The organism is Actinomadura rupiterrae (genome assembly GCF_024172125.1).
Classification (GTDB): Bacteria; Actinomycetota; Actinomycetes; order Streptosporangiales; family Streptosporangiaceae; genus Spirillospora; species Spirillospora rupiterrae.
Genome location: NZ_JAMZEA010000016.1, coordinates 114,398 through 172,068, shown reverse-complemented (window position 1 = coordinate 172,068; position 57,671 = coordinate 114,398). Strand labels below are relative to the sequence as shown.

General features: G+C 66.9%; 54 protein-coding genes (2 of these 54 running past the window's edge). 15 read left to right on the top strand and 39 right to left on the bottom strand.

Going from position 1 to position 57,671, the window contains the following annotated elements; translation table 11 throughout:
- From FHU30_RS41255 to FHU30_RS47485, 3 genes are all read right to left on the bottom strand, one after another.
- Positions 1–347, bottom strand: the start of a protein-coding gene (locus tag FHU30_RS41255) for a hypothetical protein (RefSeq protein ID WP_253883167.1). Its footprint begins 355 nt before the window's first position; the window shows 347 of its 702 coding nt (coding positions 1–347); its start codon is at positions 345–347; its stop codon lies beyond the left edge, outside the window.
- 437 nt (positions 348–784) lie between these two features.
- Entirely contained in the window at positions 785–2,083 is a 1,299-nt protein-coding gene (locus FHU30_RS41250) for a DUF2399 domain-containing protein (RefSeq protein ID WP_253883166.1), read from the bottom strand.
- Complete coding sequence (locus FHU30_RS47485; RefSeq protein WP_253883165.1) at positions 2,073–5,591, bottom strand: SbcC/MukB-like Walker B domain-containing protein; 3,519 nt, start codon at positions 5,589–5,591, stop codon at positions 2,073–2,075. Before FHU30_RS47485 ends, FHU30_RS41250 begins: the two co-directional genes overlap by 11 nt.
- A gap of 175 nt (positions 5,592–5,766) precedes the next feature.
- Here FHU30_RS47485 and FHU30_RS41240 point away from each other — a divergent pair, with 175 nt between their 5' ends.
- On the top strand, positions 5,767–5,925 hold the full coding sequence (locus FHU30_RS41240) for a hypothetical protein (protein WP_253883164.1): 159 nt from the start codon (positions 5,767–5,769) through the stop codon (positions 5,923–5,925).
- A 332-nt stretch (positions 5,926–6,257) separates the two neighbouring features.
- Here FHU30_RS41240 and FHU30_RS41235 read toward each other — a convergent pair whose 3' ends face one another.
- On the bottom strand, positions 6,258–7,469 hold the full coding sequence (locus FHU30_RS41235) for a TIGR02678 family protein (protein WP_253883163.1): 1,212 nt from the start codon (positions 7,467–7,469) through the stop codon (positions 6,258–6,260).
- A gap of 62 nt (positions 7,470–7,531) precedes the next feature.
- A complete protein-coding gene (locus tag FHU30_RS41230) occupies positions 7,532–9,133 on the bottom strand; it encodes a DUF2397 family protein (protein ID WP_253883162.1) in 1,602 nt (533 codons plus the stop codon).
- 129 nt (positions 9,134–9,262) lie between these two features.
- On the opposite strand from FHU30_RS41230, the gene FHU30_RS41225 reads away from it, so the two are divergent.
- A complete protein-coding gene (locus FHU30_RS41225; protein WP_253883161.1) occupies positions 9,263–10,810 on the top strand; it encodes a hypothetical protein in 1,548 nt (515 codons plus the stop codon).
- Here FHU30_RS41225 and FHU30_RS41220 read toward each other — a convergent pair.
- Both FHU30_RS41220 and FHU30_RS41215 read right to left on the bottom strand, forming a co-directional pair.
- Positions 10,743–11,465 carry a hypothetical protein gene (locus FHU30_RS41220; RefSeq protein ID WP_253883160.1) on the bottom strand — a complete coding sequence of 241 codons (723 nt, stop codon included), beginning with the start codon at positions 11,463–11,465 and terminating at the stop codon, positions 10,743–10,745. The genes FHU30_RS41225 and FHU30_RS41220 overlap by 68 nt on opposite strands.
- A gap of 175 nt (positions 11,466–11,640) precedes the next feature.
- On the bottom strand, positions 11,641–14,967 hold the full coding sequence (locus FHU30_RS41215; RefSeq protein ID WP_253883159.1) for a type ISP restriction/modification enzyme: 3,327 nt from the start codon (positions 14,965–14,967) through the stop codon (positions 11,641–11,643).
- Positions 14,968–15,167: 200 nt separating this feature from the next.
- Between FHU30_RS41215 and FHU30_RS41210 the strand changes: the two genes are divergently transcribed.
- On the top strand, positions 15,168–16,583 hold the full coding sequence (locus tag FHU30_RS41210; RefSeq protein ID WP_253883158.1) for a hypothetical protein: 1,416 nt from the start codon (positions 15,168–15,170) through the stop codon (positions 16,581–16,583).
- A gap of 351 nt (positions 16,584–16,934) precedes the next feature.
- Here FHU30_RS41210 and FHU30_RS41205 read toward each other — a convergent pair whose 3' ends face one another.
- Positions 16,935–18,272 carry a hypothetical protein gene (locus FHU30_RS41205; protein ID WP_253883157.1) on the bottom strand — a complete coding sequence of 446 codons (1,338 nt, stop codon included), beginning with the start codon at positions 18,270–18,272 and terminating at the stop codon, positions 16,935–16,937.
- A 1,091-nt stretch (positions 18,273–19,363) separates the two neighbouring features.
- Between FHU30_RS41205 and FHU30_RS41200 the strand changes: the two genes are divergently transcribed.
- The 4 genes from FHU30_RS41200 (at position 19,364) to FHU30_RS41185 (ending at position 23,567) form a co-directional block, all read left to right on the top strand.
- Entirely contained in the window at positions 19,364–19,882 is a 519-nt protein-coding gene (locus FHU30_RS41200) for a hypothetical protein (RefSeq protein WP_253883156.1), read from the top strand.
- Positions 19,883–20,090: 208 nt separating this feature from the next.
- The gene (locus FHU30_RS41195; protein ID WP_253883155.1) at positions 20,091–21,692 is read left to right on the top strand and encodes an Eco57I restriction-modification methylase domain-containing protein; all 1,602 of its coding nucleotides are present in this window, start codon (positions 20,091–20,093) and stop codon (positions 21,690–21,692) included.
- Between the two features lie 17 nt (positions 21,693–21,709).
- Entirely contained in the window at positions 21,710–22,681 is a 972-nt protein-coding gene (locus tag FHU30_RS41190) for a XamI family restriction endonuclease (protein WP_253883154.1), read from the top strand.
- Positions 22,650–23,567 carry a XamI family restriction endonuclease gene (locus tag FHU30_RS41185; protein ID WP_253883153.1) on the top strand — a complete coding sequence of 306 codons (918 nt, stop codon included), beginning with the start codon at positions 22,650–22,652 and terminating at the stop codon, positions 23,565–23,567. The genes FHU30_RS41190 and FHU30_RS41185 overlap by 32 nt, the downstream gene beginning before the upstream one ends.
- Before the next feature lie 438 nt (positions 23,568–24,005).
- Here the strand turns inward: FHU30_RS41185 and FHU30_RS41180 are convergent, their stop codons facing one another.
- The 8 genes from FHU30_RS41180 to FHU30_RS41145 form a co-directional block, all read right to left on the bottom strand.
- Positions 24,006–25,250: a hypothetical protein gene (locus FHU30_RS41180; protein WP_253883152.1), complete on the bottom strand. Its 1,245-nt coding sequence runs from the start codon at positions 25,248–25,250 to the stop codon at positions 24,006–24,008.
- Positions 25,251–25,655: 405 nt separating this feature from the next.
- Entirely contained in the window at positions 25,656–25,853 is a 198-nt protein-coding gene (locus FHU30_RS41175; protein WP_253883151.1) for a hypothetical protein, read from the bottom strand.
- Positions 25,854–25,922: 69 nt separating this feature from the next.
- A complete protein-coding gene (locus tag FHU30_RS41170; protein ID WP_253883150.1) occupies positions 25,923–26,174 on the bottom strand; it encodes a hypothetical protein in 252 nt (83 codons plus the stop codon).
- Between the two features lie 65 nt (positions 26,175–26,239).
- Entirely contained in the window at positions 26,240–28,273 is a 2,034-nt protein-coding gene (locus FHU30_RS41165; RefSeq protein WP_253883149.1) for a tetratricopeptide repeat protein, read from the bottom strand.
- A 445-nt stretch (positions 28,274–28,718) separates the two neighbouring features.
- Positions 28,719–29,033 (bottom strand): hypothetical protein, encoded by a 315-nt coding sequence (locus FHU30_RS41160; RefSeq protein ID WP_253883148.1) that lies wholly within the window; start codon positions 29,031–29,033, stop codon positions 28,719–28,721.
- Positions 29,034–29,416: 383 nt separating this feature from the next.
- A complete protein-coding gene (locus FHU30_RS41155) occupies positions 29,417–29,824 on the bottom strand; it encodes a hypothetical protein (protein WP_253883147.1) in 408 nt (135 codons plus the stop codon).
- Positions 29,821–30,240, bottom strand: coding sequence for a hypothetical protein (locus FHU30_RS41150; protein WP_253883146.1), 420 nt, complete (start codon positions 30,238–30,240; stop codon positions 29,821–29,823). Before FHU30_RS41150 ends, FHU30_RS41155 begins: the two co-directional genes overlap by 4 nt.
- Positions 30,237–30,620 (bottom strand): hypothetical protein, encoded by a 384-nt coding sequence (locus tag FHU30_RS41145; RefSeq protein WP_253883145.1) that lies wholly within the window; start codon positions 30,618–30,620, stop codon positions 30,237–30,239. Before FHU30_RS41145 ends, FHU30_RS41150 begins: the two co-directional genes overlap by 4 nt.
- Before the next feature lie 257 nt (positions 30,621–30,877).
- Between FHU30_RS41145 and FHU30_RS41140 the strand changes: the two genes are divergently transcribed.
- Together FHU30_RS41140 and FHU30_RS41135 are read left to right on the top strand one after the other, a co-directional pair.
- Complete coding sequence (locus FHU30_RS41140; RefSeq protein ID WP_504928395.1) at positions 30,878–32,173, top strand: NsdA family TPR-like regulatory protein; 1,296 nt, start codon at positions 30,878–30,880, stop codon at positions 32,171–32,173.
- Between the two features lie 32 nt (positions 32,174–32,205).
- Entirely contained in the window at positions 32,206–32,769 is a 564-nt protein-coding gene (locus FHU30_RS41135) for a GNAT family N-acetyltransferase (RefSeq protein WP_253883143.1), read from the top strand.
- Positions 32,770–32,986: 217 nt separating this feature from the next.
- On the opposite strand, the gene FHU30_RS41130 is transcribed toward FHU30_RS41135, so the two are convergent.
- The 18 genes from FHU30_RS41130 to FHU30_RS41045 all read right to left on the bottom strand — a co-directional run bounded on the left by FHU30_RS41130 (position 32,987) and on the right by FHU30_RS41045 (position 43,519).
- Positions 32,987–33,487: a MazG-like family protein gene (locus FHU30_RS41130; protein ID WP_253883142.1), complete on the bottom strand. Its 501-nt coding sequence runs from the start codon at positions 33,485–33,487 to the stop codon at positions 32,987–32,989.
- 126 nt (positions 33,488–33,613) lie between these two features.
- Positions 33,614–34,276 (bottom strand): 3'-5' exonuclease, encoded by a 663-nt coding sequence (locus FHU30_RS41125; RefSeq protein WP_253883141.1) that lies wholly within the window; start codon positions 34,274–34,276, stop codon positions 33,614–33,616.
- A gap of 85 nt (positions 34,277–34,361) precedes the next feature.
- Complete coding sequence (locus tag FHU30_RS41120; protein ID WP_253883140.1) at positions 34,362–35,561, bottom strand: radical SAM family protein; 1,200 nt, start codon at positions 35,559–35,561, stop codon at positions 34,362–34,364.
- A 101-nt stretch (positions 35,562–35,662) separates the two neighbouring features.
- On the bottom strand, positions 35,663–36,196 hold the full coding sequence (locus tag FHU30_RS41115; protein WP_253883139.1) for a nucleoside-diphosphate kinase: 534 nt from the start codon (positions 36,194–36,196) through the stop codon (positions 35,663–35,665).
- Between the two features lie 20 nt (positions 36,197–36,216).
- The gene (locus tag FHU30_RS41110) at positions 36,217–37,344 is read right to left on the bottom strand and encodes a thymidylate synthase (protein ID WP_253883138.1); all 1,128 of its coding nucleotides are present in this window, start codon (positions 37,342–37,344) and stop codon (positions 36,217–36,219) included.
- Positions 37,341–37,694 (bottom strand): hypothetical protein, encoded by a 354-nt coding sequence (locus FHU30_RS41105; RefSeq protein WP_253883137.1) that lies wholly within the window; start codon positions 37,692–37,694, stop codon positions 37,341–37,343. Before FHU30_RS41105 ends, FHU30_RS41110 begins: the two co-directional genes overlap by 4 nt.
- 55 nt (positions 37,695–37,749) lie before the next feature.
- Complete coding sequence (locus tag FHU30_RS41100) at positions 37,750–37,932, bottom strand: hypothetical protein (protein ID WP_253883136.1); 183 nt, start codon at positions 37,930–37,932, stop codon at positions 37,750–37,752.
- A gap of 54 nt (positions 37,933–37,986) precedes the next feature.
- Entirely contained in the window at positions 37,987–38,583 is a 597-nt protein-coding gene (locus FHU30_RS41095; RefSeq protein ID WP_253883135.1) for a Scr1 family TA system antitoxin-like transcriptional regulator, read from the bottom strand.
- Positions 38,584–38,740: 157 nt separating this feature from the next.
- The gene (locus FHU30_RS41090; protein WP_253883134.1) at positions 38,741–39,343 is read right to left on the bottom strand and encodes a DUF5753 domain-containing protein; all 603 of its coding nucleotides are present in this window, start codon (positions 39,341–39,343) and stop codon (positions 38,741–38,743) included.
- Between the two features lie 9 nt (positions 39,344–39,352).
- Positions 39,353–39,586 (bottom strand): helix-turn-helix domain-containing protein, encoded by a 234-nt coding sequence (locus FHU30_RS41085; protein WP_253883133.1) that lies wholly within the window; start codon positions 39,584–39,586, stop codon positions 39,353–39,355.
- 6 nt (positions 39,587–39,592) lie between these two features.
- On the bottom strand, positions 39,593–40,093 hold the full coding sequence (locus tag FHU30_RS41080; RefSeq protein ID WP_253883132.1) for a DUF6879 family protein: 501 nt from the start codon (positions 40,091–40,093) through the stop codon (positions 39,593–39,595).
- Entirely contained in the window at positions 40,074–40,337 is a 264-nt protein-coding gene (locus tag FHU30_RS41075) for a hypothetical protein (RefSeq protein WP_253883131.1), read from the bottom strand. The genes FHU30_RS41080 and FHU30_RS41075 overlap by 20 nt, the downstream gene beginning before the upstream one ends.
- A gap of 72 nt (positions 40,338–40,409) precedes the next feature.
- A complete protein-coding gene (locus FHU30_RS41070) occupies positions 40,410–40,643 on the bottom strand; it encodes a hypothetical protein (RefSeq protein ID WP_253883130.1) in 234 nt (77 codons plus the stop codon).
- 74 nt (positions 40,644–40,717) lie between these two features.
- Positions 40,718–41,545, bottom strand: coding sequence for a class I SAM-dependent methyltransferase (locus FHU30_RS41065; protein ID WP_253883129.1), 828 nt, complete (start codon positions 41,543–41,545; stop codon positions 40,718–40,720).
- Positions 41,518–41,961 (bottom strand): phosphoribosyltransferase, encoded by a 444-nt coding sequence (locus FHU30_RS41060; protein ID WP_253883128.1) that lies wholly within the window; start codon positions 41,959–41,961, stop codon positions 41,518–41,520. The genes FHU30_RS41065 and FHU30_RS41060 overlap by 28 nt, the downstream gene beginning before the upstream one ends.
- Before the next feature lie 46 nt (positions 41,962–42,007).
- Positions 42,008–42,688 (bottom strand): 7-carboxy-7-deazaguanine synthase QueE, encoded by a 681-nt coding sequence (locus FHU30_RS41055; protein ID WP_253883127.1) that lies wholly within the window; start codon positions 42,686–42,688, stop codon positions 42,008–42,010.
- A 150-nt stretch (positions 42,689–42,838) separates the two neighbouring features.
- Complete coding sequence (locus FHU30_RS41050; protein ID WP_253883126.1) at positions 42,839–43,231, bottom strand: 6-pyruvoyl trahydropterin synthase family protein; 393 nt, start codon at positions 43,229–43,231, stop codon at positions 42,839–42,841.
- 48 nt (positions 43,232–43,279) lie between these two features.
- Positions 43,280–43,519, bottom strand: coding sequence for a hypothetical protein (locus tag FHU30_RS41045; RefSeq protein ID WP_253883125.1), 240 nt, complete (start codon positions 43,517–43,519; stop codon positions 43,280–43,282).
- Positions 43,520–43,789: 270 nt separating this feature from the next.
- On the opposite strand from FHU30_RS41045, the gene FHU30_RS41040 reads away from it, so the two are divergent.
- Positions 43,790–44,671 carry a helix-turn-helix domain-containing protein gene (locus FHU30_RS41040; RefSeq protein WP_253883124.1) on the top strand — a complete coding sequence of 294 codons (882 nt, stop codon included), beginning with the start codon at positions 43,790–43,792 and terminating at the stop codon, positions 44,669–44,671.
- 124 nt (positions 44,672–44,795) lie between these two features.
- Here FHU30_RS41040 and FHU30_RS41035 read toward each other — a convergent pair whose 3' ends face one another.
- A complete protein-coding gene (locus FHU30_RS41035) occupies positions 44,796–45,587 on the bottom strand; it encodes a DUF6879 family protein (RefSeq protein WP_253883123.1) in 792 nt (263 codons plus the stop codon).
- A gap of 138 nt (positions 45,588–45,725) precedes the next feature.
- Here FHU30_RS41035 and FHU30_RS41030 point away from each other — a divergent pair, with 138 nt between their 5' ends.
- From FHU30_RS41030 to FHU30_RS41010, 5 genes are all read left to right on the top strand, one after another.
- Positions 45,726–47,027, top strand: coding sequence for an NsdA family TPR-like regulatory protein (locus tag FHU30_RS41030; protein ID WP_253883122.1), 1,302 nt, complete (start codon positions 45,726–45,728; stop codon positions 47,025–47,027).
- A gap of 1,113 nt (positions 47,028–48,140) precedes the next feature.
- Positions 48,141–48,626 carry an ATP-binding protein gene (locus FHU30_RS41025; RefSeq protein WP_253883121.1) on the top strand — a complete coding sequence of 162 codons (486 nt, stop codon included), beginning with the start codon at positions 48,141–48,143 and terminating at the stop codon, positions 48,624–48,626.
- A gap of 527 nt (positions 48,627–49,153) precedes the next feature.
- A complete protein-coding gene (locus FHU30_RS41020; protein ID WP_253883120.1) occupies positions 49,154–51,241 on the top strand; it encodes an AfsR/SARP family transcriptional regulator in 2,088 nt (695 codons plus the stop codon).
- Between the two features lie 919 nt (positions 51,242–52,160).
- Positions 52,161–53,189, top strand: a complete 1,029-nt coding sequence (locus FHU30_RS41015) for a hypothetical protein (RefSeq protein ID WP_253883119.1) — start codon at positions 52,161–52,163, stop codon at positions 53,187–53,189.
- Between the two features lie 141 nt (positions 53,190–53,330).
- The gene (locus FHU30_RS41010; protein WP_253883118.1) at positions 53,331–53,939 is read left to right on the top strand and encodes a hypothetical protein; all 609 of its coding nucleotides are present in this window, start codon (positions 53,331–53,333) and stop codon (positions 53,937–53,939) included.
- Between the two features lie 576 nt (positions 53,940–54,515).
- On the opposite strand, the gene FHU30_RS41005 is transcribed toward FHU30_RS41010, so the two are convergent.
- The 4 genes from FHU30_RS41005 to FHU30_RS40990 all read right to left on the bottom strand — a co-directional run.
- Positions 54,516–54,932, bottom strand: a complete 417-nt coding sequence (locus FHU30_RS41005; protein ID WP_253883117.1) for a hypothetical protein — start codon at positions 54,930–54,932, stop codon at positions 54,516–54,518.
- A gap of 466 nt (positions 54,933–55,398) precedes the next feature.
- Positions 55,399–55,908, bottom strand: a complete 510-nt coding sequence (locus tag FHU30_RS41000) for a hypothetical protein (protein ID WP_253883116.1) — start codon at positions 55,906–55,908, stop codon at positions 55,399–55,401.
- 376 nt (positions 55,909–56,284) lie between these two features.
- Positions 56,285–57,319, bottom strand: a complete 1,035-nt coding sequence (locus tag FHU30_RS40995) for a C40 family peptidase (RefSeq protein WP_253883115.1) — start codon at positions 57,317–57,319, stop codon at positions 56,285–56,287.
- A protein-coding gene (locus FHU30_RS40990) for a replication-relaxation family protein (protein WP_253883114.1) crosses the window boundary here: on the bottom strand, positions 57,319–57,671 show its end. It continues 613 nt past the right edge of the window; only the last 353 of its 966 coding nucleotides appear in the window; its start codon lies off the right edge, out of view; its stop codon occupies positions 57,319–57,321. The genes FHU30_RS40995 and FHU30_RS40990 overlap by 1 nt, the downstream gene beginning before the upstream one ends.

The following is a 57,671-nucleotide window of genomic DNA, read 5'->3' as shown; positions in this document are numbered from 1 at the left end:
CGCAGGGTCACCGGCCATGGGCCGACAAAGGTTCCGTGCCGATCGACGAACGCCCCTTCGGACTCCAGCAGCTCCTGCTCGTCCAGCCCCAGCCAGGCGGCCGCCTTGCCCAGGTCGTCGATCCGCACCACTCCGGCGTCCACTTTGGTGTGCAGCATGCGGATCCGGCCCTTGGGCCTGATCACGAGGAACACCAGCTTGGCCGCCTCCCACTCGGGACCGCCGTGGACGTGCCTGGACTCCTCGATCGCCGCCGCCAGGGCCGCGTCGTCCCGGACGACCTTCCGGGCCTCGTCCCACGGTGCCGGCAGTTGCCCGGGCCCGGCCCACTCCGACCCATTCCACAACGCAAGCGCCGCCGACGTCCCAGGAACGGCCAAGCCGGCCGACCGGAGCCGGCAGCGCCGACTGTGACAGGGGTCACGTTCATCGCGGTCCAAGCCGTGCAGGGATCGCGGCATGCGCTTTCAAGGTGCGCCAGGTACCGGTCATACGGAGCCCGAAAACAAAAGTAGGACGGAGAAATCTCCGCCCTACTTCGTATCCCTTGTATGGGAGTTGGTGTCCGAGGCCGGAATCGGATCACTCACCCACGCGGGGTCGACCTATCCGGTGTATACGGGGTGGACGGTCGAACCGCCTAGCGATGCGCACCCGGCATATTCGATGTCTCGACGGCCGGTTATCGGGAGTACGGTTTGTGCTCGCACATGCTGCATGTGCCCGAAAATCCGGTTTTCGCGGGGTAAGTGCAACAGGGAAAGCTCGGCCGGGCAAGGACTGGTCACTTGGTGTCGGGCGTTCCTCTGAGAAGGTCGTGAAGCAGTTCGTCATGAAGTGTTTCCTCGTAGGCGGCCCGGCCGTGTGCCCGGATGGACGCGGTCAGTTCGGGACACCACGAACTGGTCGGAGCTGCCGTATCGGGGATTTCCGGAGCTTCGGCGGCGCGGTCGAGGCTCAGCAGGTAGTCGGCGACCCCCATTCGCCATGGGACAGCGCCGGGAACACTCGTCAGCAGCGTTTCGACGTGCGCCAGTCCGGCCATGTCGAAATCGGCCCGGACGGCGACTCGCCAGCCCGCTCGTGCCAGCCGGGCGATGGCGTGAACCTCGAGCTCGGAGGGTGTTCCCACGGTGCACAGCATTTTGCCCACCTGTTGATTGACGGCCGCGTCGGCGGCCATCGCGAGAACGGACGGGTTCTCGGTCACGAAGACCCACGGCGCGGGATCAGGGGCGGAAGGCCAAATGCACCGGGCCAGTTCGCGGGGAGGCAGGGTCAGGACCGAGCCGATCGGGACGGACCATCCGACGGGATGGACGCCCAACGAGACCAGCCCACCTGTGAGGTCGTCATAGTCGACGCCCACCAGGTTCCAGGCGCGGCGGTGGCGTTCCCCGGTCGGCACGTCTCCCAGCGCGCTCAGCAGGCCGAGCACCAGTCCCGTGACACGGGAACCGTCATCCAGCCCGTGAGGGTCGTGGAGGACGGTGTTGGCGAGGACACGCCGGTCCGCGCGCCGTCCGGGCGAGGGCAGCGCCAAAACGACAGAGCACACCGCGTCGAGCAGGAAGGGCGCCTCGCCTCCGGCGGCGTGCAGCCGTGCGACCCATCCGTTGCGGCGCAAGGACGCCCACAGGTTGTCCACATCAACTCCGCGTCGCTGTAGCAGCGGTTCGAGGAGCGCTGCGAATTGGTCGCGAAGCCTGGCGTCGGCTGCCGTGCGTCGTTCTCGTTCGCGTGCCCGGACAGCGAGACGGCGACATGTCGCGTGCGCTGCCACCGCGCCCGGCGTCAGTTGCTCGCCGCGTGCCTTCAACCGAACGGTCAGTGCCGTCAAGTCGACCGACCGGGACCGGCCTGGTGACAGCGGGCGACCACCGAGCAGCCCGACTGCGGCGGCGCGTTCGGCGGGATCGCCCGGTGCGCGGACCTGGACATGACCCATGGCGAGTTCAGGGTCCCCGCGCCGGTCGGCGGCGGCGGCGATCCCCTCCCAGAGCCAGCGCAACTCGGGCGCCAGCAACGGCGTGAGGTCGGCGTCCGCACAAACACCGGAGCACAACTCGCACTCAGCCGTCACCGGCGGCTCCCGTCTCTCCGGAGAAATACGCGGAATCGTCAGGCAGATCATTCAGATCACGCATGAGCATGGGAAACGCGACCACCGTTCCGCTCTCATCACCTTCGAAGTCCCACGCGTCAATGCCGTCCCAGGCGCCGGGCGCACCGTCCCACAGGTAGCTGGTGCAGAGGATGTCCAAATCGAGTTCAGCGAGGTAACGAGCCAGTCCTTCGCGTCCCGCCTCGTCGACCTCGGCGGGAACTTCGTCCAGGGTGGCCAGCCGTAGTCCGTCCGATCCGAATCCGTCGTAGGTCGCCGCGACGGCCGCCAGCATCGGTGCAAGGACGACCAGCCGTCGCTCGCCACCCGACAGACCTGTGCGGGACGTCCAGGTCTTCGGCTGCTGCCCGGCCCGGGTGACGACATAGTTGACGTTCACCCAGTCGCGCACGTCGATGGCGTTGGTGACCTTGTCCTCCATGGTGTCACCGTCCGCCGCGTCGATCAGAGAACGGAGAGCACGGCCGAGCTCCACCCGCTGCTCGTCGGTGCGGTCGGCCGCGTTACCCCGGCACGCCAGCTCATAGACGGTGCGCACGGCCGGGGCCATGTCGCGGATCGGTGCGATCTCCACCTGGACACCGACTCCGCTGGACGCCGAGGCGGCGCGCATCTTGCGGTTGACATCGCGTTTCCAGTCGTTGAGCCGCGTCCATGCGACGGCGACGGCAGCGGGCAGCCGCTGCAGGATGAACGAGCGGAGCGCCTCGTCCTCAGCGACGCGCAGTGCGTCCTCCGCCTGCCGTGCGAGCTCTCCGGCCCGACGCGTGGCGGCGACGGGCGTGTAGACGGCGTCGCCGTGGGTGATGACGAAGGTGTCGAGCGGGCCGTGGCTGTTCCCGTGCTCGAGCGTCCACACCCCGGCCAGTTCGGCACGGGCGGCGTCGTACCTGGCCAGAAGCGCGTGCCGGGCAAGACCACGGTGGCCTGCGAGGAGCCCGCCGACCTTGTCGATGAGAGCCTCAGGGGGCGTGACCCGTTGGAGGAGATCGGCTGCCGAACCATCTGCGAGGGTGGCGAGAACGCCGGGTACCTCAAGTAGTTCCCGGAGCCTGCCGGCTGCCGCGGCGACCTCCGGTTCCGCGTCCTGGACGCGCTTGTGGGCAGTGTCCACCCGCGCGGACATCCGCTCGCGAGTGGCGATCGTCTCCTCCACCGCACGGTCAAGGTCGGGCAGCGCCCGCTCCAGCTCCTTCGATCGGTGTCTGGCCTGCTCGAGGTCGTGCAGGACCGCCTCGATGTCGCTGCCCAGCCTCTCGCGCAGTGTGACGATCTCGACGCGGACCTCTTCGGCCTCCCGGTACGAGGAGAGAGCGTCGCCATGTGCGGTGCGGAGCCGCCTGGTGGTGGCGTCGTCCTCCTCCACGTCGGTGACGATCGCGTCCGCCCGGCGGATCAGCCCACGTTCCAGCACCTGGACGCAGCCCGTGAGGGCTCTCGCGGTGTCACGGGAGGCGGCGACCGACTTCGCCAGGCTGTCCAGCTCCACGACCAGCCCCATCGCGCGGACGCGCCCCGCCCACTCGCGCCGGGCCTGGTCGGCGTCGCGTTCGGCCGCGACGGCGGCGACATGCGACTGGTCCCGCTTGATCCGTAGTTCGGCGACTTGAACGGCCTGGCTCGCCCGGTCCGCCTCCGCCTTCCGTAGCTCCGTCCTCCGCGGAAAGGTGTCCACCGCCGTGGTGATCCGTTCTGCGGCGTCGAGTTCCGCATGGGCTTTCGCCTGCAGTTCCTCCGCTTGCGAGACGAGTTCTGTGGCTTGCCGGTCCAGTTCGGCGGCGCGTTCGCGTGCCGCCGCCCGCCGGCGGTGCGCGCCGACGTGCACAGCGGTCGGCGCGGGCGGGCGGGCTGTACTCCCCTCTGGCGCGGCGAGGCGGTCGCCGATGAGCGGGCCTGCGGCGAACGATCCGTCCCGCCCGATGACCAGGACCGAACCGGAAGGCGCCGCCAACGCGGTGGGGGCCAGCTCGATACGGCGCAGCACCTCCAACGCCTCGGCCGCGTACGGGTGGACCGGATCAACGGCGAGCACCGTGTCCAGGCCGCAGGCGGCGGGATGCCCGGTGGGTGCGATCCGCCAGACGTCGGTCCGGGTCCCCGCCGGTGTCAGGGCGGCGCTCAGAAGCCCCGCATCGGCCAGTGCCACCTCGATCGCCGCACGCGCGGCCTCGTCGGTGGCCTCCGCGCGCCAGTCCAGAGCGGAGCCGAACGCCGTGGTGTCGTCGACCTCTCCGGCCCATTGCGGGCGAGGGAACGGGAGCAGCCTGTCGGACCGGAGTTCAGCGGCCCGGCGGCGGCAGTCCTCCGCCTGGCGGGTGAGGGTGAGAGCGGCCTCACCGTGGTGCCGTGCTCGTGCCTTGGCATCTGACACGAGCGGCACAGCTCGGCTTCGAACCGTGTCCGCCCACTCCTCGGCCGTGGCGAGGAACTGCGCCGGATCGCCGGTAGGGGCGCTGCGGTCGATCTCCGGTGCGATGTCGGGATGGCGGCCACCCCACTCCTGGATGGAGCCGTGCAGGGAGGCCACCTGTTCGCCCGCCCTCCTCGCGAGCGTTTCGAGTCTGTCGACGCTGGCGTCGTACCGCTCCGCGATCTGTCCCGATTCCGTGGTCAGGACCTTGGCCTTGTCCTCCTTGGGGCGCACGCCGCGTTCGTAGTCGTTGACGGCGACTTCGGCGCGCTCGGCGTTCCTCCGGTGCTCGTCGGCCAACGTGGCCCAGGCGGAGGCGGCGGAACGCAGCCGGTCCGGACCGCCGGTGACGGTGATCGCCGGGCCGGGGTCGGCGATCCTGTTCCCTACGGGGAAGGTGGCGCGAGGACGGTCCGCCCAGGACAGCAGGGCCTCACGGGGGTGGGCGCGGGCGTCGGCCTCCTGCGCCGCCCTGACCTGTTCGTCGATCTCCGCGTCCAGGGACTCCAGATCCCGGCGGAGACGTTTACCCGTCCGGACCTGCCGGGTGGTGTCGCGCTCCAGCGCCCGGAACTCAGCTTCGGCACGCCCCTGCAAAGCGGTCCGCCGCTGTTCCAGGAGGTCCAGATTCCGGGCGGCGTCATAGGCATCACACTTCTCCAGCGCCCGAATGTGCGCCTGGACTTCGCTCTGTTCGGTCCGTGCCTTTTCGCGCTGTACCGACGCCGATCCCGCCTTGTCGGTCGCCTTGCCGAGCTCCCGCTCGCTGCTCCTGGCCTCTTCTCTCGCCTCTTCCAGCTCCTTCCACCACTTCACCGCCTCCTTGTGGGCGCTGCCCAGGACATCGGTGACGTGTCCGGCCCAGGCGTTGGCGAAGTCGCCGAGCACCCGGGCGGCTTCCCGGTCGCGTTCGAACGCCTGGCGGGTGGCGTCGGAGGCCGCCAGCGCCTCCGCCGTCGCAGAGACCACCGCCGGGTCGACTCCCGGAAGGCTCTCGCGCAGCGCCTCAGCCGCCGCGTTCGGGCTGACGTCACCCAGCAGCGCCGGGTTCCGCACCTGACGCAGGCGGCCGGTGAGCGTGGAGACCTCGGCGGCGGTCGCCCGCCAGACCGTTCGGGCGAGGTCGTCGACGTACTCGTCCGGATCGTCGAAGACCTCACCGCCCGCGTCCCGTACGGCGGTGTTGAACTCCTCGGCGGTGAGGGCCTCACGGCCCGGACCGTGCAGGGCGATGTCGCGCAGCGGACGTCCTGGCACGGTGAACGGCACCGTGCGCACCTGCGGCGACGAGTTCGCGCTGTACTGCAACCGCACACCCCAGGAACGCTCGGTCGTCTCCCCGGCGTCGGCGTCCGGCCCTGATGGGGCGGCGAACGTCAACCAGGCGTAACCGACCCGGCGCTTACCGGTGGCGCCCTCGCGCATCAGAGAGGCGAGTGTGGTCGGTCGGGCCTTTCCCGCCGCCATCCGGGCCGAGTTGAGGTCCAGGAGATAGGGACACAGCGCCTCCAACGCCGTCGTCTTGCCGGTGCCGTTGGCGCCGCGCATGAGAAGGCGGCCACTGGGGGTGTCCAACGACAGATCTCCGTACCGCCACACGTTGCACAAACCGGCCGAGACCAGGTGCCATCGACGGACGAAGCGGCTCGGATCACCGGCAGGCGGCAGAGGAGGCTCCGGCAGCGGTTCCAACGGGAGGGTCGTGATGTCCCGGGGGCTCACTCAGATCACCTCGCCGGTCTCGGTGAACATTCCCACCGCGTCACGCGGTTGGCTCTTCGGACGAGCGGGCTCGGCGGCGGGAGCGGGCCAGCGGCCCGTCACAGGGGAGAACCACCAGACGGCGTGTTCGGCGCCGACCGAGACGATCCGGACCAGATCGAGTGCGGTGAGCAGATCCGCCACCTGGACCGCCAGCGCGCCGGGGTTCTCCACCAGGTCCTTCGACCAGCCGCCCCTTCCGGCGCCCACCGTGGCGGACCAGTCCGACAACCTGTCGATGACGCTCGCACCGGAGAGCCCGTGCCAACCCGGTCCCGGCGCCCCTTGGGGGACGCCGGCCTCGACCGCGGGCCGCCCGTCGGTTCCGGCGGCGTCACACAGCAGCAGTGCCGCGTGCGGGACGGTGCCCCCGGTGATCGGGAAGGGAACCGGCCCGAGCTCCCGAGGATGCCGGTAGGCATCCTCGGGAACCACGAATGCGGCGCCCTCGGCACGCCGCTCCACAGCGAGCCCGAACGCCTCCGCCAACGGCGCGCCGTCGTCGCCCCGCACCCGTCGTCGCAACCAGTCGGCCTCGGCGTCGTCCAGGTCGCAAGCGTGCACGACCGTGTCGTCGACCAGACGACGCCGCATCCGCCGGGCGGGATCGGACTCGTGCTCCACACCGTCTAGCCAGGCCCCCGGATCGGCTGCCGGATCACTACCGCCCGCGTTGGCGATCAGGTGGGTCAGCCGGACGTGGTGCACTGCGAGCAGGACCGGTGCCTTGTCGTCGTGGACGTACCGCTCGATGTCGCCGTCCAGGCAGACGACGACGCCGCGTTCGTCGAGCAGTTTGAACGCGGCGACGATCGCGCGCCGTTCGTCGATCTCTCCGGTGCTCGGCACCCCCGCCTCGGCGGCTGCGACCCGCGCCTCGGTGACGAAATGGGGCAGCGCCACCTTCGGAGGCATGGACTCCGCCGTCGCAGCGAGGACGAAAAACCATGCGCATACCAGTGAATTCGGCGCCCGCGCGGCCCAGGAGTCCCGGCGTGGCGGCGGTGACTTGCGCAGTCGCACCAGGTCACGGCTGACGAACAGCACCCAGCCAAGACGTCCGTAGACCGTGCGCAACCGCCCCTCGTTGCGCCGGACAGCGGAGATCAACGCGTCGTCGCGTCCGCTGACCAGCCACGGGCGGGCCGCCAGCACGCGCAGCAGTGCGGCCACCTCGACGTCGACCTCGGGCCGCCACGCCTTGCGCGTGGGCGCGAACGCATCGGACTCATCGTTCATGCCGCTCCCTCTGCGTGTTCGGGGTCGTCCTCACGGCCGTTCGCGGGCAGCAGCCGTGCGGGAATCTCCGGCGCCGTTCCCGGACGGTGGAAGACCGCGACGCGCCCGGGGGCGAGAACTCGCCAGCTCGGGGCTCTCAGGGTTTCGGCTCCCGTCGCCTCGCCGGTGTACAGAACCGTGCAGGCGAGCCCGTCCTTTGCGGCGGTCCGGTGGACGAACGGCACGGCCGTTGTGGGGCGACGTCGTGCCCCGCGAGCCGCCAGGTTCAATGAGCCGAGCGCCACCCTCGCGGCCGCTTCGCTCAACGGAGCGCCAGGGGGAGCGGCCAGCACCTCACGGACCGCGGCAAGGTGCGCTGCCATGCGTTCCCGGCGCCGTTCGGTGAGCGTGGCGCGCGCGGCGGTGTCGTCCCGTGCTGCCGCGGCCCGTCCCCGGGCGCCGGTGCGTCCGGTGGTGCGCAGCAGTTCGGGTATCTCGACACCGGGCCCGTCCCGCCATGGTGTACCGCCCTTCGCCGTCTCCTCCTCGTCGGAGACCCCCGCCAGCTTGCGCCAGGAATGATCGCCAAGCGCGGCCAGCCAGACCGCGCCACCGTGCTCGGGGTGCAGGCACGCACGGGCGAACGCCAGCGCCCTGGCACGGGTGGTCACCGACTCCGTGGAGCTGTTCAGCCGCCGGAGGTTGGCGTGCATGCCCGGGAGCGCGCGTACGAGGCGGAGCCCGAACCGGGCGGCACGGCCGGTCGCGGGGTCGAACCATTTGAGCAGCCCCGCCCAGTCGTCCGGGCGGCCGCCTCGCGAGGCGGCCAGGACACCGCGTTCGATGAGCGCCCGCGCCTGGGATTCCGCGGTCGCCGCGTGTACCAGTGCGTCGAAATGGGGTGTCAGACTCGTGAGGGCGTTGTGTGCACGTGCCGAGCCCTGGTCGAAATCGGCTGCTACATGAGTGGCGTAGTCGACGAGGAGGCGCTTCAGTTCGTTCGTGGTCTCGGCGCCGAGGTCGAATCGGTCCGCCAGCTCCGCCAACCGGTCCTCGGCGCCGACCAGGGCGCTGTCGAGGTCGTCGTGGCTGGTGAAGACTCGCCCGATGTGTTCGGTGACCTCGGCTGTGGAACCGGGGGCACCGTCGTCGGGGCGGGTGAGGAGCCGGACCAGAGCCTCCAACGACTCCACGACCCGGGCGAGACTGGGCAACGGGATCTCACGCATCGTGGCCGCGCCGGAGAGCACCTGGGTGTAGAAGCGCTGTACCTGGCGTCCGGTGGGGGTGGCGGTGTAACGCCAGTTGCCCGCCAGCAGGTCCGAGTAACGGCGCACCTGGGACACGTCGGGACGTGCGGTGACCGCATGCCAGGACTGGAGCTTCCGCAGTCGTGTCTCGACGGTGCGCTGGTCCGGTCTATGGCCGTTCGTGCGCAGTGCGGAAGTCACCTCGGCGGGACTCATGTCCGTCACCGAGGACTCCAGGACCTCCATGATCGCGATGTAGTCGTCGGACTCTGGGACCAGCAGGTAGGCCATGACTCTGCGGGCGTCGGTGACGGTGATGACCGGCTCTGTGAAGTCCGCTTCCCGGTCTCCCTCCGACTCTTCTCCCATGGAACCCCCGAAGTGGAGTGGACTCCTGTCACGCGGGGTGAAGTTTAGTCAGGGTGTGCGACAGAATCCCAGATATACCTCCTTTTGGAGAGGTTTCCCTTCCTTCTTGTAACGCGATCGACTCTCAGCTTGTCCGGATTCCGAGAACCGGTTGCAGCGGAGCTGGAGGTGGGATGCGCTGAGGTCGTGCAGCGATGGTCACCTCTGAACGAGCGGCAACTCACCGTGCTCCGTCGTATCGACACCGGTGAGGACCCGGTCAGCGCGAAGAACTCCGAGTTGGCGATGACGGTCTACGCCCTTCGGAACCGGGGGCTGGTCGTGACGCCCCGCCACGAAGGCGTTTGGCGAGCGGAGATCACCGATGCGGGACGTTTCTACCTTGAGCACGGCCACCACCCCGACAGGCCCGAACCGGGAACCGCGTCCCGAGCCGTTCCGGTTTCTGGAGCACGGACCGCTGGCACGCCGCTGTCCGCCCGAGAGTTGATCGCACATGTCCAACGCGCAGGCGGCACTCTACGGGTGGAGGACCCGGACGAGGGGACACGGGCGGCGTACCGCCGGGCCATTCACGCGGCGAAACGAAATGGCCTGGTTCCTGACACCATGCAACTGCTGCACACAGGCCGCAGCGCTGGTGACCTGGTCATCCGCCTGTCGAACGGAGGACCGGAGGAGGAGACCGACTGGAACCGGATCCGGCTGGGCACTCGGGACAAGGTGTCCCGCCGTCCCGACCTGATCGCGATGGTCGAAGCACAACCGGGGCTGCTGGCGGTCTGCGACGAGCTGAGGCCGCGTGCTCTCCGTCTGATCCAGGACCTCTCGGGACATGCCGAACGCCGGGGGCACCGGCTCGCGCTCTCCAGACGACGCAAACCCAGAGGACTGTTCCTTCAGGTTGGGAACGACCATCAGATCACGGTGACCATCTCGGAGGAAACCGAGGAACGCGCCCGTGAACTGTCAGATGAGGAACGCAAGAAGCGCGGGATCTACGCGTGGCAGCGCGTCGCCCCAGAATACGAAACCGTCTTCACAGGCCGACTCAAGATCGAACTGGGACTCTCCACGCACGCGGACAAACGCGAATGGACCGATGGCAGAACGTTGGTGGACCGCAAACTGGGCGAGATCCTCAAGACAGCGGAACGATGCGTCGAGCGCGAGGAGCAAGAACGGCTCGAGCGCCAGCGCCAGCTCGACGAACAACGAGCGCGGTGGGAGAGACAGGAGACCGAGAAGAGGACACGGTGGGAACGCGCGATGGCCGAAGCGAGACGACTGTCCACCGAAGACCACCGGGGCAGGACGCTGGCGGCGGCATTCGACGGCTGGACGACGGCACGAGAGATCCGCGCGCTGTGCGGCGAACTGCAGGTCGTCGCAGCGGAGACGGACGATCCCGAACGCGCGGCCGAACTCCGGCATTGGATTCCGTGGGCGCTCGGCGTCGCCGACCGCCTGGACCCGACCCGGAATCCGTCTGTGCTGAGCGGGTTCGAGTTCACCCCCAAGGCCGATGACCTGAGGCCGTACCTGGGCGACTGGAGCCCGGAAGGGCCCTACCGCGAGTACAGGCGAACAGACGAGGCTCCACGCGACGTCAACGATCCCTATCGCGAGATGTCGTGGTTCGCACGCCGAGGTCACGCTCAATGGTGGCGGCGATAGCCCGGTGCCCGTTCTGGCGCAGGGCCGCGATCGCCTTCTCCACCACCAGGCCCAGCCGTCGGACCTCGGCGCGCAGCGCCTCCAACTCGTCGTACCGCTCCAAGGTCTCCTCACCGCACCACGTGTGCAGGAGACGAGCGACGGCCTCCAGTCTCGCGACCTTCTTCTCTCCCCGGCCTCGCTCCCATGAACGTCGCTGGTCGAGATACTCCCGCTCCGAGTCGAGCCGCCGCAGGATCTCCTCCAGCACGGTGTCCGCCTGAAGTTCTGCGGCTCGACGCGCGATCCGCAGGGTGACCGGCCAAGGGGCGATATAGGTGCCGTACCGGTCGACGAACGCGCCTTCGGCCTCCAGTAGTTCGTGCTCGTCCATCCGCAGCCACGGGGCGACCTTGCCCAGATCCTTAATCCGCACCACTCCGGCGTCCACCTTGGTGTGCAACATGTGGATCCGGCCCTTGGGTCTGATCATCAAGAACACCAGCTTGGCGGCCTCCCACTCGGGACTGCCGTGGAGGTGTTTCGACTCCTCGATCGCCGTCGCCAGGTTCACATCGTCCTGAATGACCTTCTGTGCATCATCCCACCGCGCCGGTAGTTGCTCTCCTCCGGCCCACTCCTGGATGCCAGCATCCTCGCCATCCAAGAACCGCACGTGGACACCGCGGCGTCGAGGATGATTCATCCTGACGACCTCAACCCGGCACAACGGGCTGCCACGGCCTTCGCGGTAAGCCCAGATCTCTCCGACCCTCATGCAGACCATTGCACAACAAAGACGACACCAGTGCCCGGAGAACAGCCGAGGTAGCCGGACGCCGCGCTTGAGATCAGCTTCCAGGGATGGGGTGATAACCCGACGGTGCCGGTTTCGGGGGCTTTGTTGCAGTGACCGGAACAGGGAGTACCCCAGCGTCGCAGAGATCTTTGCTGCAGATCAATGGCCCTGTGCATATCTCGCTCAGCAGCGCTTCCTGGTCCGGTTGCAGGAGCACGCATCCCGTCAGGACGGAGAGGAGCGCCAGGAACTCGAATGTGAGATCGCGGTTCCAGGTGTTTGGCGCGATGTCGTCAAGAGCAGAGGAACGGCGCTTGTTTCGGGGCTGAGTTGTCCGGTCATTCAGCCAATGCCACACCACGCGCCGGCCGGAGACGGTGTAGTCAACGACCTCCTGCCGCACTGGAGCGAAGGTTCCGCTACCGAACGAAAGCGACTGCGTGTCCGCATCATAAGTGAGACGTTCGGCGAGTCGCTCGGGAAGCGATTTCACAGGAGCTAGGCACCTGACCCCGAAACGTCCGACAAGAGCGCGCTCGGAACGCGCCCGCCCGGCGGACAGGTCTTCGAAACGGCTGCCGTAGGTGTGGAGCCAGAGGACTTCGCGCCCGATGGACACGGCGCGACTCCACAGTTGCGGATCTGCGGTGAGCGGGATTCGCACGCCTGGCTGCCGTAGGTGCTTCTGGAACCGGCGCGTGTACCCGGGGTGTGCGGCCACGGCTGCGATGTAGGCCAGCACATCCTCCGCGGAGACCGGGACTTCCAGCACATCGCCGAGATGATCGAGCAACTCCTTGGTCATGTTCGGAGCGCAACACGTGGGATCGCGCCAGAGGGGACGTATCCCGCCGCCCCGGCCGCAGAAGTGGTGAAGATCGGGGACCAACCCAGTGAAGACGAGGCCCGGCCCATGCTTGATGGCATGGGCGTCTTCGGAGACATAGACTTGGTTTTCGGACCAGACCTGCCACAAGGGAGGGCGGGCCATGACCAACAGGCGGTTGTCCGGGATCAGCCACTGCCGGTCGAATGATCGGTAGGCGACTCGAACCGGTTCAGGGCAAGGGCCTGTCTCCTCGACCAACGGTCCTTGCGGAAGCGGAAAACCGGGGAGCGGCTTGACCTGGCTCCGCAACGTTCGGTCCCGCCCTTCGCGGAAGAGTTCACGACGTTCTTCGACCGGGGAGGCAAGGAACTTGTGCCAGCGGCTTTGAAGGACGCCGACTGTAGGAGCGTAGACCCAGGTTCGACCTGGAGTGACGCCTCGGGACCTCCAGGGCATCAGTTCGCCGAGCGAAGGGAACGCCGTCCATTCCGGGTCCGCGGCAGGGAGGAAAGAATCCTGCCAGCCGCGGTCGCAAAGCCGCCAGGATGAGCTTTTCGTGGTCAGTTCCCCCAGCGCTGTTTCTTTCTCCTCACGTGTCCCATGTAGCTCGAGGTAGCGAACATCGGCCGGTTCCGACTCGTTGGAACCGGCCGTTCGGGCGAAGACGAGGATGCTGAGCTCCCGTCCCACATCGGGGCCGAAGACTCGCGTGACGGCAGGTGAGCGGTTCCCTTCTGGCGAGAGTTCGATGACCCAACCAAGATCGCACTTGTGCCGCAGATACTCGCGCAGACCACAGAAAGCGCGGCTCTTGGTCACGCTCGATGGGACGATGAAGGCCACTGCACCCGCCGGCATGCGCCGCTCGGCCTCGAACACTTTCCAGGTCGCCCAACGCAGGAAGTACCACGGCATCCCATGCAGGTCCGACTCGTAACGACCGAGACCAGTGGCTCTGAACTCGTCGAGGGAAGGACGTTCGGCAAAGGTCCCAGGTCCTGGTACCCCCTTTCGAGGACGCTCGATCCACGAGGCTCGACCCTTCGCGTTCTCCACATGAGGCGGGTTGCCGATGACCACCATTACGGGAACCTGGCGTTTGATCTCGTTCGCCCTGTCCCTGGCCTCCTCGATCACCCGATAGGACGCGCCCAACTTCCGCTGGACATGGTTGGGGTCGGCCAGTGCGTCGGTGAGGAACCGCAAGGCTTCGGGCGGCGTCTCGACCTCGAACCGCGTCTTGAAGGAACCATGGATGCGAAGTTCGGCGACAGCGTACGGCGCGACTTGGATCTCGAACCCGACGAGCCTGTTGGTGACCAGTTCGTGGACGAATTCCTCGCGCGGCCCAGGTCCGAGCTTGTCGTTGATCCGGTCGGCCACGGAGTTGATGACCTCGACCAGGAAGGTCCCGGTTCCCATGGCAGGGTCCACAACCACGACGTCATCGTCGGCGAACCCCCATTCCTTACCGAGATGCTCATGCAGCACCTCGTCAACGAACTTGACCATGTGACGGGCGACCTCGATGGGGGTGTAGTACGAGCCGGTGTCCTTGCGGAGCATCGGGTCGTAGGCCGCGAGAAAACGTTCATATAGATAGACGTAGGCGTCCGCGGGGCTGACGTCGAGGGTCTGGAGGTCAGCGACGTTGATGACGCGGCGAAGGGTCTCGACGGTGTCCAGTTCGTCGTCAGCCCCGTTGGTGAGTACGGCGAAGGCCTGCCCCATCAGCATGTGCCGCTTGCCCAACTTCTGAGCGATCTCGTAATAGGAATCGCTGGCGAGATCGATTCCGTCGGAACGGGCCAGCAACAACGCGAACGTGACGGTCTGCGCGAAGGCGTCGGCGAAACGCTCGTTGTCGAGTCCGGGGAACAACAGGTTCCGCCAGTCGTCCGCCAGTAGCGCAAGCCGCACTTGGGATCGCTTCTTCATTGGCGCTGTGATCGCGGTGTGGATCTCGTCCTTCAACAGACCGCACAACCCGCCGACGATCCTCACCAGAGAGCCCAGTGTCCGGGGAGCCTCAGGCTCCCACAGCAGGAACCGTTTGAGGACTCCGGCCAGTTCGGCGACGGCGGGCGCCGACGGTCGACGCAGTTCAGAGACCGTGTTCGAGAGTCTGATGACGGGAGAAGTCCGTTCACCGAACGAGTAGCGGGCCCAGGTGATCCCGTCGGTGTAGATCACGTTCGGAAGCGCGCAGAGCTTGGCCCACTGGTTCCGATCGTCTGTGGTCGGCCGCCACTCTGGAGCCCCTGGGACACCCTTACCAGGCCTTTTCAACTCGATGTAGCCGACTCGTACCTGTCCGATGTTCACCGCGTAGTCCGGTCGCGCACGAAGGTGATCCAGCCTCACCTCGCCGTAAGGGACCGCTTCAACACCGATGAGTGAGCCGAATTCCCGAAGCAGCGTCTCCAGCGGGGCGCGAAGTTGATCCTCCTCTGCTCCGCCCAAACCTCTCTTCTGGGAGATCGTTCGGCCGAACCTGCTCACGATCACATGTGCGGCGGTTCCGGTGTCCGGCTTGGGAACGCTGGCCACACTCACCTCCGGCAGATGGCTCTCACACCACTCACCGTGACTTCTGCACCGGGCTCCATCAAGAAGCAGAACAGGCGGAACTGCGCTGTTGGCCAGATCTGGCTGTTGTCTTGTGTTGACCCGTAGGTCTTGACCTGGGGACGGTTACCTGTCTTGCAAGTAGCCGGGTTCGATCGTGACGCCTGGAGGTGACATTCCCGATGGGGAAGCCGCTGCCGATGGAGGTTATCTCTTCAACGCTGTTGACCCAGGATGAACTGGGAACAGCGTTGGCGGGGCTGACCGTCACGATCCGAGCCAGTCTGACCGGCGTCGTCCACTCTCCCCGATGCAGGCAAGTCGGCAAGAAGGCCGAAGCCGAGAAGACTATGACCGTCGGGGAGCTACGAGCCGCTGGCGATGTTCGACCTTGCCGTACATGTGGCGGCGCGATCGTCGAGAAGCTGTCCCACGATCAGACCGAGCAGCTTGAAGCGCTCGTCCCGATCCTGGAGGCGCGCCGTGAACAGATGCGTGAGGCTGAGCGGAAGGAGCGGGAAGAGCAGGACCGGATACGCCGCGCAGACATGATCGACGAGCGTGCTCATCACATCGTGCACCGGTGGGACTGGAAGATCGAGGAGGAGAAGAGGACCGTCGGCCGGTATCCGACGTCCCGCCGCATCGCGGCCGTGCCTTGCACCGACTGCGAGGCCGAGGCCGTCATCAGCTTCGATCCGCGGTCTCTGGATGTCTCCTACCGTTGTCAGGCCGACCCTGAGCACGGATTCGTCCACCTGAATGAGGAGTCGCTGGCCATATGGCAGTCCAACGATGAGAACAAGTTGATCGCGCTCGGCCTGGTCGCACCAGTGCTCGCTGGACGGGACGACGCATGGACCAAGACGTATGCCACCCGGGTCGACGACTACAGGGCCACGGTTTCCGCGTTGGAGGCCTTCGACGAGGAGCACCCGCCTCCACTGCGGCTGGTACCGGATAGGCGATGTGGCGATTGCAGCGGCACCTTGAGGCTCGGGCCAAGGGCCACTACGGGCAGCCAGCGGATCGAGGCCCACTACAGCTGCGAGAACCGGCACGCGGACGGCAAATCCAGACGCCATGAGCAGAGCAGCGTGGACGAACGGGTCGACCGGATCCTGCATCGCCGGCTCCGCGACCACCCGTCTTGGGCGACCGCCGCAGAACTGGAGCCCAGCCGGGAGAAGGTCGCAGCTCACTTCGGCGACCTGACGAAGAAGACAGAGATCTTCGACGCCCATATCGGAGCGGCGAAGTCGGTCGATCAGCTGGTCAAGATCAGGTCGCGTCTGGTGGAAGAGCTGGAGCTGGTCCGTGAAATCCACGAACGAGGTGGCCTCGCCGCGGCAGGTCTCACGCGCTATGCCGCAGGTGCTCCATACGTCCGCCACTGGACCTTCACAGACCTGGCCCGCGCCTTCCTTACGAGGCGTATCGAGGTCACCGGAGACTCGATCAAGGTCGTCACCGTGTTCGAGGACGGAACACCGTTCCAACGGCTCCTCCGCTCTCGTGAGATCAGGGCAGAGCTGGCTGAGCTGAGTCAACGCCAAGAGGAGCTTGAGCGAGAGCTCGCAGACCTCGACAGGGAGTGACCTCCTGGCCTTAGCGACACCAGACGAAGCCCTGCCGCTCCGACCAGGACGCCCCGCAGGGGCCTGTTAGCGGTGGAGCCGCCCGCCGATGCGTCCGCCATGGGCCGCTCGCTTTTACTCTGAGCGGTACGGAGAACAGCGGCGTTCTCTGAAGTCTGGAAACACAAAGCGGGACGGAGCGATCTCCGTCCCGCTTTGTATCCATATATGGGAGTTGGTGTCCGAGGGGCGATCACCACCGCCCACACATGGCCCACATGGTGCCCCATCGGTGAGCCCCACCGGATCCGGGTGAGTCGGTAGTCCGCGTTGACCGGGGACCAACCCCTCCCTGGTTGTTCCCTCGCTGCCTCAGCGGCGGAAGCCCCGTTTCGGGTCGCGTGGTTCGAAGCCTCCGAACGGGAAGAACCAGTCTTCGGCTGGGGTGTTCAGGTAGTCGTCGTCCTCAAAAAAGATTCCGGCGCACCCAATCCAGTCGTAGTCGCCTTGGTGCTTCGGCAGCGCGTGATGCTGTTTACCCCATGCGACATCGTCATCAGCCATCTCTTCGAGGATCTCGAGCTGGACTGGTGCGTGTCGGATGGCTAGATCAAGGGCCATCTCCTCCGCTGGGCAGCGCGGTTCAGGCCACTGACCTTGCTCGATCTCGTCCGCCAGATCGTCGAACGCCCGAGCGACCTGCCTTCTCCAGGTTGCGTTCTGCTCCCACGTGTGAGGGGGCAACTCGGCGAAGAGCGACCACTCGTCTTGTCTGGACACCGGTTGATCACCATGAGCCTGGACATCGTTGAACGCCTGGTCGGCAAGGATCTCCAGGGAAGCCTGCAGTACGTCCGCCGTGCGGGGCGTGAGTTTCCAAGATCCGCATTCGTCGCAGTCCTCCACACCGCAATCGCATTCGGACTTCAGGGGGAAGAGCTTGGTGAAGTCCGGCCGACCTGGCGGAGCAGGCCGGGCAAGCCAACCGGCGGAAAAGTTTGCAGTGATCGGAACGGGACTCCAGTCGGTGACCTCATCGCCGGCTGAGGGCCGCAGCAGTTGGCCGATGTCCTGCTCGGTCACATTGTCGGTTCCCGGGGTACCCAAGTGGGAGAGCAGGTGCATGACAGCGCCGACCACATCCTTCGGGTCATCCTCCTCGCGTTCCTCAACATCGAGAGGGAACCAACCCTGTGCGCGCGCGGCGGAGAGAAGCTGCTTCTCGTCGTAAACGTGAAGCTCCAAGAGCTTGGTGATCCGAACGACCTTGCCAGGGAACTCGCTCAGCCTGGCGTTGCGGGGGGCCTGGCCATGCGGGCCGGACGAAGCCGAATCGGACAGTGTCGAGTCGGCCGTGTACCGGGAACTCAGCGCCTCGTAGGTAGGGACGTCAACTGTGTCGCTGAGCTGCCATTCCCGCTTCAGCGCCTGGTCCAAAGCCTTCCGGAAGGAAGCGGACGGGGCTGCGGGAAGCGCGGCGCTGATCCGTTCGGCCTCGGCGTGGACCGTGGTACCAGGACCGTTGATGCATGCGTGCGTCAGTATCTCTGCGGCTCGCTGCGCAAGTGCCGCATCGGTGCAGGTGAAGACGGCACGAAGAGCGGAGGGGCCGTTCGGCACGTGGACCTGGGCGAAGACGCGGCTTTTGTTGTGCGAGTGCTCGCACAGGAAGCCGGCGGGGACGAGGCGGGCAATCCGTGTAGCGGACATGATGCTCCTTGGCGCAGCCGCACATACGGCCGCTGGGCATGGACAGCAGGAATCCGCTGGTGGGCAAGGCACGACCAAGCCCCCGGGCGAGGAAAGTTTGAGAGCCGCTGGTGCTGCAGGTACTGCCTACAGTCCTAATCGGTGAGATGCCGCTGGTGCCATCGGTACGGCCGAAGGCCCGGCTCGGCATGCCTACTGTACATGCTTCGCCCTGTGATCGGAATACTTCTTCTGGCAGTTGAAGGTCAGCTTCTCGACGGCCAGCACACCGCTCCCCATCCTTGGAGTGGAGGACAAGCGCTACGTCAGGGGGACCAATTGCGTTTGCTGGCCCTCTCGGCTCGATGACTCACGGCAGCTACTAGCGACTTCGCGTTCCGGCCTCCGCGGTGTGAGGCGTGTTCGGCCTGCCAGCGGGCGCGGCGCCAGAGGACTGCGCGCTTGTGAAGGCGTGCCGTCGAACGGATGGCTGCAGGCTGGCTGAAGGCACGGCGCGGCCTCCATCAGCTGACAACAGCCTGCCCGACAGGACCAGCAGTTTGCAGGGGCCTGCCACGACGCCATAACCCGCGGCTGAGAGCAACCCTGCGGCGTCACTAAACGAGCAATCCCGTGGATGCGGTACCCCTGGGATCACGATGAATGTTCGCCCATGCTATCCCGGACAACGCGTGAAATGCTCGGCCGCAGTCCAGAGGATCTATAAGTCCTGGGCTGCTTTGGGCTCGCTATCGCAGCGGAAGCGCCGACTGCATCAGTCAAGCATCAGCTCACAGCGTCGGCGTGTGAGGTTCGTTCAGGTCGGATCTCAACATGACGGACCAGCCCAACTGCACTGTGCCCTTGGAACGTCTTTGGTAAGCCACCAGGTGGAGCGGTGCGCCCAACAGCGCGTGGCGTGACCCGCATTCAGGACTGGTCGGCGATGCGGATCTATCGCGCGGGCCGCCACCAGCGAGGAGTATCCGTACATGCAGGGCCTGCTCTCGACCGCATCTGGTTGGCACCAGAGGGCTGGCGCTTGGGCCCATCTCGGCGCGAAGTGATTGATGGTGTACCCAACAGCCTGTCGACTGTAGTAAGTTGAGGATATGGAGAGTAGGCACAACAACTACCTACTAGTCGTGGGCGACCGAGAAGGGCTTGCATGGATCCTCAAAGAAGGCCGCATGCTACTTCCCTCAAAGAGGAATAGGGCAGCTGGCGATATTCGCTCGGGAGATCGCATACTTATTTACACAAGCAGGGGATGTTTCAGAAATCCGACTCGTGATCGAGGCAGGGTAATCGCGGAGGTCATCGCAACCTCGGACGTCGCGATTCTAGCTGATGAACTGAAAGTCGCAGGGAAGATATTTAACCGTTCTTGTTCGTTTTCGATCGGCAAGATGGCCAGAGAGGGGGAGGGGGTGGACTTGGCTCAACATGTGGCCAAGTTGAATACTTTTCCAGATAAATGGCATACTCACATTCGACGAACCATAGTTCCGATCAGTGGACAGGATCGGGACCTCCTGATGGATGCCCTGGAAAGGATTGCAATCCCTGCAGAAGAAGCTTTGCCGAGCTACATTAGTCGTATGCAAAATAGGCGGAAACGCCCGGTTTGAGGCTTTTCTCAAGCCAGTTCTTTCGGAGTCTTGAGGTTGTGTAGCGATCCTGGGATGCATGTAACAGTACCCGGAGGAGCTGGTTATAAGGGGGCAAACGGGTTACTGTGGGCCTAAAGGGTACGATCTATGCGGCACATGCTAATGATCCCTCGGTCATCGGCGTGTTTTCCGTGTAAATGTCAGTGACGCAGGGGATGATATGAATATGAAGACGAACGATTCACCTGCATGGTTGGTCAACGTATGCCTCTCATTGGGGGCGCGGGATGTTGCCGGGTGGAGCCCCGAAGAAACAGCCCTCGTTAATGCATACGTGGGTGATGTTGAGGTTTCCACATCAGAGTTGGCAAGGGTGCGGCAGGCGATCCAAGCCGGCGGTGATCCACTGGGAGAAGCCTTCTCCCAGTGGAGGTCCCCGGAGGCCAGGAGGCCCCTTGGGCAGACCTACACCCCTGGGGCGATCATTGATGCGATGGTCGAATGGGCGGCTGATCAGGGAATCCCTGAGAGGGTCGTTGATCCGGGGTGTGGCTCAGGCCGCTACATCACCGCTGCCGCACGTCGTTTTCCCAAGGCAGAACTTCTTGCGATAGACATTGATCCGCTAGCGACGCTTATGACCCGGGCAGCCCTGGCTGCATCAGGCACGACTAAGAACGTTAGTGTAATCCTGGGCGATTATCGGAGCCTTAAAAAGGAGAGCCGCATAGGTAGGTCTCTCTACATCGGGAACCCCCCTTACGTTCGGCATCACCAGATCGACTCCGAATGGAAGCGCTGGCTCGCAAATGAGGCGAAAGCGTGTGGCTTGCGCGCATCGGCGCTGGCCGGCCTCCACGTGTACTTCTTTTTGGCCACTGCTAGGCAGGCATCCGATGGTGATTATGGCGCCTTCATCACCAGTGCGGAGTGGCTCGACGTGAACTATGGAAGTCTTATTCGGCAACTTCTACTCACTCAACTTGGAGGAAAATCGATCCATGTGATCGAGCCAGAAGCTATGCCGTTCGCAGATGCTGCAACGACGGGAGCGATCACTTGCTTTGAGGTTGGGAAAAGACATCCACATTTCACGTTGCGCCGAGTGGAGGACGTAGAAAATCTAGATCATCTTCAAGGTGGAACAGAAGTCCACCGCGAGCGCCTTGCAGAGGCAAATCGGTGGTCTGTTCTTACTCGGGTTACGCCGAAGTTGCCCGAAGGATACGTGGAACTTGGTGAACTCGCCCGAGTACATAGGGGAACTGCGACCGGAGCAAACGCTATCTGGGTAACAGATATCTCTGACGATAGAATTCCAAAAGACCTGCTGGCTCCTGCAGTGACCAAGGCTCGCGAACTGTTCGCTGCTGGTGACCGTTTGGTGACCACAGAGCATCTTCGGCGTATTATTGATCTGCCAGAGGATCTGGATACTCTAGATCCTAATGCGAAGAAAGCGGTGGAGAAGTTTTTGAGCTTCGCCGAAGCCCGCGGAGTTCGGGAGGGGTATCTAGCATCCAAGCGGCGAGTCTGGTGGAGCCTCGGGGTGCGGAAGGCTGCTCCAATTCTTGCAAGCTACATGGCAAGAAGGCCGCCTGCGTTTGTGCTCAACGACGCGAACGCCAGCCACTTGAATATTGCGCACGGACTCTACCCTCGGCTGGAGCTCAACTCCGTTGCCCTCGAGCGTCTTGCGGCACACCTGAGAACGGCAGTTACCCAGGCCCAGGGCCGAACCTACGCTGGTGGGCTCACAAAGTTTGAGCCCAAAGAGATGGAGCGTATCCCGGTTCCGAGCCTCGAGGTGTTGCTTGAAGCCGGGTAGTCGCCTATCGTATTAGTATGCCCGAACTTGATCGTATACCTCCGCAGTCCAAGGACGAGCTAAAGGTTGATCGTGAGGCATCGATACAGGTCCTGCGGACCGAACGTCTCGACGAGGAAACGGTCGAATATCACGAAGCGTTTGAAGCTAGTCAGGGTCTAGTTGAGGACCTGCTTGAACTTACGGATGACCTCCGCAACCTTGAAGTCCTGTCTTCCGGCGATCTTGCCGAGCGTAAGTATTTCAAGCCTTTCCGTTATATTGCTGGCCCTCCCATCTCGGAAGACGATCTAAAGATGCTTGCGGGCCTCGAGTCCGTTTCGTTTAGGCATCTGAAGCGAGATGCTGAAGCGCGCAATCATATTGTCGCTCTCGTCCGAGACAATCATGATCGTTCGCGTTTCCCCTGGCTGTACCCGGACGCAGAGCCTGACGAATGCGAGAAACGCGCTGCAGTGCTTGCCACGGCAACGATGATGGCTGCGGCAGCCACAGCAGAGCAACGAAAGTCCAAGCAGGCTAAAAAGCAGGATGCGTTCTGTAAGAAACTAATTGAAGTCGGTTATACTCAGGTTAAGCTTCCATCGCCTATCTCGCGACGCGAGGAGCTTCCTGGCCACGGAGAGTTTTGTCGAGGTAAATCGATCCGGAGCGACCAAGACGGTGGGCATGCTGACATTATTGTGAGGCGCTGGGACGGCTTGGTGGTGCCCATTGAATGTACTGCGAGCAGCACGGAGCTAAACTCCAAAAAGCGTATTATCGAGAAATCCATCACCCGGGCTAGGGGATGGAGGCGCGTTCTTGGTGCAGGAACTGCTCCGGCTGTGATGCTGGCTGGAGCTTATTCGATGGACGAGCTCGATCAGGTTCAGTCGGCTGGAATTGGTCTCTGGTGGTTTCATAACCCGAAGCGGGCATTCGAATTCCTTGGGCAGGGAAAAAGGAGGGCTGCTCGTGACCGCCTCACGGCCCGTCTGGACGGATGATCAGCTGGCAGCTGCACGGCTCGTTTCGATAGAAGCGTTTCGAGTGGAACGAATCAACGAGCCTCTGGAAATGTACGTAGATCGCTTTAAAGCTGCGCGGGAGTCCGTGGAATCGCTTCTGAGGGTCTCGTCCAATCTTCGGTGCCTTGAGGATGCAGCTATGACTATCCTCTCGGACGCCAGACTGGCAGAGACGGCTCGCTATCTGGCGGCTCCACCGATTAGCAAGGACGATCTAGAGACCATCACCGGTGTGTCCATGGCTGCCACCCGCATTCTTGGTAATCCAGAACGCGCAGGGGTTCTAATTAAGCCGATTATCTCCGCACTGGACGAGCAGAGATTTCCATGGCTCAATGCTGACCGTGACGCTCACCCAGATGAGATCGAGGTCGCTGTAGTCGCCACCGCAGCCATGCAGGCAATGCGCAATGTCGAAACGCTCCGCAGGAACGGTGGCAAGAACCGACAGGAAGCTAGAGTTAAGCGGTTCCTTGTTGAGGAATGCGGCTTTGAGGAAGTTAAGACACGAAAAATTGATACTATCTTCAAGGCGCCCGAGCCAGGTACATTCTGCGGCGAATGTGAGGTCGGCTCTCGCAAGGCCGATATCTCAGTCAGACTCTGGGATGGCCGCCTGCTTCCCATCGAATGCAAAGTCTCCAACAGTGGAACGAACAGCTATAAGCGCATCAACAATGATGCCGCTGCCAAGGCGGTATCATGGATCGAAGAGTTTGGCAAGGCGAACGCTGTTCCGGCGGCAGTGCTTTCGGGAGTTTTTGCACTAGCTAATTTGACCTATGCTCAGGGAAATGGATTGACCTTGTTCTGGGCCCATGATCTTTCTCCGCTGAAGGATTTCATCTCAGCAAGTGCCTGTTAGGCGCTTTCGGCTGCCGGAGCTCAAGACTGACGATTTTTTTATTTGCGCAGACGCCTCCGCGTCCCTTGCCGCCTCCGCTTGTTTGCGTCTTCGTCGGACACCACACCGGGTCGCTGTTCAGGTCAGCTCGGCGACCAGTGCGGGTGCGACGGCGGCCATCACGTCGGTGAGCGGTCCCTTCTGGCTCGTTCGGTTGAAGGCTCTGGCGACGTCGGCGCACTGCATGTGAGTGCCGCGAAGTTCAGTGATCGGGATGGTGCGCGCATGCTGCTGGCCTGCACCATCTCGGAGCTGCCTCGAGTCGCGTGTCTTGGCTGACTGGGGCTACCGAGGTCAGGCATGCGCACGGCGGAGCTGGGGCAGAGCCCTGAGCTGTGCGGCCCCCTCTGGAACGACAGAAACGGAACTCTGTGAACGTGCCACCGCCCCCAGGCCGACTTAACTCGACGGCTCTGCCGCTGGCGGGACACCGCACCGCCCGCAGGCGTTCGCGTGATCGTCCCGACAGACGTAGCCGATGGCACCTTCCACGCACCATTCGGCAGCTGCTTCGGACAGCAGGTCCGGTCCGGCAAGCAGGAGCCGACGCAGTTCAGCGTTGTCCGCAATGTCGGCCGGGCGGCTGGTGAACCACTCGTCGAACCAAGGCGTGTCCCGGTGCACGCGCCAGTGTCCGTGCTCTCGGTCGTCGACTGCGGCAGCGAACCGATCGACGGTGCGCTCCCAGCTAGGTGCGCCGAACCAGCCGTTGTCGGACGCGCAGAGGAATTCGATCAGGGTCCGCAGGCCGAACTCCTGCTCGTGGAGGCGGTACGCACGGCCCCAGCTGATCGCGTCCTGTGCCATCTCTGCAAGGTCGTCGCGCGGATCGTCCTCGTGCGCTGGGTCGTCAGGGTTGTGGCAGGCCAACCCGAGCGCGAGCACGGACTGTCCAGTCGGCAGAACCCGAGAGGGGTTGACGATCGCGAGACCGACTGCGATCCAGTCGACATGGTCGAACGACAGCCTCGAGCGCACGAGCCGGGTGGTCGCCGCGTTGATCCGCATCATCATGCCGTCGTGCAGCGGGCTCCTGCCGGCATGCCAGTTCTCCACAGGTGTGTTGCGCCACAGGGCGAGCGTGATCCTGGTGGCGGCGAGCCACAGCAGAGCGTCGTCGTCAAGGTGCCCGAACCGGCTGGCGCACTCCTGGGCGCCGTACTGGATCAACTCTCGCTGGTTCGGTCGCGCGTGGCTGTCGGGCTTTTCAGGTTCGACGTACTCGTAGTCGGTGGCGTACTCGTCGAGGATCTCGTTGAGCTTGGCTGCGCTGTCGGCGACGTCGTACTCGATGCCGTCCGGCCCGTTGACGGCGTACACGTCGTGGTCCCATGTGACTTGCACGTCGTCCCAGAGCACGACGTCGGCGCACTCGTCGATGGCGCCGTCAGTCACTACCGGCTTGATCGTGATCGGTGCAGTTCGCCCATCGGTCCGCCCGTCGTCGTGTTCAGCTGCCCACGCAGTGATGACGCCGAGCGGCTTCGGGACGAATGGACCGACCTCGGTGAGGCTGAACGGCTCGTCGTTCTCATCGGTGTCGAACCGGCTGTTGATGAACGCGACCGCCTCGGCAGGCGTACTGACGACGGCCTCGTCGCCACTGTCGTTGTCGACGACTCGCCACAACCCGCTGTTCTTCACGACGCTCTCCGATCCAGGTGGGGCACCCGGGCTGGCAGGACGCGCCGAGGTACTCGGCGCTGACTCCAATGATGGGGTGACCGTCCCCTCTGTATGGTCCCGCAGGCGCTCGTCGGCGGTTCATCGTGAACGCTGGCCCGAAGGCTGAGACGTTACCGCTCCAGATACGTGCCGCAGCAAGGTGTTGACGCGTCTGGAGAGAACTTCCTCCCGAGCCAGCGTCTCGCTATGGTCGCCCGACCACCTCCGCTCGAGCGGAGGTGGTCCGGACATCCTCGCGCCGATCGCCGACAACGGCCCGTTCTCTCCGCGCGAGCGGAGGCCGGGGAGGTCGCGGCCCCCAGCGGTGAGCCCTCGGTGCGCAACTGGTCCGCGCTCGTTCCCCAGGCAACGGACTGCGGAAGCCTATGAGCGGGTTGCGAAGGATGCGGTGGGGAAGTGCAGGTTGCAGTCCATGCGCCTCGCCAGCAGGCCGCTCAGGTAGGACGGGTGCGGACGTCCGTCCTGCGGAAGCGGCCCGGCATCGTCGTTGAACGTCCGGCACCCGCCGTCGCCGTTGGGCTCGGAGCGGCCCGAGGTACATCCGGCCAGCCGCAGCAACACCACATCGCCCGCGCGGGGTTCGAGCCAATAGCAGTCGCCGAACAGGTGACTGGTCCGGGCCGGCCGAAGCTACCAGGCGTCCCGAGCCCGAACCAGAGCCGCAGCGGCCGACGGGAACGGCTCGTCGTCGGTGCCGTTGGACAGCTCGACATCGTCCCGGCCGCAGCACCTCCAGCGCCCGGCTGCCTGGGCGGTACGGCCGACGACCTGATTGCCCCAGCACACGCGACGCTCGCCATCGCCGGTGATCCGCTCGACTTGGAACGCCTCACTCAGTTCGGCTACATAGGTCCACCAGCGCCCGTCTCTGAGAACGTCCACGCGTCAACCTTCCGGCCGGTGAATCGGCCTGGCGGTATCGCGCCGGCGGCGCGGCTATTGGGGAGTCATGAGCGGAGTCCGGTGGCGAGCTTGTGCCGCTCGATCATGATGGCGGCGGCGGTGTCCTCCTCGCCGAGCCGGAGGAGGGTTTGGGCGAGCGCGCTCATCGCGCTGATCCGCACCGATACAGCCCCGGCCTGCTCGGCCAACTCCAGCGCCCGCCGCAGCTCGTCGACCGCCTGGGGAAGGCCGAGCCGGGCCGCCGCCTCGCCGCGCACCACCAGCGCACGGGCCTGGGAGGTCTGATCGAGGGGCGCGTGCGCGAGGATCAATTCGTAGCCGCGTTCGGCAGCGGCGAACGCCTCGTGCGCATGCGGGCCCTGGTCGGGGGTGAGGTGGTCGGAGGTGAGGTGTGCGGTGGCGATGTCGACCAAGGTGAGGCCGAGGCTCCGGCGGCCCTGGTCGGAGTGGATCTGCTCGAAGGCGGACCGGGCCCGTTCGAACATCTCCAACGCCTCTTCGATGTGGCCTTGGGTGAGGTGGACGTGGCCGATCCGGCGGCGTGACTCGGCCTGCCGGAAGGGGGTGCCCTGCAGGGCCCACTGGTCGGCGGCGCGGGTGAGGTAGTCGATGGCCCGGTTGTGGTTGCCGGTGCGGCGGCCCCAGACCCCGAGCCGGTCCAGCGCTCTGGCGGCTGCTTCGGTGTCGGAGAGGAGTTCGGCGGCGTGGAGCGCGGCCTGGTCGCCGGTGAACCAGTGCTGCGGGTCGATCAGGTGGTGCAGTGCCAGCGGCCACCCGGTCGCGGCCAGTGCGATCACCAGGTGGAACGCGCCGCGGTCTTCGGCGATCTGGAGGCAGCCGGTGATCAGCTCGTGCTGGTCGGCCAGCCAGCCCAGTGCTGCGGGGGCGGTGAGTTCGGGCCGGTCGGGGCCGCCGCGGTTGGCGGCAAGAACGTGCTGGGACCAGACGCGGTAGGGGGTGGCGCACGCGGCGGCCCACTCGGCGGCGGGCCGGATCCAGTCCAGCAGCCGAGTCAGCGCCTGCTCCTGCAGGCCGATCGGCTCGTCCCGGTCGCGGGCCTCGGCGGCGGTCGGCTGGAGCGCATCGGGGATCTGCCAGCGGACCTGGGTAGGGCCGTCCTGCCGGGTGACCTCGATCAGGCGCGCCGTGTGCAGCGCCGCCAGGATCTGGCGGGTCTCCTCTGGGTTGGCGCCCAGCAGCGCGGCGGCCGCTTCGGTGTCGAAGTCGCCGGCGGGCATGAGCGTCAGCAGCCGCCACGCGCGGGCGAGGGGGGAGCTGAGGGAGTAATAGGGGCTGCTCACAGAGCACTCCGAGACGTTGGGCGGGCGCTTATCAGGACCGGTCGCTGCGGTAGTGGATGCGGCGTTGGCGGCGGTCAGGTGCAGCGCGAGCGGCAGGCCGCCGCACGCCTCCGCCATCTCGGTGAGCGCCGCATCGTCCAGGAGAGCGGTCAGGTGTCCCGCGCGGGTGAGCGCGTCGCGCAGCAGTTCGACGGCCTCAGCGGGCGCCAGCGGCGGTACCTGGAAGTGCCGGGCGCCGATGCTGGTCAATTCCGGTAGCGGGTGGCGGCTGGTGACGATGGCCGCCCCGGCGGCGGGGCGCAGCGCGACGGCCTGTTCGGCCAGGGTCGCGCCGTCGATCAGGACGTTGGCGCCGCGCTGGGCGGTGACGGTGTACCACAGCGCCCGGTTCTGAGCCTCGTCGTCGGGGACCAGGTCGCGGTGCACACCGAGCGCGCGCAGCCACCCCGAGCGGATCGCGGTCAGAGAGGCGGAGCCGGTGGACAGGTCGGCGTGCAGCTGCCCGCCCTCGGCTTGGGTGAGGATGTGGGAGGCCAGGAGCGTCTTGCCGACCCCTGGCGGGCCGGTGAGGACCAGCAGCGGCCGCAACTCCTTGAGGTGGCTGGTGATGGCGGCGCGTAGGGCGTCGCGGTCGTGCAGGGGCCCGGTGGGTGGCAGCTGCCGGGGCACCGCCGGGATACAGGGAGAGGTGTCGATGTTGATCGGGCCGTGAACGGTCGAGATCTGCACGACCGTCTGGGCGTGTGCCGCGTCCACGCGGTTGTTCGAGACGCTCATGTCAGTGGGGGGTCCATGGAGATAGAGGGGAAGGGGAACCGGTCCGGGGCGGTCACGGACGCCCCGGACCGGTGATCGGCTGGTATCTCCCTGCTGCAACAGGACCAGCCAGTCGGCGGTGTGAACCAGATCGCGTCGCTACTGCGGTCGAACGTCGGGAGGCAGGACAGCGGCCGGCTCCTGCCGCGGCACGGCCATGCACCCGGCGGGTGCGCCGATGGTGAGGTGGCCTTGGAGGGCGGAGCTGGACGATGGTCGTGGCGAGGTCTGCCGCGGTGATGTTCTGCGGATTCGAATCCATGGCGTGTATGAGGACCGGCTTCATCAGAGGGGGAGGGGAGCCGGTCCGGGACGTTGACGCCGATCAAAGCGTCCCGGACCGGCTCCAGGGGAAGGACAGGCCACCGACTCATGGGGGGAGGTCGTGGTGGCCTGGCCGGTGGTTTCAGCTCGGCCGCGCCATCCGGGCGGGCGAGGCCGGTGCAGACCGCAGGGCGGTGTCCAGTTCTTGCGGGGTGCCCACGACCAGCACCTGGCCGCCGTCGCAGAGGGCGATCCAGGCGCGCGCGAACGGCTGGTAGACGATCCCCCAATGGGGGTGCGCCGCGCGTAGCCGCGCCAGCTCGCAGGCGGCGAGGAGTTCGAGCGCCGGGTCGTTGGGGAGGGTGCCGGGCCAGGCCGCCCGCGTCTGGAACGGGCGCAGGAGCTCGCCGATGCGATGCAGGGCGACACTGCCGCTGTTCCGGCCGGTGACGTCCACGGGGCGAAAGACCTCACCGGGCGCGGGGCGAGGCTCGGTCTGGCCCGGCGCTCTCCTGATCGCGAATCCGGGGGCGGGAGCGGGCGCGGTTTGGGAACGCGCGCCGCTGGGCGTGCGGGGGCTGGTCTGCAGGGCGGCGAGCGCGGGAGTGGGGTGCCTCCACCCGTCGGCGGGTGCAGATGGCGGGACTTGGAGGGGCGGGCGCGTGGCGGCGGCCATCCAGGTCGACTCGGCCACATCACCGACCGCCGGGGCCTGCCGCCCCCACTCCTCGCGCGCCGCATCGACGGGAACCGGACCAGACCCGGCCTGCGAGGCGGGAGTGGACGGCAGGGGCCGGCCGTGCAGGAGGCGACGCTGAGGCCAGAGCCTGGCCGCGCCGCTCATGAGGGCAACCTTTCGCCGAGCTGCTCACAGGCGGTCACGTACGCGCCGAACGGGGCCAGCGGAGCGAGGTCGGGGCCGGTGCCGGTGTAGAACCAGCTGGTCCGGTCGTCGGGGTTCAGGCCGCCGGTGACCAGGATTCGCGCGGAACCGTCGGCGCGGCCGACCGTGATGGCGGGCTTCACGGGATCGAACTCTGTCCTCAGGCCGTGGGAAGCCAGATGCATCCCCAACCGCGAGAGATGGGTGATGGTCGTGCCCCGATCGGCGATCAGCGGCTTGCCCGACTCCGTGCCATGCCCAGGGGGAGGGGAGACGGTGTCTGGGGCGGCGCGGCCGAGCGCCCGGCGTCGCTGCTCCAGATCAAGGGCCTCGCCGGGACGGCGACGCGGGAGATCGGCGCTCACCAGGAGCACCCCCCATCAGCCATCACGCCGTCCGCCGTTTCAGCGTGCGGGTGGACCGAGTCGTCGGGGCGGGCGATCGGACGGGGCGCGTGCGATACCGCACGCGCCAACCAGGATGCCGCCCGCGCCGGATCCGCGTACGGGAGAGGAAGCCCGACCTGCTGCTTGGCCGAGCTGGAACCAAGGCCAGCACTGGTGCTGGGGCGGCGCTGCCAGAACACCGGCTGCGCCTCCCCGGGCCCGGCCTCGCAGACGATCTCGCAGTCCAGTGCCTTGTCGAAGGTGGAGGTGACGGCCAGCAGCGGACCGGCGGGGGAGTTGTGCAGCGTGGTGGCCACCCCGAGCTGCTCCAGTTCGAGCGTGAGGGCTTGGAGCCAGTCGTAGGGTGTGCGGCTGGTGATCGGTCCGGGATTCATCGACGCAGCCTCCTGTGAACCTCCTGGACCGCGTCCCACATCGGCCGGACGGGCGCGATCGGCTCGGATTCCTCGGTGAGGCCCCGGTGCTCGGTGCCGGTCAAGAACCAGGTTTCCCGAGGCTGTGCGGTGGGTTCGGCACTCACGTTGGTGCACGCCACGTCGGGCTGGCTCGGCCAGAAAGCGGTGATCGCGACCGTCGGGTGGTCCTTGTCGTAAGTGACGACCTCGATGGCGCGCGCTTTCAGCTGGGCGGCCAGCTCGCCGAGCTTGGTCTCGGGTGTCGGCCAGCTCGGATGGGCGGGTGGGAAGAAGTCCATCGCGGAAATGCCGCCCGTCTCGCAGCGGGGGCCGAGAGTGGCAATCACCGCAGTGTCCAAGTTGTCGGGGTCTTACGCTTCCTCATGGGTCCGACCTCCATCGGGCCAAGGCCCTGGGAGCCCCGGCGTTCGCCCGCCGGCCCAGGGCCGTCCTTCTGCTTGCCTGCCTGTAATCAGGCAAGTCAAGTGAAGGCGTTCAAAGCCGGTCGGAGGCAGGGGAGCCGGGTGTAGAAGTTCGTAGAAGCCGTGGAGAAGTTTGTAGAAGCCCGGTAGATGTAGGGCTGAGCCACTTCAATGGCAGTGGACCTGTCTACACAATGAGAGGCGCAGGAACCATGGCCGGCGACTCCCGACCTGCTTGGGCCATCAGCCTGAAAACTCTCCGCCTTGAGCGCGGGTGGACCCCGAGCAGGCAGGCTCAGGAGATGAAGGCCGCGTTCCCCAAGGAGCTGCGGCAGACCGCAATACGATCATTGGCGCATCAGATCGTCTGGGATTGGGAAGCAGGGAACCACAAGCCCCGTGTGGACTACCGCATGTACCTCGCGAGGGTGCACAACGTCGAAGAAGGGCCGCTTTTTGAAGACGGAACCATCGTGCCGGTGAGCCGCCGTGCCCTGCTCGGTGCGGCTGGAGCAGCCGTCGGCCTCAGCGTCGTCGGGGGCCTGCCGTGGCTGGCCTCGGCAGAGCCGATCGGCGCGTCCACCAATGTCGGGACCGCCGAGATCGAACTGCTCCAGAAGAGCGCTCAGGATCTGATCGAAATGGACCAGCGGTTCGGAGCCGACCGCCTGTGGTGGCTCGGCCGAGGCCAACTCGCCTACGTACTCCGTCTGATCGACCTCGGGAACTACGACGATGCGATCGAGCAGCAGCTCCATTCCCTCGCTGGTGATTTCACCAGCACCCTTGGATGGTTCTCCTACGACGCGGGCCTGCACGACGAAGCCCGGGTTTACTTCTCTGAGGCGCTGAACCGAGCCACGATCACCCAGAACGACTGGCTGGCCATGCGCACCCTGTCGAACATGGCCAGGCAAGCGGTTGACCTCGGCAAGGGCCGCGAAGCGGTGAAGTTCTCCACGAGCGCGCTGAAGAAAGCGAAGGAGAACCACGCCAGCTCGCGGGCGTGGGCCCTGTTGTTCATGCGTGAGGCGCAGGGGCACGCCAAGCTCGGCAAGACCGACCCCTGCAACGATGCACTGCGGCGAGCACACCAGGCGTACAGCCGTGGCCCTCGGGACCACGATCCGGACTGGACCGAGTTCCTTAACGACCCGGAGATGGCCACTCTCGAAGGCATGTGCCGAACCGACCTCGCACAACACCGACAGGCCATCTCCCTCCTGGAGCGGGCCTGCGCCGAACGAGACGAGGCTCATTCCCGCAACCGCGGCATGGGCCTGGGACGGCTGGCGTTCGCCGCCGCCCGGCACGGGGAACTCGATCGAGCCTGTGACGCCACAGGCCGCGCTCTGGCCCTCGTCGAAGGCGGGATGTCGTCCGCGCGGGCCCGCGCCCAGATTCGAGCCGTAGGTGCGGCCCTCGACCCGTATCGCAGCATGCCCGAGGTCCGTGATACGACGGAGCGGATCAGAGCGCTAACCGCCTAGAGCGCCCGGACCGCGAACGGAGCGACCTCGCAATGGCCGATGACACCCTCCAGCTCTACACCGGCGGCCAAGCGCGCGAGGTCTTCGAAGACGTGCTTGCCGCATACGTCGAGGTCTACTCCGTGCCGCCGTACGCAGGCGACCCGTTCTTCTCGCCGGAAACGGCCCGCGCCCGGATCGACCTGGCGATGGATGCGCCGGAGTTCCAAGTGATCACCGCTCACAACAGACATGACGTGATCGGGTTCGTGTACGGGGCCACCCTGCCTGTGGACGCGCCCTGGTGGTCACAGGTCAGCGGCCAGTCAGACACATTGCTGCGCCAGGACGTCGAGGCAGGGCGGGTGGCTTGGCTGCGCGAACTGCTGGTCCGCGACGCATGGCGCGGGACTGGGGTTGGGCGACGACTGCATGACGAGTGGGTGGCGCAACGAAGTCTCGACTTCGGTCAGCAGTGGTCCGCACTCACCTGCATTCCCGACAACGAACCCGCGCATGACGCGTACCTGAGATGGGGCTACGAGATCATCGGCCAGATCAAGCATGCTTCCGAGTCGCCGATCTACGACGCGATGACCCGGCCCATTCCCCGATAGCGCTGAACTTCCGAGGAAGGTTCGGTGATGGCCACCGGCATCGAGTACACCCGTCACAACAGGGCTGAGACGCTCGCGATGCTGGACGAGGTCGCCGACCTCTACATGGTTGCCTGCTCCACTGGTCCCACGACGAACTGGCAGCGTCCATGTCGTGAGGCGTTCATGGCGCGCACCGCAACGCAGGCAGAGCCGACCGGGCCACTCTGGTCGCCGCCTAGGACGGCTCCGAAGTGCTCGTCGGCGTCGTGTCCGGCATCCCCTTCGCCAGCGGACGCTGGTGGCGAGAGGTGTCTGGCTTCCGGCCCAACCGATGCTGGTCGGCGCTGACAAGTTCGGCCTTGTCGAGCTGGTCATCTCGGCGGATCCACCGACGGCACGGGGCGCTCGAGAGCTCGTGGATACCCTCCTGGAAACCGGCGGTCACAAGCCGACGCGTCCCGTCACCTCGGCGAGGCGCGTTGAGGTGGGTGTGGGCCCGCTGGGCGTCACCGCCTGCGACGGCGATCATTGCGATTCCGGCGGTGATGATCACGTCGGACAGTTCTTTCTGCACGTCGTCGCGCGTGCTGTGGACGCCCTTGCGGGGGTTCTGGCCGGTGACGCCGATGTACGCCTGGACGGCCTCGCCGAGTTCCTCGGTGATCTTCAGGATGAGGGTCTGTTCGGGGATGTCGGCGAGCGGACCGTCATGGAGCCGGGCGAGGTGATCCCACATCAGTGATCGTCCCATCGAAAGAAGGGGGGGAGGCAGCGCGGGCGCTGGTGAAATGGCGGGGAAGTTTGCTGCGCACGCTAGGTGCGGCGGAGTGAAACCAAGCGGTGCAGCTGGTGGTGTCGCTTGCTAAAGGTCCATGAGGGAAGTTTGTTCGCCGGGGTTGTGGCTGTTTGCGCGGGCGTGTTCTCCGTCCAGGCCCGGGGCGGCGATGTGCTGGAGCCGTTGAAGGGTGGGATCGGGGCCGGGTAGTTCGGCGATCAGGGCTGCTAGGAGGAGGGCTGCGCCGATGGTGTCCCAGAGGGCGCGGTGCGGGCGTCCGTCGGGGACGAGGACTGTGACGCGTTCGGTGAGCTGGTAGCGGTCCAGCAGGTTGGTCAGTGATTGGCCTTTCCCGGTGCCGTGGAGGTGGCGCTCCAGCCGGAGGGTGTCCAGCAGACCGGCGGGTTGCAGGTCGGGCAGGTGGCGGCGCAGCAGCCGCCAGTCCACGCCGATGTTGTGGCCGACCAGCACAGCTCCGTTGATCCGGTTGGTGAGCTGCGGTGCTATCTGTTCGAAGGTAGGGGCTTGGGCGAGTGCGGCGTTGGTGAGGCCGGGGGAGATCCAGGGGCGAGATGGCACGTGGCGTTCGGGGTTGATGAGGGTGTGGAACGCGCGGTCGGGGCGCGGCTGTCCGTCGTGCATCGGTACCAGGGCGATTTCCAGGATGGCTTCCTGGTCGCGGTCCTGGGCGCCGGTGCCTTCCAGGTCGAGCGCTACAAGCGGCGCGCGCTTCCAGGACGTGGTCCTCAATGTCGCTCCTTGACCTGCTGGGTGCGTACTGGTCCGCTCACCGAATTTGGATGTGCCGGCTGGCGCGATGAGGCGGTGTGGCGCGTCAGTCGTCCTCATCAAAGCGCGTGGCTTGAGTGAAGGCGCGGCGAATCGCGGTGAGGTGTTGCTGTTCTTGAGTTGAGGGCTGGTGTCCGTTCAGGGAACGGCCGTGGGCGTGCAGCAGGTGAGGCTGGTCCAGTTCCCAGATCTGGAAGCCGAGTGTGTGCTGTATGGCGTAGCGGCGTTGTTCGCCCAGCCCGTGGGTCCATACGTGCCCGTCCTCGATCAGGTAGTCGCTGCGGTAGCCGAGGTCGGCGAGCACGCGGTCCATGTCGGCGGGGCTGGGGGTCTGGTGGGTGCCAGCGCAGCGGTCGCGCTGGGGGAGGGGGCAGATGTCGCACAGCTCTCGCACGCCCCAGTGCCCGTTGTAGTCGGCGATCTGGTGCGCGGCCGATACCCCGCAGGAGGTCTTGCGGTATAGCGGCGTGGTGATGCCCGAGCCGCGCCAGGCGGCGACGACGCGGGCGTCCAGTTCGGCCGGGAGGGTTTTGCGGCGGTGGTAGTCGGCTGGCTGGTAGGGGACCGGGACGCCGAGTCCTCGCAGGTAGGTGTCGTTTTCGGCTTTGTGGTAGTAGCCGGTGAACACGATCGCGTCGGCGTCGCGGCCGGTGTCCAGGACGCGGTTCATGGTGTCGGGATCGTCGTTCCAGCCGGGGACGATCGGACGCCAGTACAACACGACGCGGGTGCGGTTCTTGTGGGCGCAGGCGGTGGCGATCGAACTGGTGGTGATGCTGCTTTTGGCGATCGGTTCGATTCGCGGGTCGGTGAGGCCGGAGTAGGTGAACAGCAGCGTCACCCGCAGGTGCCGCAGTTCCTCCAAGGCCGCCATGTCGTCCTCGGTCACCTTGAACCGGGTGATGATCAGCACGAGGTTGTCCAGGCCGCGGTCGTCCAGTGCGCGCAGTACCTGGAACAGGTGCGGTTTGACGGCGGGCAGGAACGGGTCGGTGGCCTTGTTGAACAGCTGGATCGGAGTGGTGGACGGCCGGAACGCCTCGTGGTCGAGCAGCATCCGCACCGCCTGGTCGGTGGGGCACAGCAGCGTGGGGGTCTTGTGCTCGAAGTTCCCCCAGAAGTGCCGTACGCAGTACCCGCAGTCCAGCGGGCAGCCGATGATGTGGTTCAGTGACAGGCCCGACTTGCGGTTGGTGATGATCTGCGCCATGTACGGGTCCAGCGCGGCTTGTTGCTGCTCGGGCATGATCGCCAGCCGGGAAGGGCCGGCGCCATGCGGCAACACCGGGGACCCAGTCGGCTCGGGGGATGGGGAGTCCTGGCGGGGGAGAGGTGTGTGCGTCATCGTTACCTGCCCAGACGGTCGGGGTGTTCATGCCGGTCAGCGTCAGCGATGCTGCTGAGGAGCCGGAACTGGTCGCCGTACCAGATGCCGAAGTCCCGGCGGGCGGCGGCGGGGTCGTCGGAGGTGTGGATCAGGTTGTCGATCAGGCGGTTCTCAGCGCGGCCCGCGGCCAGGGAATCGATGCCGTAGCGTCCACGGATGGTCGTGGTGGGGGCAGTGGCCGGGTCGGTGGGACCGATCAGATCCCGCAGTCGGGCCGGGGCGTCGGGCCCGTGGCCCAGGGCGATGACCGCGCGTTGGCCCACGTGCATGCGGCGTAGCTCAGCATCGATGTTCAGATGACGTAGGGCCGCGCAACTGAACAGGTCGTCGTAGTGAGCGAAGATCTGCGCCTGGGTCACAGTGACGCTGCGGACGTGGTGAACGCTCACCTGCTGCCCGAGCAGGGTCAACACCACGGGGACGAGGCCACGTGCGACGCAGTCGGGCTTGAGGTAGATCACCGACCATCGCGTCCAGTCCACACCACCGGCCACGTGTGGAGAGTCGCCGCCGTTCACTGGCTGCTCGCCTGAGTCGGGCCCGCCGACGAAGCGCCAGTCGGTAGGACCTTCGGCGCTGCTGGCGGTGCGGGCGATGGGTAGCCGTGGGGGATACGGGCCGACCAGCGATGGCTGATCAACCACCGGTAGCCCGGCTCCAACGCATCCAAGGTCTCCGCGTTGATCGGCTGCTGGGGCCGGTGCCGGATCTGCCGGAAGACCTCGAACAGCAGCACCACCTGTTGCCAGTAGAGCGGCAAGCCCAGCTCGGTCACGCTTTGGGGTGTGATGCTGCCCTGGTTGCGGCGCAATCGCTCCTCAACCTGACGCAGCACACTCATCTCCCGCTCGCCGGTCGGCGGCATCACCAACGGCGGGAACCGCTCGGGGCGTGGCTGTTCCCGGTCGGCCTCAGCGTGCTCGACGACCAGGCGTGCGCGGTCGGCGTCGACGTCGTTGATGTGCATCGACCCGGCATGATGGGTGTAGCTGCCCAACTCGACGCCGAGCTGGCGGGCCGCGAATTCCTGGATGAGGGTGAAGGCGAACACGTCCGACAGCAGCCCGGTGAACGCGTCGTTGGCGCGCATGGACGTGGACAGGTGCAGGCGGCCGTCGCGCAGCAGGAAATGCAGGCCCAGCGTGCAGGACACGTCCGGATTCTCGGAGTCGGCCAGTTCATCAGGGGCGAAGATCCCCAGCACGGCGCGTTTGGTGTCCGGCTGGTCCCGTAGAAGCTCCCGGACCCGGCCCCATTGCGAGGTTCCGCTCTGGCCTTTGCCGAACAGCTTGGGTCCGTAGGCGGTTCCGGTGAGAGTGCGGCCCTGGCGGGAGTACAGCGCCATCCGGGGCGCGTAGTAGACGATCATCTCCAGGTCATCGCGGCCCCACATGTACCACAGCGCTTCGGCGAAGCAGAACACGATGTTGCAGCGGCGCGCCGCCGAGTACACGATCCGGTCCCGCGGGTCGGCCAGGGTGAACCCGATGTTCAGGCATTCCCGGCAGGCGTTCCCGCGCGGGGCGCCGGTGTGTTGGAACTCCTCATAGACGTGAGCCAGGACGGCGGTGTAGGCGTCGGTGAACCGGTCGAACCCTGGCGGGTGCAGCGAGGGGCCTCCATGCGCGGCGGTCTCGATCATGGCGACGACGTCCCCTCTGCGGCCAGCACTTTGACGATCGCCGCGGCCGCGCTCTCGGGTTGGTTGGTGACGACGATGGGCTCGCCCCAGGACCACTCGTAGAAGGTCAGGTCGACCGATACCCGCACGTCCTCGTTGATTTGGTTGCAGTTCCGATTGACCACCTGCAGGTGCGGTCGGCGGCCAGGCACCCTGATGACCTTGGCGGCCAGCTGGTCACTGTCCTGGAGCGCTGCCGCGAGGATCATCAGGGCCCTGATCTCGGTGCCGACCAAGCGAAGCGCACGCTCTGCGGGAGCGGTTTCACCGCCACCAGCGACATCGGTGGAACGTGGGACGTCGAACGTCACAGGTCGCCTCCCTCGGCGATCTTCAGAATCGGGATTACCTGAACCGGACCGGATATCAGTTGCCGATCAGCCTCAGCAGGACGACCAGGACCAGCGTCGAATAGATCAGCTTCTCCAGGTCGCTCCACCGCTGGGACTGGAGCATCCCGACCCGGGCTCTTGCATCACGCAAATCGCGACGCGTCCGCCACAGCACCGAGGCCAGGAACCCGGTGACCAGGGCACTGACGGTGATCAATAAGCTCACGGCACGTCCCACTCGGCGACGCCCGACAGTGGCGTCGAGGACATGTCAGCCGACTCCCATCTGTTCCGCAGCGGCCTCGATGACCGCGGCGGCTTCCTCGCCGTAGACCGCGAGCCGGTCCGCGCAGTCGAACGCGCAGACGTAGGAGGCGATCTCGTCAGGATCGGTCGGGACGAGGAAGGTGTGCGGCAACTCCAGCCCCACTTCCCGGTCGTCGCTGATCGTGAACTGGACCGACATGTTCGGGATCGCGCCGGCCCACACGGTGCCTCGTTTGATGACGCCCAGGCGGTAGGACGGCACCGCTCCGCGGGCGACCTCAGCGAGCCGGGTGAGCTGCTCACCCCACAAGTCCAGGGACCCGTGCGGCGACCAGAGCACCTGTTCCAGCAGGACGTGGTGCCAGGAGTGACCTGGCGCTGCCAACACGTCCTGGCGATTGAGCCGGGCCGCCACCGCCTCGTCCAGGTCATCGTCTTCCGGCCCGTACACCTGGCTCACCTGCTGCAAGACGGCGCGGATGTAGCGCTCGGTCTGCAACAGGCCCGGCACGATCAACGGTGAGAAGCTGCGCGAGTGGACGGTGGCGAACTCAGCATCACGCACCGCGCGTTGCACCGGCGCCAGGCCGTCCGCCAGCATCGGGATGTGAGGACCCTCAAGGTCGTGAAGGGACGATTGTTCGGGGGCCACCGGCAGCGCCTCCTCTGGCGGGTCAGATCAGTTCAGAGTCGAACCGTCCCGAGCGTCCACCGCCAGCAGCTTGCCAAGCCAGAGTGTTCCACCGAATTCCACGAAGTCAGGTGAGCCGCCCGCGGGCGGCGTCGATCAGCTCCCGCGCCGCGTCCCCGTAGGACGCCATCCGGCGCAGCCGGTCGAACACCTTCAGGTAATAGGCGATCTGATCCTTGCGGCGCGTCTCCATCGCGACCGTCCAGCAGTCCGACCGCACCAACCCCTCGTCGAACATGTAGAAGCCCTCTTTGGACAGCACGATCCGGTCGCTGAGCGGCGGAATGATCCCGAACGCCACATGCGGCATCCGCGTCACCGCATCAAGGAAATCGAACTGAGCGGCCATCACCTGCGGACCGCCGTGCCCGATGTCGAGCACACCGGCCTCAAGGACGAAATGGAAGGTGTTGCGGCCGGTCGGAGCCGTCAACAGCGCCTGCCTGGCCATCTTCACCCGCGCCGCCGAACCGGCCTCCTCGACAGGACGCCCGTGCATCCGCGCAGACGTCTCCATCGCCGCCGCCGCGAACCGCTCGGTCTGCAAGATCCCAGGGATCGCCGTGGACTCATACACACGCATCAGCGAGGTCGCCGCGTACACGTCGCTGCGCTCGGTTTGGATGTGGACGAGACCGGCCTTCATCTCCCGCCGATGCTCGCGGAACATCCGACTGACCTAACGCCGGGCCGCGACCAGCTCGGGGACCTGCTCCGGCGCGCCGCACGCCCGCGCCCAGATCCAGATATCGGGTTCCCTGATGTTCTGCGCGCCGTTCTCGATCCGGGAGATCTTCTGCGGGCTGAAACCGGTGACGGCGGCCAACTGCCGCCCGTTCAGCCCCGCATCCAGCCGCAGATCACGCAGCCGGACGCCCAGAGCCTCGCGGGCGGCAGCCTTCGGGTCACTCATCGACGCTCACGCAGGCTGGAAGTCCCGATGCGGCACCGCCAGCACCCACGCGGCCTCGAACGCCTCCCGGCACCTCGCCACCAGAACCGGATCATCGTCGAGCTGCTGACCCGCCGGATTGGTGTCACCGTCATGCAGGTTGAACATCACCATTGCGCCGTCGATGACGAACATGTCGTTGCCCGGAAGGAACAACGCCGAGGCCAGCCGGCGAGGCAGCCATCGCACGTCCTCCCCGGCCTCAACCAGCCGCGAGGTGAAGGCGTAGGCACCGCGCATGTACTCCGAGGCCGGTTCGGACACCGTCTTGATCCGGCGCAGCTCGATCCCCTTGGCCACCCGGGCGGCCGTCTGCTCCACCGCCGCCGCCCTCACGGCCTCGACCTGTTCGGGATCGCTGCGCCGGGAAACGTCGATGCCGTACCGGTCCAGCAGCTCCAGCTTCCACAAGCTCACCGCCGTCGCGGCGATGAGCTCGCTGCGTCGCTCAGCCGAGATCGACTCCATACTTCTCCTTCGCATACGCCCGCACGAACATGTCCACCAAGTCGTCGCCCACCTCCACCCCCACCTCGGTCGGGGAAGGCTTGCGGAGCTGGTTGCGGACCTGGGCATCGTTGCGCAGCTCGCCCTGCCACAGCCACGTCGCGCGGTTGGTCCGGTGCACAGCCGGACACGTGTCGACCGTCTCCGACTCCGGACCGCAGTAGAAGGACAACACGATCGGGTCGTCGTCGCCGCGAGGTTTCACCGAATTCCACCTTTCGATCGGACCATCCCGACTCTCACCCACAGCCCAGATGTGGTCAACAGCTCCACAGCTTCACGGAGAAGTGCTCGGCGGCCAACTTGGCTGCTTTCGGCCAGCATGACGAGAGTGCCCGGTCCGTAGGAACGGGTCACCATCGGCGCCGAGCGCCGCGATCACTCGCCCGGTCAAAGGGTCGGTGGCCTGGTCGGTCAGTTCGTCCAGCAGCAGGCATCGGGTGCCGAGTACCGCGGCGGTCGCGCGGGCGGCGGCGGTCTTCCCGACACCGTTGATGCCCTCGATGCTCACCCACAAAGGACCGACAGGGGGACCTGAAAGTGACCCGCTACACGGCCCGCCGACCGGCATTGCGGGTGCGGCGGTCATGAGGGCCTCCTACACAGGAAGAGCAGTTCGGTCGCGACCTCCGGCGCCATAACGGCGGAGGCGGTGTCCAGCAACGCCGCCGGAACGCGCTCGGCCAGGTCGCGGTACCAACTGGCGGCGGCTTCTCCGTACCGGCTGGTGAGCGCATCAGCCACCGCGTCGGGGGCGGGTGGCAGCAGACCCATCACGTCCTCGATGACCAAACCCGCGCTACCGACAACGCTCTCGACCTCCTTCCGCGACCATTCGTAGACGTGCACGCCGTACTGCAGCGGACGGGGCGGAGGGCCGACGGCGGCGGGTGTGGACAGCCACAGAATTCCGCCCCGGGCCAGCGCCGCCGCGGTGTTGCGCAGGCTCTGCGCGCCGAGCTCGAACGGCAGGTGCTCCAGCGCGGAGGTGTACAGCGCGACCTCGAACCCGCCCACCGGGCCCGGCAGGTGAGGCCAGTGCTGCGCCACGTCGCACTCCACCAGGTCCACCGGGAACGGCGCGCCGTACAACTTGCGCAGGGCAGCGACCTGTGCCTGGGCCTCGGCGAGGTTGGCGGCGCTGATGTCCAGCCCGCAATACCCAGCGATGGTGGGCGCGTAGCGGTAGAGCAGCGGCAGCGCCAGGCCGCGCCCGCAGCACACGTCCAGCACCCGCGCGCCGGGAGGGCACCGCTCGGCGACGATCAGGTGCTGCATCAGGTTCATGACCCCCGATGCCTTGACCTCACCGCGGGCGACCGCAGCGTAGAAGTCGTCCATCTGGTTCGTGCTGTAGGGGCCGATCATCGGCGTACCCGGCCGGGTCACGTACAGGTCGCTGCTTGTTCCCATGGGAAGATCACCCATCCTTCGACGCGGTGCCCGACATAGGTCGGGGCCTGATGGCGTTGCGTCCAGTTGGCGGTGTTGACGACCAGCACGATCGTGCGGAGACGACGAACGCCGGCGGCATGGTCGAGCAGGTGACGGGCGTGGGCGAGCGTGTCTCCCGACCCGGCGATGTCGTCGACCAGCAGCACGTCCCGTCCGGCAAGTCCGTCCACGGCCACGGCGCCGGTGAGGACCGGCCGCCTGGTCTTGTCTGCGTGGACGGCGTCGGTGGTGGTGTGGGTGATGTTGAGGGTGCGCAGGTCTCGGCAGCCGAGCCGGTGGGCGAGCAACACGGCCGGGATCAGCCCACCGCGGGCAATCGCGACGATCGCCTCTGGTGGGCCGTCGCGGGTGATGGCTGCCGTCACCGACGCCACGTGCTGCTCGATGTCTCCCCACGACAACGGGTGCACCGTGCGGAGGTCACCTCCCACGTTCATCACCCCACAGCAGGACATGCAGGCGAGGCGTGAGGTTCCATCCGCGGGCCAGCACCGGGTCCGCCAGCTCCTGCAGCAGCCGCAGGCTGGTGGCGGCGTCGGAGCCCTCGGGCATCACCCAGATCGGCGACAGCCCGAACCGGTTCTGAAGCTCGGCGATCTCCTCAAGGTCCGCGATGCCGGTGACGATGAACTTCCACCGGGTCCGTGCCTTGGCCAGTGCGCGAATCGCCTCGGGGCGGATGCGGCGCGCGGCCGGGACACCGGAATTGGCGAGTTTCACCGAGACGTTGAACTGCACGCGGCACTGCTGCAGCGGCCGACTCGGGACGAGCGTCCCGTTGGTCTCGATCTCCACCAGGCGCCCGGCGGCGCAGCAGCGGTCGATCAGCCACGTCAGCCGTCGCTGCTGGATCAGTGGCTCCCCACCGGTGATCACCACCAGAGGCGCCGGGACCGCCCGGATCCGCTCCCAGATCTCCTCACGGGAAACCCCGGTGAGTTGTTGCCGCAGGTCGAAGCGGGCACGGTCCCACGTGAAGGGGGTGTCGCACCAGGCGCAGGTCAGGTTGCACAAACCCAGCCGCACGAATACCGCGCACTGGCCCAGCGAAGCGCCTTCACCCTGCACGGTAGGGCCGAAGATCTCCGACACCAGCAGCACGTCTGGATCGTGCGGCCATCCCGAACGCGCGGTCGGGCTCGACGCGCGCGGCGTCGGTACCGCTGGCGGGTCGAGGCAGGGGAGAGCCGGCAGCGAGGTCTGCGGTGCCGTCGGCGGGGGAGGGGGCGCCGGGGCACCGGAGGTATCTCATCACACGCTCCCGTCAGGCTCAGAGGGATGCTCGCGGTAGAGCGCCCAGCTGGTAGCGGTCTCGCTCACTGCCACCTGGGTGACCAGCCCGGCGACGGCGGGCGGCAGCACCTTCTGGCACTGCTGGAAGATCCATTGGGCGAGGAGTTCGCTGGACGGCTGGTCCAGGAGGTCGTTGAGCGTCTGATGGTCCAGCCTGGCCTTCAGCAGCGCGTTCACCGGGGCAAGGTCACCGAAGTCGGCGACAAAGCCGGTGGCGTCCAACTCGGGTGAGGCGAGCGTGATGCGGACCCGGTAGGAGTGGCCGTGGTAACGCCCGCACTTATGTCCTTCTGGCAGCCCGTTGAGCCAATGGCCGGCCTCGAAGTGGAACTGCTTGGTGATCTCGAACATCACGGTCTCCAGACCTGTCGGCGGCACAACCGGATGCGCAGGTCCAGGTCACCTCCCTTGCGGGGTGAGGACCCGGGCCACCTCGGCCGCAGCAAAGTCCGGAGCATTGAGGGGCGCGATGGGCTCGCCCCAGGACCACAGGTAGTTCGCCCCATCGGTCCGGACGTCTTCGGCCAGTTGACCGGCGTCCAGGTGCACCACGCGCAGGAAAGGCGGCTGGTCGCACGGCGTGATGATCCTGGTCGTCAGGCAGTCGCTTCGGCGCAGCTCCTCGGCGAGGATCTCCAACGCCGGACTGTGGCCGATCGCAGGGCTCCCACGGTCGGGGGCTCTGACGGCCTCGGCCAGGTCGGGAGCGAAAGTGGAGCGGGGGGGTGTCGAAGGCCACCGGTTGCCTCCCAGATCACGAGTGGGCTTGATGCCTCTCGACAGTGACGCCGGGATGACCAGCACGGCTACGGCTTATACAGGCTTTTACACCTCGCCACGCGCCGGGGTGTAAAAGCCTGTAGAACCCTCGCGTGGATCTCTGTCTCATACGTCAGGATCAGCATCAGCATGCCTGCTTCACCGTCATCGTCCGCGCAGGCCGCGCGGCAGCGCTTCGCCGACCGGCTCCGTGACCTGCGCACCAGCGCGCAGATCAGCGGCGTCCGGTTCGCCGCGCTGGCCGGGTGGAGCAACTCCACCCAGGTCAGCCTGATCGAGCGAGGGCAACGCACCATCACTGCCGACCATGTGCGGCTGTGGTGCCGGATCACCGGCGCCTCTGCTCACACCACCGAAGAGCTGCTGGCCGAGCAGGCCCACGTCGCGCGGATGTGGGTGACCAACCAGCAGCTCGCACGCGGGGGCCTGCGTCGACTGCAGGAGGAGACCCGCGACCTGTACGCCGACGCCCGGTGGATGCGGTTCTATGCCTCCAAGGGCATTCCCGGCCTTCTACAGACCCCTGCGTACTGCGAGTGGGCGTTGAGGTCGATCAGGCATGAGTTCCAGATGGAGCTGGACGACGTCGCGGCGGCGGTGGACGCGCGTATGGCCCGCAAGCACGTCCTGCACGGCCCTTCCCGGTTCGTGTTCGTCCTGGAGCAGGAGGCGCTGTGGCACCGCACCTGCCCTCGCGAGGTGCATCGCGAACAACTCGATCATCTGCTTCAGGTGGTCGGCATGCCATCGGTGAGTCTCGGCATCATCCCCTGGGCTGTCGAGCGCACCGTGGCCGGGTTCGGAGTATGGCCGGACGAGTCGTTCCTGATCACCGGCGACCACCTCGTCACCGTCGAACTGGTCAGCGGGAACCTGACGGTGACCAGGCGCGAAGAGGTGGCCTCCTACCTTCGGGCGTGGGAGCGGTTCACCGCGCTCGCCAAGGTCGGTGACCATGCCGTCGCGCTGATCCATGCCGCCCTGGCCGGCCTCGACGAATATGACCACTGATCACCCAACCCCGAACCGCGGACCGAGGCAGGTTCCCCGCGTGAGTGGCCGTGACGTCGTCGCGTGGGTTCTGATCCCACGCGACAACATCACAGTCAGTGTGGGCCTGTGGCGCGTCCTGGGACTAGGTTGCGTCCTGGGAGGGCAGGTCGGTGCGGGTGGGCTTGTACTCGGCGTGGTCGACGGCGCGGTTCCACACCTGCTCGAACGACGCGACCACCGGCCCGACCCGTACCGGGTCCGACACGTACTCGTACTCGCGGAGGCTGGTGCCGTCTCCGGCGTTGAAGTTGAACGCCACGAGCTGCGAGTCGATCACGTAGAAGTCGGCTGTCGGCGTCAGCAGGTCGTAGGCGTCGCGCCGCGACAGCCAGCGGACCTGCTCACCGGCCTCCACGTTGAACTCGGTCAGCGCATGCTCCCACTCGATGTAGTCGCTGAGCGGCTCGGACACGATCCGGGCACGGCGCATCACCACGCCCTTGGCGGTGACCTCGCCGACGAACTCCTTCCACGGTGCCATGTAGGCGGCCATGGCGCCGTGGTCGGCGCGCTTGCCTGCCTCCAGCCATCGCCGATACTCCGGCTCGGCGGTGTACTCGTCGCGCTGCTCCAGATGCACGACCGAATGCCGCGCTTCCCGGATCAGCGTCTCCAGGTCCTTCTTCCCATGTCCGGTGCGGCCCTTGTCGTAGGTGTCGGCCGCGGCCTCCAGCAACGCCGGGCCGAGCCGGTCGGGCTGCCACACCACCGCCTCGTCGATCCCGCGCGGCACGTCCTGCGCCAGCCGGGCCAGGACCGCCGGGTCAGTGACGAGCTTGCCCTGCAGAAAGAACCCTTCCGTCTCCGGGTCTCTCCACACCGCCGGGCACTCCAACTGCGACGAATTGGGGTCACCTCCCACGAAATCCACCATGCCGCGTGCTCCTCCCGGACGACTTTGCTGCTGCCGACTCGACCCTCACCCACCCCGGCCGCAAGGGCAACACAGCGCATGACCCAAGAACTGACCCAAACCCCGGGCCAGGGCATGTGCCGGGGTAGACCATGAGGCATGGGCCGCTACCCGGCGAACCACCAACTCAGGGCCGCCCGCCACGCGCTACGGCTGTCTCAGGACGCGTTCGCCGACCGACTCGGCACCCACATGCGCACCCACCTGGGCCTCAACGTTGCTCCCACGGGAAACCTGGTCGGGATGTGGGAACGCGGCGAAACCCGCCCCGGCGTCGGTTACCGCCGCGGACTGACCTCCCTCACCGGTCGGGCCGAGATCGATCTCGGTCTCATCGAGGCCCGGCCTGGCGCGTCGCCGCCCGGATCTGAGGAGAGTGACGAAACGAACCGTCGCGAGGTCCTGCTGAGCAGCGCGGTCGCCACGAGCGCCGCGCTCGTCGGCCTGCCCGTGCCCGCCCCGAGCGGTCTGTTCGACCAGGAACGTCCGACCCCTGAGATTCTCGCCGATCTGCATCGGCTCACCGACCTGCATCGCGACTGGCTGTATGAGCATGGTGCGGCACCCGACGTCCAGCGGGGGATTGCCCGGCTCCTGACCCGCGGCAACGCCCCGCTGTCCCAGGCCAACACCGACCAGACCCGCCGGGCGTTGCTCGCCGTGATCGCTGACATCTCCGGTGTGGCCGCCTATACCTGCCGTGACCTCGGATACAGCACCCTCGCCGATCAGCATTACGTGCTCGGCGTCCAAGCTGCCAAAGCCGCCGAAGACTATGAACTCGCCGGGCACCTGGTCGTCCGGATGGCAGGCCACCAGGTGGAGCGCCGCCAACCGGAGATGATCCTCACCCATCTTCAGGCCGCCACCCAGATAGGCACCTTCACCACCCGGCAACTCAGCAACCAGGCGGCACTGGCCGCCTGGGCCCACGCGATGCAAGGCGACCACGCCAACGTGCACCGCCTGGTCGGCGAAGCCGAGGCCACGTTCGCCGCAGTGCCCCAGCACGAAGCCGCCGCCTGGCAATCTCGCCACGTTCACGAATCGGAGCTGTTCAGCCTGACCGGCGCGGCCCTCACCGCCCTGGCCGAAACCCAGCCCCGCCACGCGCCCGAAGCGATCGACCGGCTCACCCGAGCTCTCCATTTGCGCGGCGGCAGTTGGTCCCGCAACGCCATCCTCGACCGGCTGTCTCTGGCGGAAAGTTTTCTCGCCGCCCACGAACTGCCCCCGGCAGTGGAGGCGGTCCACCTCGCGTGGCGACTCGGCCACGATGGAGCCTCACGGCTGGTCGCCGACCGCCTCCGCGCCGTCTCAGGTAAGTTGCGGCCCCACGGCCGGCACCCGGACGTGGCCGACCTGATCGAGCTCATCAACAAGGGACAGCAGCGAACATGACCGACCCGGGCCCGAACGACCCACGCCTGTCGGAACTCCTAGCGCTCGCGCGGGACATCTGGCGTGACCAGCCACCCATGGACCTGCCTCACGTTGCCGTCGCCGCATGCACCGTCACCGGCGACATCGCCCGGATCAGCAGAGACGAACTCGAAGGCGCCGCAGACCGCACGACCCTCGAACGAGAACTCGGAAACCTGATCCTGTCGGGCACCCGATGGGCCGCAGACCTCGGACTCGACCCTGAAAAGTGCGTACAAGCAGCCGCACAAGCCCAACGCCGCTACATCGCGTCCAGGCCCCAAGCAGCCCCTGACCATCGCGCTCGATAAACCTGAACAACCGCCCCATGCGACGTCCACTATCCCGGTGATGCTCTGCTGCCCGTTCTCGGCAAAAGCCAGCCAGCAACCGTCAACCGCACCCGTGCCAAGATCCAAGCGCACGCCGGAACGGTTCAGGGCGGGAGAGCGGCGGTGATGATTTGTGTGACGCGACGACGGTCGATGCCGTGCTTTCTTGCGAGGACGCGCTGAGACACTTGCGGCCCGGGACCGTCGCGACTGGCCCGATAGTGCCCTCGCACACGCTTACGCCCACGACCGACAGAACACCAAAGCGGTTAGCAAGATCGAGCAGACTCGCGTGCTCATGGAAGCCCGCCCCCGGAAGAGCCCCCCTTCTCCACGCGGAACAGCAGTACGCCGTTTCGCGGCTTTCATGATCGACGGCCTCCGCGTCGCCGACGCTGAGGCAGGCACCCGGGCCAGTAGCGCGGAAGGAGAGGGCAGCTCCAGACCGCGACCACACCCTCAATCGTGACGAGCCCCTAAAACGAGCGGATCATTCCCATGCCGCGCGCGGTGGCGGCCGCTGGCAGGCATGCAGCGTCCAGGCCATCGTCCAGCGCTCGGCCTACCCAAGAAAGACCTCGCGGTGAGAGTAACCGGGGAAGAGGCATTCAGCTCGCGATGCCTCGCGTGCCAGGTGGAGCGGCTGACAATTGCGCCTTGACCTTGGTTAGCGAGCGCTGCGGTAATCATGCCCCGGCCGCCCGCGTCCCCATCGGCCGACCACGGCCACGGGCGGCATCAGCGAAGGAGGGCATGGCAGATGGGCACGTCAACCATGTGGAGGTACAGCACGGCGGCCGAATGGCTGCACGGCCCCGACCCGATGCGCTGGAGGCGGACCTTTTCCGGCGACCCGGAGCAGGTCTCGGCCGCGCGTCGCTTCGCGCGGATGATGTTCGCCGGGGAAGACTGCGCCGACGTGGTCGAGTTCGTCGTCGGGGAACTGGCCGCCAACACCCTGCGGCACACGCGCTCGGCCGGAGCGGGCGGCTGGTTCGGGGTGGAGCTGGGCTACGGCGACCCGGTCTACGTCGGCATCACTGACATGGGCGGCGGCGGCATCCCCGCCGTCCAGCCGGTCGACGAGAGCCGTGAGAACGGGCGCGGCCTGTACGCCGTGTCGCAGCTCTCGCTCGCGCTGGGCATTCACGGCAGTCCCGACCTCGGGCACACCGTTTGGGCCGACCTCGACCGTCACACCGTCCTGGAGACCCCACCCGGGCTCTGTGTTCCGCTGGCGTCCTAGGGAGGGACCAGCCTGACCTTACCAGGCTGGTCCCCTGGACCAGGGTAGAGGAACAGAACGAGGAACCCCGCTCATTCCGCTGATGCGGGCGTAATGGGCGGGGACTTCTGTGTCTACAGGCTTGCAGGTCCGTAAACATGCGGTCCGTTCCGACTTCGACCCGTTCTCTTGCCGTCCTTTTAAGGTCCGGCGTGAGACTTTCACGATGCTCCTATTGGTGATCGACAGCGGTTGTACCACTCTGGACGGGAGTGCACGGCATCGATTCCGATGAAGCAAGGCACAGGTCTGTTTCACCGTGGATTGTTGTTCGCTCATGGCAGATACACACGGGGACATGAAGGACGAGGACGGTGGCAACGGAAATAGAACGAAGCGGCAGGGTGGGGCGAGGGGTGGCGCGGGCAGTCTGGAGGCTGATCCTCGGGGGGATCGTTGCCGGGTCGGTTCTGCTTGGAGGAGGCGCCGCGCATGCTGGGGGCGCCTTGCGCCCGGAGTGCGCGCATCTGAAGGGTGCGGCGGCGAAGATGTTCCAGCAGGACAAGCTGTGCCGCAGTCTCTCGGCCGAGATCAGCAAGAGCGCGGTGAGCGGACGCGAGCCCAACCTGGGCCGTGCGTTGAGCAGTTCCGTGCGTGGGGGACAGGCGGCCCATGTCCGGCGGGCTGCGCCGGTCAGGCATGCGACTCGCCCGGTGAACAAGACCGTCGACAAGATCGTGCATGACACCCGCGAGCAGATCATCCACGACGTGAAACAGCACAGGCCGCCCCAGCCTTGGAAGGCCGGTGGTCCGCTAGTGCCCGAGAAGAACATCCTGCTCGGCTTGAAAGGCGTGATACCGAACGACCTTGATTCACCGCAACCCACCTCCCGTCCTCCCGCACGGGCAACGCCCACCGCGGTGGCTCCGGGGAGCGATGCACGTAGCGAGAAGCGTTCACGGGTGTCGTCGAGGCGGGCAAGGAGGGGCGGGCCGCTGGAGGCGATCACAACAGGAGTCACTTCCGCGCTGCCTAACGCCGGACTGGTTGGCGGGGCGAGCATCGCCGGGATGTTGCTGGCCTGGGGGCTGGCTCGCCCGATGACCTCCTTCGCCTCCGGACGGGGACCGGTGCTGCGCCGCCGCGCGTGCGCGCGCTCGGCGCCCACGGCCGCCGATAGTCCGGCGCAGGAGCAGCCCGCCCCTAACGAGTCCGACGTCAAGGCAGGTCCGCTGCTGGCGGTCCCGCTGGGCGAACGGGACGGACAGTCGATCAGTCTGGACTTGGCTGCGGCCGGCGGACTGCGCTTGCTCGGGCCGGGGGCCGCCGATGCAGAGCGCGGCGTCCTGATGACCTTGCTGGAGGCCGCTCACCGCGGCGAATTGGAGGTGGTGACCACCCGAGCGGATCTGCTGATGCTGATCGGGCGCGACGGCACTGCAGGCGCCGACGGCCTGCACGGCGTCACCGTCTGCGAAACCACTGACGAAGCTCTGGAGCTGCTAGGCGCCGAGATCGTGGATCGTACCCGCCACAGGGAAGATGTCGGGCTCGGCCTGAGCGAGGCGTCCGGGTCGGAGGGGCCGGGTGGGGGCGGCATGGTGTTGGTCCTCAGTCCCGGTGCACTGGCTGAGCTCCTCAACGCCGAGCTGCGCCTCGGAGGTGACCTGGGGATCGGTGCGCTAGTGGTGGGCGACTGGCCTCACGGAACCACGGTGAACCTGGACGCACACGGTCTCGCGTTGAACGGCGGCAGCTCGGGCATCGCTGACCTGGTCGGTACCCGCCTGAAGCAGGTGACGCAGGCTGAGGCGCGTGACCAGATCGTCGCGCTCAATCCGCCGCGGGACGCGCAGGAAGCCGTCAACTGCCCGCCGCCGTCCGAAGGTGGCGCGGTGCCCGGCACGGTACGCCTGATGGGTCAGTGTCGTCTGGATGGTCCAGGTGGAGAGGTGAGCTTCCGGAAGCCGGACGCCTGGGGCTTGCTGGCATTGCTCGCAGAACACCGTGAGCAGCTCCTGACCCGGCCGGTGATCGAAGACAAGCTCTGGAACGGGGCTCGTGTCAGTGACGCCAAGTTGAACTCTCTGCTGCGTGACACGCGAGCACGCTTGTGTGAGGCACTGGGATATCCGTCGGCCCAGGGCCGCATGGTGATCCGGAACGTGTCCGGCAACGGGTACCAGCTCAACGCAGAGTTGTTCACGTGCGACGTGTGGTGCCTGCGGGATCAGGCGGCGAAAGCCGCTGCCCTCGCCGGCCCCGCCAAGAAGGCTGCGCTCTCGGCCGTGGTCGCGCACTTCGCCGGCCGCTACATGCCGGGACACAGCGACTATCCATGGGTCGTCACCACCGCTCGCGTCCTGGCTCAAACCGTCGTGCACGCCTTGAACCAGCTCGCCGAGCTGGAGGACAGCGCTGAACGTGCCGTCGCCCACCTGGAACGTGCCTGCGATATCGATCCTCTCGCAGAACATCTCCACCGACAGCGAATGCGGTACTACGCCATGCTGCGCCGCCGATGGGCAATCGAACACTCCTACCAGGAGCTTACCCGCGAGCTCGGTGCTGTCGGTCAAAAGCCGGATGCTCAGACAACACAACTCTATCGACGGCTCACCAACGAGAAATAATGCTCGACGGGCTGGAGCGGTGACACAAGCCGCTCCAGCCCCTTCGTCGCCCGATAGATTGCGCGTATCGCCGCTCTGAATCAAAAGAAAGTCTCTGCGGTACTTCCCTTGTAGTCTGGCCCAGGCTGGCCTCACTTTCCCTACCTAGATATCGGCGGGAAAATTGTGGCGTCGTCGCCACCTCGGTATTTCTTGTCGAGAGCGCGAGCTTGTAGTGACCTCCCTTTCTTGTCGGGAGGCATGGCGCCTTCTCCCTCTCTGCTGCCGATACGCATCTCGGGATAAAGCCGCACAGGGGGTATCGAAACCATGAGTGGCGTACGGGTGGCGTACGGGTGGTGTCTGAGTGGCTCGCCCCGACGGCAACCCCTACGGGGTATAGAAGGTGCAGGTCAGAGCTCATATGGGCGGCCTTAAGGCGCCCCGACTCGTCCTCATAGACGACCACTGGTAGGTGCCTGCGGAGACCCGGGTGTCGGCCACAAGGTGTGCCTCCTGTCTTCGCGACTGCTCTACTTCACCTCTCGCGATACGAACTTAATGGCGGTTTTCCTCGATGATGGCAGGCGAGGAGTGCGGAGGAGTGCCCTCAGCGGTCGCCGAGAGCGGTCGCGTGCTGGAGGGCCGATGAAGGGTGATGGTTGCGTTGAGTTCAGCCTTGCGCGTTGAGCTCTGCGGTGACGACGAAGCTCCGGCTTTCAGATGCGGCTGTCAAGCTTTGTGGCGATGGCGCCGGTAGATTTTTGTTAGCGGGCGATGGTCGGGGAAGTTGGTCCAGCCGTTTCGGTGACACTATTTGCCGCGTGTTCGCAGTGTGGAATGGCGGCAATCGAGGGATGATGAATGTAGAACGAAAAAGTGGTAGCGGTTCCGACGGCTTATGACGCGGCCGCCGGAACGGCAGAAAAGGAGTCATGGAATGTCCGCGAACACCATCCCCGCGCCCGTGAACGCCACCCCCGACAACGCCCCCGCCGTCCCGGAGGCCCCGGTCGGATGGGATGACGACACGCGGCGCGTGTGGGACGCGCTGACTGTCACGGGTGGCGGCACGGTCGCCGCGATCGCCAAAGCGGCGGACGTGTCCCAGAAGATCACTCGGACCGCGATCAAGATCATGTTCGCTACGGATTACGTCATCCGTGAGGGGGACGTGTGGCGCCCCGCCCCCGCCCGGGCGGCTACCGTCCCGGACACCGACACGGCGGCCGACACGTCCCCCGACCCGATGGCGGCTGCTACCGCCCCGGCCGCCCCCGGGGACGCCGCGTCCGCCGCGTCCGCCACGCCGGACGAGCCCGCGCCGACGCCGGACGGCCCGCCCCCGGCCCCGGTGCTGACGCCGGACACGATCGCGAACGCGATGCAGATCATGCAGGCCGAGGCCGACCGGCGCGCCACCGCCACGGCCGAGCTCGAACGGCTTCAGGCCGAGGAGGACGCGCGGCGGGCGGCGATCGAGGCGGAACTGGCGCGGGCGCGGGCGGCCGAATCGGCGCGTGAGGGGTTGGCCGATCTGCTGGCGACGGTCACGGCGGCGTATGCCGCCGTGGCGGACGGCGCGGACCAGGCCGGGATCAACGCCGCCCTCGCGCCGGTGTTCAACGCGGTGGGGGCGCTGGGGGTCGCGACGGGCCACGCGCGCCCCCGCCGCGCGCGTACCGCCCCCGGCGGGGTGCCGACCGGCGGCCCGGTCGGCACCGGTGACCGCAAGCCGCCTACCCCGTTGCGTCCGGCGGTGGCCGCGCACCTGAACGCCCACCCCGGCACCGACTTCACCCCCGGCGAGATCGCGCGCGTGTTGGACCGGTCGAACGGTGCGGTTGCGAACGCCCTGTCGACCATGGCCAGCCAGGGCGAGGCCGTACTGACGTCCGAGAAGCCGATGCGCTACCGCGCCGCCGTCACCGCGCCCGCCGCCCCGACCACCGGCGACGCGCCCGCCTGATACCCCGACGAACGCGCCGCCGCCCGTGTCCCGCGCTCACGGGCGGCGGCCGGTCCCAACCCCGATCGCATCCCGCAATCCCGACAGCCCACGAAACGGCGCGCGGCCCGCGCGCCGCAACCGCGACAAGAAAGGATCACCATGGACTACCCCATCGAAAACCCCACCCGCCGTGCCACCGGCACGGCGACCGATCCGGTCGCCGCCGCCTACGCCGAGTTCATCTCCGACGCGCACCGTACGGCGACCAGCCGCCGCGATGCCGCCGACATCCGGGTCCACCAGCTGACCGTGGGCGGGGCGGACGGTGACCTGTGCGGGGCGGTCGCGGGCATGGCGCGGGCCCGCGCGTACGCCGGATGGTGGGACCGCGTCACGGCCGAGATCGAAACCGGTGGGTACGACCCGTGCGACGCGTTGCACGAAATCGCCGACATCGCTCTCACCACGCTGGTTACCACCCCGGTCCCCGACCATGCCGACGGGTTCGCCCGCGCGTTCAACACCGCCCACCTGGACGGCACCCGCGCGTTCTACTTCACCGCCACCGAGCACGCGCCCACCACCCCCGTCCCCATCACCCCGTGCCCGGACGACCGGACGACCGAACCGGCCGCGCCCCGGCACATCCCCCGCCACGCCACCGGCCCTAATGCCCCGCGTCATGCCACCAACCGCACGTCCGACGTGATGGGCGGGCGGCACCGTGACGACATCCCGCCCGGCCGCGCCGCCCGCCGCGCCCACTAGACCCCAACCGCCAAACGGCCCCGTCCCGCGCCCTCACGGCGCGCGGCGGGGCCGACCCGTCCCCGGCCACACCCCCCGAGGGGCCGTGACCGGACGTGCGGGCTGGGGCATGGCATCGTGACCGACCCCGGGCTAGGGACGAACGGGGCCGTCCCCGGGCGTGTGTCGGCCGGGCCGGTGGCCGCGCCGGTCGGCGGGGTGTGGGCGGCGGCGGTAGGCGTTGCTAGGCGCGCCCGGGCCCGGACGGTACCCCCACGGGTGGTTGGTGCTGATCGGGCGCGTATGGGCACGTCACGGCCCCGGCATGGTATGCGGGCCCGTCGTGGGGCCCGTTCGTGGTCGTGCACCGATCCGTGAGCCTGACGAGCCCGGTCCGCTCTCGGCGAGGGAAGCCCCACCTCAACACAGGAGGCATGGGGCGCGTCAGGTAGCCGGCGGACGCCGTGGGCTGATCGGCTCGGCTGCCGGGCTCGGTGAGGAGTTGACGATCGCGCGTGTCTGAGCAGGAAGAGCGCTAGGCGGGGTGTTGGCCTGCCCCGCCTAGCGCTATCCGGGTTTTCCTACTCAATCAACTGGTCATGTAGAGAAAGCGACCTGGTGAGGGGCCAGGAGGCCGCGTGCGGGGGCGTCTTCGAGATTGATCCAGAAGACGCCGGGGTGGCTGGGAGGGCGGTGGTTGATGTGCTGGAAGGTGCCGCCGAGGTGCCAGGCGCGGATGGTGAACAGCCGGGCCGGGAACAGGTAGGCGGTGGCATTGGCGGCGTCGCGGGCGAGACGTTCCTCGGTCACGGGGAACCTGACCGGGGACGCGGTGCGCGGGTAGAGGATCAGGGCCGCCCAGTCGATGCGGCCGTCCCAGGCCCGCTGATTGGGCGATCGTCCCGGCCGGTAGGGCAGCACCCCGAGCAGTCCGTGATGGGTGTCGAGGGTCACGCCCGCGGAATCGGGGCTGATCAGTGACGCAAGCGCGAGCGGGTCGACCAGCTGAGCCACCTCCCGCACCAAGGACTCGGGCACAGCGGTCGTGTCGGACCTGGCGTCTGCCGCTGCGGCCTGGGCCGCCGGAGCATCCGGATCACGGCGTGGCGTGTCGGTCATGACGGAGGATCCCCCTGTCATCGTGACGGCGCGGGGCGGCTGAGCTGGATATGCGAAACAACCAGCGGGCCGACCCGGCGCCTACGAAACCCGGCCCCAGGACGGAACCGGACCGGCATGCACCCCCACCTCCCCGATCAAGGGCAAGCCCGCCCTTGACGGGTGACCCGACCCTGTGGGACGCGCCGACCATCCTCGCCGCGTCCGAACAACAGCGCAGTTTGGCGAAGGACGCTGACCGACGGGACCACCGAGAGGCGAAGGGCAAGCCCCCACGCATTTGGGGCGACTGTCCGCAACAGAGCAGGGTGGGACGGCCACCGGGACGTCCCACCCTGCGCCGGAAGCTGGGGCTGCCTACTCAGGTGGCCGCGTTGGGGAAGGCGACCTGATAAGAGGCGAGGTCCCCCCGTGCGGCGGCCTCCGGCAAGTTGTTGATCCACAGCATGCCGGGGCGGGCGTTGTCGAGGTGGTCGATGCGCTGGAAGGTGCCGTCGGTGGTGGAGGCCTGATCGGTGAAGATCTGGGCGGGGAACAGGTACACCCGGGCGCGCATGCAGTCCATGATGATCCGGCGCACGCTGCTCGGGCGCACTTCCGCATTCAAGGCCGAGATTGAGGGGAACAGGATCAGCGCCGCCCAGTCGGCGTGCGCGGTCCAGCCGTAGGACTCTTCGGTCAGGCCCGCACGGAAGGGCAGCACGTCCACCAGGCCGCACGGCCCCGAGACCAGGGCCCCGCCGCGAGCGTGGCCGAGGGAGGCGATGGCCAGGTCTGGGACCAGCCGGAACAGCTCATCGACCAGTTCCTCGAACCGGGCCGGATCGACGGTCTGGAAGGGCGAGCGGGCGGAGTCTGCGGGATCGATCATGGTGGGTTGTGCCTTTCGCTTGCGTGCGGGGCGGGGACGATCACCCGCCCCGCTGGCCTGTCGCCTGCCCGGCCCCGGTCGGGACCGGAGCGCCATGCACCCCCACCTCGGCGATCAAGGGCAAGGCCTGCCCGCGGCCACGCGGAATCCCGTGTCTCGTCTTCGCAAGGACGTCCGCCCATGACGGGATGCCGCCCGACTCATCCTCTCGGTAAACGAGTAATCACTTTATGTAGCCACTAGAGTTGGGGCCGTTGCCGCGCTCCGCCCGGGGGGTGTGGGGCGCGGCAACGACGATGTTTGGGTGAAGTGATTGGCCCGGTTCGGAGCGGCTGAAGGCAACCGGCGCAAGTGGGTCGGTTGGAGATGCGGGTGACTATCGTGTGGACCGCCCGGCTCTGGCAGGGGATTTGTCGATCAATCGCTGACCTGTTCCGTTGATGCGGGCGTATCCGACCAGGTCGGTTCGTGTGCCGATGGCGGAGACTCGGACGGTGGCGCCGGTGTGTGGGGCCTCGATCATTTGGTCTGGTGACAGGACGAGCCCGACGTGGCCGGGGGAGCCTGCTGATCCGTCGGCTCCGTTGAAGAACACCAGGTCGCCAGGGGCCTGCTGGCCTGGTGGAACGTGTGACAGGCGCGCCCACTGCTCCGTGGTGGTGCGCGGGATGTCGATACCCGCCTGGTGCCAGGCGAACTGGACCAGGCTGGAGCAGTCGAAGCCGATCGTGTTCGCGCCCCTTCCGGTTCCGAGGCTGGGGCCGCTGGGTCCGCCGCCGCCCCAGGAGTACGGGGTTCCGAGCATCCTCAGCGCCGCCCGGATCGCGAGGCCGGCACGCCCGGAGACGCTGTCGGTGAGCGTGGCGCAAGCGCTGACGGCGGCATCTCGGCTGTAGGCGGCGGCTTGGGCAAGGACGCCCTTCACGTACTGCCGATCGTGGTTGTAGGCATAAAGGGCCTGCTCCATCTGGGCGGGTGCGCCGTTGTGCCGCAGGTAGTTGGCGGCGCCGAAGATGGCGTCGGCCGGGTCGTAGACGTCTTTGCGGCCATCTCCGTCGCCGTCCACACCGAAACTCGCCCATGTGGACAGCAGGAACTGCATGGGCCCAGCGGCGCCCATCGAGTTGGTTCCCGAGTGGATTCCCGGTCCGGCGGCCCGGCCGTGTGAGGACTCGGCGTTGCCGACGGCGGCCAGCACGTTCCACGGCACTGCGTACTTGGTCCCGGCCTGGACGTACAGATGCAGGTAGGCGGGCGGGATGCTGGAGGCGGCTTTGCCGGGTGTGCTCTGGCACGCGGCGGTGCCGGGCCGGCCGAGGGAGAACATGCCGAGGGTGGTGCTGAAGGCGCCGAGGACGGCGACCAGGACCAGGCCGCCGAGCCCGGCCCCGGCCGCGATCAGGACCGGCATCAGTCCCGCCTCGGACCGGAGATCGGTGGGGTGCCGGTTGCCCCGGGCTGGTCGTGGGTGGTCCAGGCGTCAGCGAGTGCGGCGAGCCGGTATCGGGGCCCGGTGGTTCCGGCGGGCAGCCAGATCGGCCCGGCCGGGCCATCGGGCGCGATGTGGCTCAGGTCGGTGGGATGCGGAGTGCTGAAGTTGGCGGGTGCGGCGCGGACGGCGGTGGCGACGGGTGCTGGTGGGGTGCCGAGGAGGCGGCGTAGATGGGCCTCGCGGTCGGGGTTGGGCAGCCAGAACAGGACGGGGGTGTGCATGCCGGTGGCTTCGGCGAGTTCGCTGTAGCCGGCGAGTTTGGCGATGACCT

Excerpts from the sequence above, each read along its gene's own strand:
- FHU30_RS41240 (WP_253883164.1), top strand. The coding sequence starts at position 5,767 with ATGTCGCGCAGCGGACGTCCTGGCACGGTGAACGGCACCGTGCGCACC.
- FHU30_RS41230 (WP_253883162.1), bottom strand. The coding sequence starts at position 9,133 with ATGGGAGAAGAGTCGGAGGGAGACCGGGAAGCGGACTTCACAGAGCCG.
- FHU30_RS41210 (WP_253883158.1), top strand. The coding sequence starts at position 15,168 with ATGGGGAAGCCGCTGCCGATGGAGGTTATCTCTTCAACGCTGTTGACC.
- FHU30_RS41205 (WP_253883157.1), bottom strand. The coding sequence starts at position 18,272 with ATGTCCGCTACACGGATTGCCCGCCTCGTCCCCGCCGGCTTCCTGTGC.
- FHU30_RS41200 (WP_253883156.1), top strand. The coding sequence starts at position 19,364 with ATGGAGAGTAGGCACAACAACTACCTACTAGTCGTGGGCGACCGAGAA.
- FHU30_RS41195 (WP_253883155.1), top strand. The coding sequence starts at position 20,091 with ATGAAGACGAACGATTCACCTGCATGGTTGGTCAACGTATGCCTCTCA.
- FHU30_RS41190 (WP_253883154.1), top strand. The coding sequence starts at position 21,710 with ATGCCCGAACTTGATCGTATACCTCCGCAGTCCAAGGACGAGCTAAAG.
- FHU30_RS41165 (WP_253883149.1), bottom strand. The coding sequence starts at position 28,273 with ATGAGCGTCTCGAACAACCGCGTGGACGCGGCACACGCCCAGACGGTC.
- FHU30_RS41150 (WP_253883146.1), bottom strand. The coding sequence starts at position 30,240 with ATGAATCCCGGACCGATCACCAGCCGCACACCCTACGACTGGCTCCAA.
- FHU30_RS41140 (WP_504928395.1), top strand. The coding sequence starts at position 30,878 with ATGAGAGGCGCAGGAACCATGGCCGGCGACTCCCGACCTGCTTGGGCC.
- FHU30_RS41135 (WP_253883143.1), top strand. The coding sequence starts at position 32,206 with ATGGCCGATGACACCCTCCAGCTCTACACCGGCGGCCAAGCGCGCGAG.
- FHU30_RS41130 (WP_253883142.1), bottom strand. The coding sequence starts at position 33,487 with ATGTGGGATCACCTCGCCCGGCTCCATGACGGTCCGCTCGCCGACATC.
- FHU30_RS41120 (WP_253883140.1), bottom strand. The coding sequence starts at position 35,561 with ATGCCCGAGCAGCAACAAGCCGCGCTGGACCCGTACATGGCGCAGATC.
- FHU30_RS41110 (WP_253883138.1), bottom strand. The coding sequence starts at position 37,344 with ATGATCGAGACCGCCGCGCATGGAGGCCCCTCGCTGCACCCGCCAGGG.
- FHU30_RS41095 (WP_253883135.1), bottom strand. The coding sequence starts at position 38,583 with ATGCTGGCGGACGGCCTGGCGCCGGTGCAACGCGCGGTGCGTGATGCT.
- FHU30_RS41090 (WP_253883134.1), bottom strand. The coding sequence starts at position 39,343 with ATGTTCCGCGAGCATCGGCGGGAGATGAAGGCCGGTCTCGTCCACATC.
- FHU30_RS41085 (WP_253883133.1), bottom strand. The coding sequence starts at position 39,586 with ATGAGTGACCCGAAGGCTGCCGCCCGCGAGGCTCTGGGCGTCCGGCTG.
- FHU30_RS41080 (WP_253883132.1), bottom strand. The coding sequence starts at position 40,093 with ATGGAGTCGATCTCGGCTGAGCGACGCAGCGAGCTCATCGCCGCGACG.
- FHU30_RS41065 (WP_253883129.1), bottom strand. The coding sequence starts at position 41,545 with ATGGGAACAAGCAGCGACCTGTACGTGACCCGGCCGGGTACGCCGATG.
- FHU30_RS41050 (WP_253883126.1), bottom strand. The coding sequence starts at position 43,231 with ATGTTCGAGATCACCAAGCAGTTCCACTTCGAGGCCGGCCATTGGCTC.
- FHU30_RS41040 (WP_253883124.1), top strand. The coding sequence starts at position 43,790 with ATGCCTGCTTCACCGTCATCGTCCGCGCAGGCCGCGCGGCAGCGCTTC.
- FHU30_RS41035 (WP_253883123.1), bottom strand. The coding sequence starts at position 45,587 with ATGGTGGATTTCGTGGGAGGTGACCCCAATTCGTCGCAGTTGGAGTGC.
- FHU30_RS41030 (WP_253883122.1), top strand. The coding sequence starts at position 45,726 with ATGGGCCGCTACCCGGCGAACCACCAACTCAGGGCCGCCCGCCACGCG.
- FHU30_RS41025 (WP_253883121.1), top strand. The coding sequence starts at position 48,141 with ATGGGCACGTCAACCATGTGGAGGTACAGCACGGCGGCCGAATGGCTG.
- FHU30_RS41020 (WP_253883120.1), top strand. The coding sequence starts at position 49,154 with ATGTTCCAGCAGGACAAGCTGTGCCGCAGTCTCTCGGCCGAGATCAGC.
- FHU30_RS41015 (WP_253883119.1), top strand. The coding sequence starts at position 52,161 with ATGTCCGCGAACACCATCCCCGCGCCCGTGAACGCCACCCCCGACAAC.
- FHU30_RS41010 (WP_253883118.1), top strand. The coding sequence starts at position 53,331 with ATGGACTACCCCATCGAAAACCCCACCCGCCGTGCCACCGGCACGGCG.
- FHU30_RS41000 (WP_253883116.1), bottom strand. The coding sequence starts at position 55,908 with ATGATCGATCCCGCAGACTCCGCCCGCTCGCCCTTCCAGACCGTCGAT.
- FHU30_RS40995 (WP_253883115.1), bottom strand. The coding sequence starts at position 57,319 with ATGCCGGTCCTGATCGCGGCCGGGGCCGGGCTCGGCGGCCTGGTCCTG.